The organism is Streptomyces sp. NPDC003032 (assembly GCF_053591415.1).
This window is the reverse complement of the sequence record NZ_JBSFTT010000020.1, coordinates 1-57,671: the sequence shown is the minus strand read 5'-3', so window position 1 is coordinate 57,671 and position 57,671 is coordinate 1. Positions and strand designations below refer to the sequence as shown.

Below are 57,671 nucleotides of genomic sequence, written 5' to 3'. Positions count from 1 at the left end.
CTGCCCGCGGACGGCACCACGGAGTACGAACGGCTGCTGGCCGAGATCACCCCGCTGCTCGACGGCACGGCGCTCGCCGAGCTCACCCAGAGCGGCGACCGGCAGGACCTCGGCTTCCTGGCGCGGGCCACAGGCCGCAACACGGCGCAGATCGGCTACGCGGCCACCGCCGCCCGGCACGCCGCCACCACAGGACTGCCCGCCGAGCACTTCTACGCGCTGCTCCGGTTCGGTCTGCCGTCCGCACTGACCGCACTGGCGCGCACCTCGCCGGCCGGTCTGCGCGCCGCGCTGCTCGCCGCCGCCGACGCGGGGGTGACCGGCGTGGCCGACCCGGCCGACCTCGACGCCTTCGCGCACGGGCTGCGGGACCAGGAGGTGGCCGCGGTCGCCGCGCCCGACCCCGCGCCGGCGGACCCGGTCGCCGAGCTGTTCGCACTCGCCGTTCCGGACGCGGACCGCAGAGCCGAGGTGTACCGGGCCTACCTGGACCGCCCGGACGCGGCGGATTTCTGGGCCGCGCAGCCGGCCGCCGAGGCGGACCGGCTGCGGCTCACGCTCCGCCTAGGCTCGGCGACCGGCAACAACGTGCCCCTCGTCAAGACGCTGCTGGACCGGTTCGACGCCGGTGAGCTAGGTCACCCGGGCGAGCTGGCCCGCCTCAGCGGGGCGGACTGGGCGGCGCTGGCCGCCGAGACGGGCGTGCCGCAGAGCTGTCGGAGCGCCTTCGCACTCGGCGAGGAGATCGAGGGACCGTACGGCGACCTCGTGGCCGGGCTCGTCGCCCAGGCCCACCCCACCGCCCACCTCGCGCACGGCCTCGCCGCCGAGACCGCCGACTCCCCGGCCGCGGCCTTCCTCGCCGACCACCCCGACTTCGACCTCACCACCACGCGCGTCGACGCCGCCACGGTGACCGACGGGGCCGCGCGCGAGGAACTGGCCGGCCTCCAGCGCCTCGCCGTGCTCAGCCCGCGGTACGACGTGGTGAAGGCCCTGCGCGACCACGGCTTCGACTCGGCGTACGCGGTGGCGAAGGCGGGCCGGGACGCCTTCGTGCGGCACTTCGCGGACGCCCTCGGCGAGGAGCGCGCGCGGGCCGTCCACGCCCGCGCCGCGCAGGTGCACGGGGCCGCGGCCACCCTCGTCGCCGACCTGCGCACCGCGGCCCACTTCGACCTGCCCTGGCTGTCCTCGCCGACGGCGTCCGCCACGCTCGCCGCCCAGATTCCCGACTGGGAGGAACTGTTCGGCTCCCCCGACTACTGCGCCTGCTCCGACTGCCGGTCCGTGCACGGCCAGGCCGCGTACCTCGTCGATCTGCTGCTCTCGCTGCGCGACATCGGCATCGAGGGCGACCCCGAGCCCCCCGGCGGTGAGGGCCACGTCGCCAACGCGCTGTACCGGCGTCGGCCCGACCTCTGGGACACCGAGCTGACCTGCGACAACACCAACCTTCAGCTGCCGTACGCGGACCTGGTGAGCGAGCTGCTCGAAGACGCCGTGTCGCCCACGCACATCCCCGCCCGCCGACGGCAGACCAGCGGCGACCCGGCCCAACTGCGCGCCCAGCCGCAGCACGTCAACGCCGACGCCTACGAGGTGCTGCGCACAGCCGTGTACCCGTTCGTTCTGCCCTTCGATCTGTGGGGTGAGCAGACCCGCGTCTGCCTCACCCACCTCGGTGTCCGCCGTGACGCGCTGATGGCCGCCCTGCGGCCCGCCACCGCGACCGGGACAGCCGTGGCCGTCGAACGCGTCGGCCTGCCACCGGTGGGCGGGCGGATCGTCGCGGGCGAGCCGCTCACCCCTGGGCGCACGCTCGCCGAGTTCTACGGCCTGCCCGCCGCCACCGCACCCGAGGACCTGGTCGAAAAGCTGACCGTGGTACGGCGGATGCTGGACGCGACGGGCCTGGTCTACGCCGACCTGCTCGCGATCCTCGACACCCGCTTCGTCAACCCGCGCGCCACGATCCGGATAGGAGCCAGCGACGGCGGCTCGCCCTGCGACACCAACAATCTGTATCTGAGGGGCCTGGACGCCGCGGCACTCGACCGTCTCCACCGCTTCGTCCGCCTCCAGCGGGCGCTCGACTGGCCGGTCCTCGACCTCGACCACGTCGTGATGTCCGCCAACAACCAGGGCCGTCTCGACGCCACCACCCTGCGCGGTGCCGTCGCCGTCCAGCGGCTCGCCGAGCGGCTGCGGCTGACCCGCGAACAGGCCCTGGTCTTCTACGGCCCCCTGCCCACCCATCGCTACACCACGGGCGACCGTCCCGCGCTGTACGACCGGCTGTTCCTCGACCCCTCCGTCGTCCAACTGGAACCGGGACAGACGAGCCCGTTCGCCCTGAACCCGGAGCGCGCCGAGCTCGCCGTGATCGGCGATCTGCTCGCCCCGGCCGTCACCTCCGCCCTGCTCGCCGTCCTGGAGGTCACCGACACCGAACTCGCCGAGCTGGTCACCGGCCCCCGCTCGGTGACCCCGAACCGGCTCCTGACCCTGGCGAACCTGTCCGCCCTGTACCGGACGGTGACCCTTGCCCGCGCCCTGGACCTGCCCATCGCCGAGCTGCTCCGGCTGATCGAGCTCTACGGCAGCGGCGGCCCGTTCCCCATCCCGCCGGACCAGTTCAACGGCGGCGAGCCCGACCTGCGCTCCGGCGTACCGATGCGGCACCCGGCGCACCCTCTGCTGCCGGCCCGCGCCGGCGGCGACGAACCGGAACTTCTCACCGGCGGACTCCTGACCCGGCCGGGCCACCCCGACGCTCCCGTCGCCGCGCTGCCCCCGGTCGACGCGCTGGTCTTCGCCACCGAGCGGTTCCTCGACGCGGTCGACGCGCTCCACGCGCGCGGCTTCACCGTGCCCGAGGTGGACGCGGTACTCACCGCCTCCGTACCCGCCCACGAAGGCCCGATCCCGGACGCGGACGCCCAGTCCGCCACCCTCACCGCCCTGCGCGCCGCACTCCAGACCGTCCACGAGCAGACCGCGAAGACCAGCGACGACAAGGGCGAGCTGACCAAGAAGCACCTGGCCCTGCTCGGCTGGGACACCGGGCTCGTGCAGCAGGCCGTCTCCACCCTGCTGGGAACCGTCCAGTACGCCGTGACCGTGCACGGCGTACCCGACGGGCTGTTCCAGCTCACCGGCATGCCCGTGCGGTACGACGGCGAGAGCCGGCTGCTGGTCTTCACCGGGCCGATGACCAACGCCGAGCGGGACACCCTGAACCGGCTGCCCGGCGCCACCGACACCTGGCGCGCCGCTGTGGAGACCCTCTACCAGGAGCCCCGCACCTTCACCGCGACCCGTATGAAGGCGCTGCGCCCGCCGCTGTACACCGTGCCCCTCGCCGTCGAACCGCCCGTGCTGAAGCTGCCGGCCAAGCTCGCAGGCACGGTCTTCTACGACGTGACCCGCGGGGCGCTGTGCTCACGGGCCTATCTGCCGCCCGACGAATTGGCCGCGGTCCGCGCCGCCTGGGACGACGACGCCTACCGACAGGCCGTCGACGCTCTGGGACACGTGCAGGACGAGCCTCCCGCGCCCGGCGAGGGCTTTGTCACCGCGGCCGACCGGCGGACGCTGTTCGACACACGGACCTCGCCCGCGGCCCGCTTCAAGCTGGTGCTGGAGCGACTCAACCCGTATCTGCGCCGCCGGCTCAGCGAGACCACCGTCAAGCAGCAGGTGGGCCAGGCCGCCGGACTGGACACCGCCGTCGCGGACGTCCTCCTCGGCGTCTGGCTGCGCTCGCCGTCGAAGCCGACCGCGCTGCAGGACTTCCTGGCGCCCCGCTTCGTCGGCAGCGACCCCGCGGTGGAGGTCGCCCCGCAGGGCTTCCCGGAGCAGTTCACCACCCTGACGCTGGTGCACCGCGTGGCGCTCGTACTGTCCCGGTTGTCGGTGACCGCCGAGGAGATCCCGTGGGTCTTCGGATACGCGGCGAGCGCCGGCTGGCTGGACCTCAACACACTGCCCACCACCGCCCTGCCCGGCCCGTCCACGCTGTTCGCCCGGTTCGTGCGGCTGCTGGGACTGGCGCGGCTGCGCGACCGCGTCCCCGGCCACGCCCGGACGCTCCGCGCCGTCTTCACCGCCGCCCGCGTCCCCGGAACCACGGCGGCGGACGTCACCGCCGAACTCGTCCGTCAGACGGGGTGGGACCCGGCCGATCTCGACGTGCTCACCGGTGACGGGTTGCTGGGACTGACCGCCCCCGCCGACTTCTACGGCGAGGAGGGCCTGCTGCAGCTGCTCTCGGCGATCACCCTCGTCCACCGGCTGGGGGTATCGGCGGAGCGTGCCGCCGCCTGGCTGCCCGCGGACGTCGACGCGGAAGCGGCGCAGTCGGCGTGGCAGGCGGCCAAGGCCCGGCACAGTCTGCGCGACTGGCCCGCGGTCGGCGGAGCGCTGCGGGACAGGCTGCGCGAGAAGCAGCGGGTGGCGCTCGTCGGCCAGCTGATCGCCAACCCCCGGCGCGACAGCACCGGGCAGCCGCGCTGGCACGACACCAACACCCTCTTCGACTACTTCCTGATCGACGTGGAGATGGGCCCCGCCCAGCTCACCACGCGCATCGCGCAGGCGATCTTCAGCGTGCAGCTGTACATCCAGCGCATCCAGCTCAACCTCGAAGACGTCTTCATCTACCCGAACGCCGAGTACTGGAAGCGCTGGGAGTGGATGAAGGCGTACCGGCTGTGGGAGGCGAACCAGAAGGTCTTCCTCTACCCGGAGAACTACTTCGAGCCGGAGCTGCGGATCGGCAAGTCGCCGCAGTTCGCTGAGCTGGAGAACGAGCTGATGCAGAAGGAGGTCACCGAGGCCAACGTCGAGAAGGCCTTCGTGCACTATCTGGAGAAGCTCGACGACATCGCCCACCTCAGGCCCGTCGGCTCGTACTGCCACGTCAGGCCCGACGGGGAGACCGTGTACGTCTTCGCCCGCACGGACGCCTCCCCGGGCAGTTACCACTTCCGGCGGTGGGAGAACCGCACCACGTGGTCACCGTGGGAGAAGGTCGACCTCGACTTCGACACCGACATGATCGTGCCGATCGTGTGGAACGGCCATCTGTACGTGTTCTGGGCCTCGCTGACCGAACAGCAGGTCAAGGACAAGTTCAAGATCGGGGAGGGCGCGGAGATGCCGCCCGACCCGATGACGTACTGGAAGGTCCAGCTCAACTGGGGCCGGTACGCGGACGGCGGCTGGGAGGCCAAGAAGATCGCCGACGGCGCGCTGGAGACCGACATCAAGATGGGGATCCCGGCAGCCGCCAACATCTACAAGTACGTCCTGTTGCCGGAGATCGACGGCCCGTCCGGGGACCTGCTGCTCTGGCTGGTCTACAGCGACACGGGATACAACCCGAACCCCACCCACCACATCTCGGGGAACTTCCGCTTCAGTCTGCGCCGCAACAGCGTCTACATCGACCCCATGGCGCTGCGCCCCAGGGAGACGTACACCGGACCCCCGCCGGCGATCGACACCCTCTTCGCCGATGTGCACTACAACGAGCGCGTCGAGGACGAGATCCTCCCCGGGACCGCTTGGAGCCACATGTCGGTCTTCGACCCGCTGTCGGACCCGCTCGACCCGAGGCAGATCTACCTCTTCCAGGCGACGCCCGGGCGCCATCTCTACCGGCTGTACGAGTCGTACCAGTTCCGCGACCCCGTCCAGCGCTACCTGAAGTACTTCACCGACGGGACGCGCACCTATCTGATGGAGGGGCGGGACGTGCCGGGGGACCTCGCGGCCGGGCCCGGCGAGACGGCCGACGACGGGACGCTTGGTGCGTGCGCCTTCGCCGCCGAGATGGCCACGGTGGTCAAGTTCCGGTTCCTGCCCTTCTACCACCCGCACACCAACGCGTTCCTCTACGAATACGCCCGCTCCGGCCTCGCGGGCGTCTACGAGCGGAATCTCCAGCTGCACCCGGAGCGGTGGACCGGCCCCTTCGACTTCGCCTCGCCGGACATGTACAAGCCGTATACGGAGGACAAGGACCGCATCATCCGGCCCTACCCGGGCGAGCCCGTGGAGTTCGCGCTGGGCGACGCCTACGCCGAGTACAACTGGGAACTGTTCTTCCATGTGCCTCTGCTCATCGCCGAGCGGCTCTCCGCCAACCAGCGCTTCGACGAGGCGCTGAAGTGGTTCCACCGCATCTTCGATCCCACGAACCGGGACTCCGAGGCCGAGCGGCCGCAGCGCTTCTGGATCACCAAGCCGTTCTTCGAGGCGGGCGCGGACACCTACTACCAGCAGCGCATCGAGCGGATCCTGGAGAAGACCGCGCTCGGCGACGACGAGACTCTCAAGGCGGTCAGGAACTGGCTGCGCAACCCCTTCCAGCCGGACGCCGTAGCCCGCACCCGGACCACCGCCTATCAGAAGGCCGTGGTGATGAAGTACCTGGACAACCTGATCGCGTGGGCCGACCAGCTGTTCCGCCAGAACACCCTGGAGACGATCAACCAGGCCACCCAGCTGTACGTCCTCGCCGCCGAGCTGCTCGGCCGGCGTCCGCAGGAGATCACCCGAGGTGTCCCCGCGCCGCAGAGCTACCGCGAACTCCTCAACGCCGACCGGCCGGTGCGGGACGCGGTCGTCGCCGTGGAGAACGTGCTCGTCGGCGCCGTCGGCGGCGACGCGTCCGCAAACCTGCTGCCCGGAGTGAACCTGAACTGGCTGTACTACTTCTGCCTGCCCCGCAACGACAAACTCGTCGGCTACTGGGACACCGTGGCCGACCGGCTGTTCAAGATCCGCAATTCGCTGGACATCGAGGGCGTACGCCGCGACGTGGCCCTGTTCGGTCCGCCGATCGACCCCTCGCTGCTGGTCCGGGCCACCGCCGCGGGCGTCGATCTGGGCCAGGTACTCGGCGATATCGGCGCACCCCTGCCGCACTACCGCTTCACCGGCATGGTCGCGAAGGCGAAGGAACTCGCCGGCGCGGTGGCCGGATTCGGGGCCAGAGTGCTGGACGCTCTGGAGAAGCGGGACGTCGAGGCGCTCGCCCGGCTGCGCGCCGGACACGAGGTCACCTTGCTCGACGCGGCCCGCGAAGTGCGCCGGCAGCAGGTGACAGAGGCCGCCGAGGCGTACAGCGCGGCGCAGCGCTCCAAGGCGGTCGCCGAGCACCGCGAGGAGTACTACGCGAGCCGCGAGTTCATGAACGCGTCCGAGACCTCGCACGCAGACCTGTCGGGCGAGGCCAAGACGCTCCAGTACATCGCGGCGGGCTTCCAGGGGGCGGCCGCGATCACCAGCCTCTTCCCGGAGGCCAAGGTGGGTTCCCCGTTCACCGTGGGACTCCAGTTCGGTGGCAACAACCTCACCAGTGCCCTCAACAGCCTGGCCGGCTCGCTCGGCAGCCTGATCGGTGCCCTGACGACGCAGGGCGGCGCGGCGCAGACCCTGGGCGGCTACCAGCGCCGGGCCGAGGAGTGGACCTTCCAGGCCGGGCAGGCACGCCTGGACAGCGCCCAGCTGGACAAGCAGATCGCCGCGGCCGAGATCCGGCAGGCCATCGCCGAGCGGGAGCTGGCCAACCACGACAGACAGCGGGAACAGGCCCGAGAGGTCGCGAGCTTCCTCGCGGGCAAGTTCTCCAGCACGGAGCTCTACGACTGGATGGCCGGACAACTGTCCACCGTGTACTTCCAGGCGTACCAGCTCGCCTACGACGTGGCCAAGCGCGCCGAGCGCTCTTGGCGGCACGAACTCGCCGTCGCCGACTCGGACTTCATCACCTTCGGCTACTGGGACAGCCTGCACAAGGGGCTGCTGGCCGGGGAGCGGCTGGCGGGCGACCTGAACCGCATGGACGCGGCCTACCTCGACGCGAACGCCCGGGAGTTCGAGCTGACCAAACGGGTCTCCCTCGCCCAACTCGATGCCAACGCGCTGCTGCGGCTGAAGGAGACCGGACGCTGCTACGTCTCGCTGCCCGAGGCGGTCTTCGACCTGGACGGACCGGGCCACTACCAGCGGCGGATCAAGACCGTCGCCCTGACCGTGCCGTGCGTCGCGGGACCGTACACCTCGGTCAACCTGACGGCCCGGCTGCTGCACAGCAGCGTCCGGGCCGACCCGCGGATCACCGAGGGGGAGGCGTACGGCCGGGACAAGGCGGCCGACCCGCGGTTCCGTGACTACAGCGGCCCCGTCCAGTCCATCGTGACCAGCACCGGCCACGACGACAGCGGCCTGTTCGAGACCAACCTGAACGATGAGCGGTATCTGCCCTTCGAGGGGGAGGGGGCCATCAGTGAGTGGCAGCTCGAACTGCCCACGACTTACCGGCAGTTCGATTACGCCTCCATCACCGACGTGGTGTTCCACATCCGCTACACCGCGCGCGACGGCGGGCCGACGCTCGCCGCCGCGGCCGAGAACGACCTGCGCGACGCACTGGCCCGATGGGTGCACGCGGGCGGCGGCAAGGGCCTGATCCGCGCCTTCAGCGCGCGACGGGAGTACGCGGACCGCTGGAGCAGGTTCCTCGCCCCCGCCGGGACCGAGCCCGCCGCGCTGGAGTTCGGCATCACCAAGGACCGCTTCCCCTACCTCTTCCGGGACTTCGGCATCGACGTCGGCGCCGCCCAGGTGGTGCTGGTGCTGTCGAGGGAGACCGCGCCGGACGCCGACACCCCGTATCTGCGGTCGTTCCGCGACCCGCTGCCGCTCCGGGTCACCACCTCGGCGGGCGGCCGGGCCGACGCCGCCCTCACCGCGGACCCGGCCCTCGACGGCCAGCCGCACGCCCGGCTCACCGGGGTGACGCTGCGGGCGCGCGACGACGCCACGGTGACCGTCACCGTGTCCCGCGACGCCATCCGGGCGCTGCCCGAGCAGCTGCGCACCGGAGACCGGCTCAACCCCCAGGCGGTGACCGACCTGCTCCTGGTGTGCCCCTACCGCCTCGTCGAAGCCCCGCCCACCCCCGAATGACATGAGGAGACCACGCGTGAACACCCACCGTTCCCTGGCCGCGGGGCGCGTCCCGGCCCCCGAGACGGCTGCCGATGCCGTCGTGGCCACCGGCAGCTGGACCGCGGCCGGCCCGCTGCCCGCCCCCGGCTACTGGGCCGGCACGGACGCCGGGGCCGCCACCTTGAACGACGGGACGGTCCTGATCGCCGGCGGCGACGACGTGCGCCGCAACGCACAGGACACCACCGCCCTGTTCGACCCGGCCACCAAGAAGTGGACACCCGCGGCCAAGCTCTCGGTGAGCCGCCGCCTGCACACCCTGACCAAGCTGAGCGACGGACGAGTCCTGGCCGTCGGAGGGCTGAGCGGCCCGTACGGAGGTGTGTCGCAGTCCGGAGTCACCTCCGCCGAGATCTACGACCCGGCCTCCCGCGGCTGGACCGCCACCGGCGCGCTCCACGAGGGGAGATACGCGCACTCCGCGACGCTGCTCGCCGACGGCAAGGTCCTCGTCGCGGGCGGCCTCACCCCCCGGTCGGCGTCGTCACAGATGGCTTTGGGCTCGGCGGAGATCTACGATCCGGTCGGCCAGGAGTGGACCCGGACCGCCGACCCGATGAACGACGTGCGCTGCGGCCACCCGGCGGTGCTGCTGCGCACCGGCCGCGTCCTGGTCGCCGGGGGCATGTGCCCGATCGGCCGAGGGCTGTACGCGGGGCAGTCCTTCTGCGAGCTCTTCGATCCCGTCACCGGCCGCTGGACCCCCACGGCGGACCTGGCCTCCGTGCGCAAGAGCCACCAGGCGACGCTGCTGCGCGACGGCACCGTTCTGGTCACCGGCGGCGACAGCCCAGGACTCCAGGACGACTGGACCTACAACCCGTACAGCCAGTGGACCGCCGAGCGCTACGACCCGGCCACCGGGGCCTGGACCCCCGTCGAGAGCATGTCCACGGGCCGCAGCCACCACCGGGCGGTCCTGCTGCGCTCCGGACGACTCCTGGTGATCGGCGGCACCGACGACTCGACGTTCGACGTCGGCTACCAGAACGCGGAGGTCTACGACCCGCAGGCCAAGACCTGGACGCCGACGGGCGGGATGGTCGAGGGCCGGTGGGCCTTCACGACGGCCGAACTGCTCGACGGCAGGATCCTGGTGGCGGGCGGTCTCGTGCGGTCCGGATCCGCCGTCCCGGACAGTACCGACGTGCTCACCGACACCTCAGAGCTCTTCACGGCCTGACCGGATACGGAGTCGCAGCGATGACACGACGGACATCCCTCACCGCGGGGGGCTTCGGGGCCACACCGGCCGCGGGCGCGGCCGCCCCGGCGCCGGGCGCCTGGTTCGCCGCCGGAGAACTGCCCACAGCACGCCGCTGGTTCGGCCCCGCCGACGGAGCGGTGCCGCTGGCGGACGGCACGGCTCTGATCGCGGGTGGGGCGCTTGTGGGCGGGGCGCCCACCGACGAGGCCCTTGTGTTCGACCCCGTCGCCACCGTGTGGACCGTCACCGGCCCCCTCGGCACCGCACGCCACAGCCACAGCCTGACCCCCCTGGCCGACGGCCGCGTCCTGGCCGCCGGGGGCACAGGCCCCACCGGGCCGGACGCGGTCGGGCGTCTGGACACGGCGGAACTCTACGACCCCGTCACCCGCACCTGGACCCCGACCACCGGCAAGATGACCACCGCACGGTCGTCGCACGCGGCGACCGTCCTGGCCGACGGGCGGGTCCTGGTGAGCGGCGGGGAGGGCGACCGTGTCCCGCGAGCGAGCGGGCGCGGGCTGTACTCCGCCGAGCTCTTCGACCCCACAACCGGCGAGTGGACCGCCGCCGCGGCGATGACCGACGCACGGATCGCTCACCCGGCCGTACTGCTTCAGGACGGCCGTGTCCTTGCCGTCGGCGGACTGCGCGGCACCGGTCGTACCACCGGCATCGGACAGGGGTTCTGCGAGCTGTACGACCCGGCGGACGACACCTGGACGCCGACGGGCAGCCTCTACACCCCCCGCTGCAACCACCAGGCGACGCTGCTGCACGACGGCACGGTCCTGGTCACCGGCGGCGACGGCCTCACTGTCCGCCACGAGCGCGGCTTCGTACCGTTCGGGCTGTGGCGCACCGAACGCTACGACCCGGCGACCGGCGCCTGGACCGTAGCCCAGAACATGCCGACCGGCCGCACCTGTCACCGCGCCGTCGCTCTGCCCTCCGGCAAGGTGCTCGTACTGGGCGGCACCGACAGCGCCACCCGGGACGCCGGATACGCCGCCGCGACGCTGTTCGACCCCCTCATGCGAACGTGGACCCCCACCGGCGGCATGAGCACGGGCCGCTACTTCTGCGCCGCGACACCGCTGCCGGACGGCTCGGTACTGGCCACGGGCGGCACGGTCCGCGCCGGCAGGGCGAACCCCGCATCGGGCGAGGACCTGGTCACCGCGACGACTGAGGTCTTCTGGATCTGAGTTCCCAAGGGGCGGGGCCAAGCGCGAACCGGCGCACGCCCGTCAGAAGTACGGGAATGGGATCCAGCTTCCGGTGCTCATGGAGTCAGGGACGTTTGCCGTGGACCCGGCCCCCTGGGGAGGGCCGTGGCGGATGTGGGACGAGATCGATCCGGGCGAGGCGGAGGCGCGCGGCGTCTACGCGCCGGTCCACGCCCTGTCCGACAGCACGCCCGGGGCGATTGTCATCGCGCCCGGCGATATCCGCGGAACCCGGCTGATCCCCGAGAAGCGCGGCGGTGCCTGCTGTGGTCTGGACGGGGCCGACGGACCCAACGTGGCCTGCGAGGCGTGCGACCTGCCCGTGGCAACCAGGGTCGACGACTGCTCGCTCTGGCAGGCAGCGCGGCTCAGCCCAGACGCCGTGCGCCGCGTACTCGTCGACGGTGCCCACGTTGCGTCGCTCTCCTGGGCGGAACTGGCAGAGGGAGGGGAGAGCACGCCCCCGTTCGAGCCGATCGCCACATGGGGAGGACGGTTCGGGACGAGCCACTACTGGTCGTGGAGTCCGCAGTGGGAGGCGGCAGCCGGCCAGGCGCTCGCCCACCTGCTAGTAGCCTCCGAAGGGCAGCCGGTAAAGGTCCCCAACGGTCTGACCGCGGACGTGTTCCAACGCGCGCTCGACGCCCTGCTGCCCGCAGGCCTGCCACTGCGGCGCGCCGTCCTGGCTGGACCAGGAGAACCCTCCCCCGACGCGGGCGTCGACATCCTCCTCGTACCGGTCCATCCCCAGACAGGTCGGACCTGGACCCCCGCCGGCCCAGTTGCATCGGCATACCCGGTGCCCCTGCCGCTGGGAGTGTGGCTGTGGCTGGTCTCTCCCCAGCGGTACTTGCCGGTTCCCGCTTCGGGCGGCATACCCCAAGACGTCCTCCGCGACTACCCGCTCCCGCCGCAGCCGTCCGGCGATCGAACGGCGTCAGACTCGCGAGGGCCAACAGGTCGTCCAGCAGCGCGTCGACCCCTCGGTCCCCGCATGGTAAGTCCGCTCCGGGCGCACCCCCCAGTCAGGGGGTGAACCCCCCGATAGACGGGGGAGGCGGAAGAGTTGACATGGAGCCGTTGCCGCCTCTTTGCGGTCTCTTTCTTGAGACGACGTACTGCCGCAACCAAGATCAAGTTCTGGTCCCGGCAGCCGCTTGGACCGGATCTTCGAAAAGGAGACAAGGAGACAACGTGCAGATCAAGGCGGACAGACATACCCGGATCGCCGGCGTCGGCGCGGTCACCGCTCGCGTCCTGGACGGCGCACTCACCGCGGGCCCGACACCGGACGGCTCCTTCCTGCTCCGGGCCGCGTTCCCGGCTCCGGGCCACGGGCTCATGGAGCCGGAGAGGCGGTTGACGACACCGCGGACAGCAACCGCCCCCCAACCTTGAGGAGATCACCGACTTAGGGGTCACCTAAGGTGTGCGGCATGACGCTGCAACTTGTACAGGTGAACTTCAAGGCCCGGGACGACTCGGCGCTCGGTCAGTTCTGGGCGGAGGCGCTCGGCTGGGGTGTTTCCAGCGAAGGGCCTGGCGTCACCAACCTGGAACCCGTGGGTTTCGACTGGCCGGACCCGTCCGCCGTGTGCGTCGATCTCGTCCGCGTCCCGGACCCGGAGACGGTGAAGTACCGCGTGCACCTCGAGCTCGCCACCACCTCCGACGCCCATCAGGCGGAGTTGGTCGCACGGCTGAAAGACCTCGGGGCGACGCCCGTCGGCGTAGGCCAGGGCGACGTGCCGTGGACCGTGATGGCCGACCCGGAAGGCAACGTGTTCAGCGTCCTGGAGCCCCGGGAGCTCTACCGGGACACCGGGCCGATAGCCGCCGTGGTCGTCGACTGCGCCGACCCGCGGGCCATGGTCCGGTTCTGGGGCGAGGCGATCGACTGGACCGTCCACGAGCTGACCGACGACCGCGCCCTGCTGCGCTCCGTCAAGGGCGTCGGGCCGTACCTGGAGTTCCGCCGCACGCCCGACGACGAGGTCGTATGGAACCGCGTCCATCTCGACGTGATGTCCGACCCCGTCGAGGATCAGGCGAAGGAGGTCGCCCGGCTCGAAGGCCTCGGCGCGACACGGGCCGATGTGGGACAGGGTGACGTCTCCTGGGTCGTCCTGGCCGACCCGGCGGGCAACGAGTTCTGCGTCCTCGGCCGGGGCTGACGCCAACTCCGTCCGCGCCCGCAGGTGACGCACCGGGCCCGGCTGTCAGTGGCGGCTGGCAGGCTGAACGGATGGACCGTGATGACGAGCAGCTGCTGCGCCGCCGGGTCTACGGCGCTGACCACGACCAACCGGGCCCGCGGCCGGACCGGGCCTACGCCGAACTGGTCGGCGGGCCACTGGACGGCCTGCTGCTCGACATCACCGGCTGGACAGCGGACGAGGTCCGGACCGGCGTCGCGCTGAGGACCGAGCTCGGGCAGTTCGGCCCCGGCGGCAAGGCCCTGTACGACCCGCGCCCCGGCGAGCGGAATCACTGGGACTGGTCAGGCGACACGCCCTGATCACATCGCCGGACGCGTGGCCTGGCGCAGACCCGCGTCTCCTGCCGACCTCAGACGAGGCAGCTGTGCTGGCCGCACCGCACAAGGGCCTCGCCCCACGGGGGCCGCAGAGCGTGCCGCTGGAGTGGACGCAGTGCACGCCGTCGGCCTGGGCCGCACCGACATCGCCACGGACGTGGTCCTGACGGCGGCGCTCTAACCGCCGTACCGAGCCGCTACCCCCACATGTCCGTCGCCTACGCCTCGGATGGCGCGGAGAATGTCGACGCCGTCAGTCTCAAGGCCGCGCTGCCCCTCATCCGAGGTCCGTCGATGCCCCCGGGCCCGGTGACACCCCCGGTAGCGGGGGAGAGAGCGTGCCCTCGGGTCTGCCCTGCCGTACCTCGTCCGGTTGTCCCGCCGCGCCTAGGCTCGGCGGGGAGCGACCGGAGAGACGGGGCGAGCGTGCGCGAGACACAGAGAGCCGCGGAGCGGCAGACGACGGCGACGGCCGCCGGCGGGCCCGAGGCAGCGCGCCTCACGAACCTGGCCGCGCTTCAGCAGCGCGCGGGAAACGCGGCGGTGACGCGCTGGCTGCAGCGCCAGAAGGGCGACCTGAACGGGTCTTACGCCACGAGGCCTACCGAGCATCCCGAGTGGGGACCGTACGAGGAGCTGACGAATGCCGCGGGCATCCCGCGACCCCAGGCCGACGCCGCCTGGCAACTGCTGCTCGGAGGGGTCGACTCGCAGGGCGCGCTGAACGACGAGGCCATGGCGAAGACGAACGTCCGCCAGGAGCAGCGGGACATCCGTGCGTCGAACACGTGGTACCAGGAGTTCGTCAAGCTCATGACCGAGCATCTGGAGATCAAGACGCCCACCATGGCCCTGTGGTCGGGCGGCATCAGAACCAGCGACTACGCGTACGGGAAAGGCCACACACCGCTGGAGCGGACGCGGATCGGCAGCGTGCTCAACGTCCTGGAACTGCACCCGGACTGGTCGCTGAAGACGCCGATGTGGAACGTCCTGTCCAAGGCCTTCGTGGCCCGCGCGACCGGCCCCGTGCACATCTTCATGCGGGCCTACGGTCCAGAGAGCGTCCTCATCTCGCAGGAGGTCCCCCAGCTGCGGCTGGTCCAACAGCTGAACCCGGCCGTGAAGCTTGTCTGGCACCCGGTGTACACCACTCCCGACGGGCGGATGAGGGAGATCACGAGTGACTACCAACTCGTCGACAACGCCGAGTACGACGGGCGTGACAAATGCGTGAGCGTCCTCATCCAGTACCTCAGGATGTTCCATGTCGAGAACAACGTCGAGGCCACCCGTGCGCACGAGAGCATGGAGCAGTTGATCGTCGCGAACGGTCACAAGGACGGCGTCTGAAGCGGTGGCGCGACGCCGGGGCACCGGAAGATCGCGCAGTTCCTTGAGCGGATCCTGCGGGGACCCGCTCGAACCACCGAGCACCCCGTCTACCGGTGGACATGTCTTACGGTTTCCGGAAGGCGCCCGGAGTTTCCAGGCGTACAGCTACGGAGGTGGGGACGGTGGCCGGGGAAAGCGTTCAGCGCAAGGCGGGCACACGCAGTCCGGACGGGGTGGCGAAGGTGACGATCGCCGAGATCGCGCGGGAGGCCGGGGTGTCCGTGCCGACCGTTTCGCGTGTCGTCAACGGACGTTCGGACGTCTCGCCCGCGACCCGCGCCCGCATCGAGGACCTGTTGCACCGGCACGGATACCGGCGTCGGCCGACCGCGCCGGGGGCCCGGGCGGCCCTGCTCGACCTTGTCTTCAACGACCTGGACAGTCCGTGGGCCGTCGAGATCATCCGGGGTGTGGAGGAGGTCGCGCACGAGGCGGGCGTCGGCACGGTGGTCTCCGCGATCCATGACCGGGCGGGCGCCGCGCGACAGTGGATGACCAATCTGCGGGCACGCGCATCCGACGGAGTGATCCTCGTGACATCGGTGCTCGAACCGGGGCTCCACGACGAACTGCGGCGTCTGGGCGTGCCGTTGGTAGTGATCGACCCGGCCGGAACGCCCGCCACCGAGGTGCCGACCGTCGGTGCCACGAACTGGGCGGGCGGGATGGCGGCGACCGAGCATGTGCTCCAGCTCGGGCACCGGCGCATCGGGTTCATCGAGGGCCCGCCGCGGCTGCTGTGTTCACGGGCCCGGCTCGACGGCTATCGGGCCGCGCTGGACGTGGCCGGGGTCGCCGTCGACGACGCGCTCGTGGTAGCCGGAGACTTCTACCACGAGTCCGGATTCACCGGCACGGGGCGGCTGTTGGACCTCGGTGAACCGCCGACCGCGATCTTCGCCGCGAGCGACCAGATGGCGCTCGGCGCCATCGAGGCGCTGCGCCGTCGCGGCCTGCGGGTGCCGGAGGACATGAGCGTCGTCGGCTTCGACGACCTGCCGGAGGTCCGCTGGTCCTCACCTCCCCTCACGACGGTCCGCCAACCTCTGTCCGACATGGGCAAGCTGGCAGCACGGATGCTGCTCGACCTTGCGCGGAACGTCGCTCTGGCGTCGCCACGGGTGGAACTGGCGACCGAGCTGGTGGTCCGCGCGAGCACCGCACCGCCGCGTCACTTCTAACGGAACAGCACACTTCGGAGGCGTCAACGCCCGAGTACGTCAGGGGCGTTGACGCCTCCGACGTATGCCCGTAACTTCCATGGCCAACTCGCGATAACTCTCGGAACTATTCCGGAAGGTGCGCCATGCCAGCCTTCGACCGAGCCGTCACGTCCGCGTCCGGCGCCGCGTCCTCAGCTTTCTCCCGCCGCCGGTTTCTGGGGTCCGCGTCGGCGGCGGGACTGGGTGTGGCCGGTCTCTCCGCCTGCTCGGACTCCGGGTCCACCACCGACAGCGAGGGCCGGACCGTCGTGGAATGGTGGAACATCCAGACCACGGAGCCGTCGACATCCGTCTGGCCCGAGCGGGCCAAGGCGTTCGAGGCCGAGCATCCCGATACGCGCATCGAGCTCGTCACGATGGAGAACGACGCCTACAAGTCGAAGATGACGGCGCTGACCAGTTCCGGAAAGCTGCCGGACATCTACCACACGTGGGGCGGTGGTGTGCTTCAGCAGCAGATCGACGCCGGTCTTGTCGAGGATCTGACCCCCTCGATCCAGCCCTGGGCGGACACTCTCATGTCGGCTTCGTTGAAGCCGTACCAGATCGACGGCAAGACGTACGCCGTGCCTTTCGAGATCGGGGCGGTGGGCTTCTGGTACAACAAGGCGCTGTTCGCCGGGGCCGGCGTCAAGGCGCCGCCCGCCACCTGGGCGGATTACCTCGACGCGGTCAAGAAGCTGAAGAGCGCCGGTATCACCCCGATCGCCCTGGCGGGCAAGGAGAAGTGGCCCGGCATGTACTACTGGGCCTACCTGTCCCTGCGGATCGCCGGGGTCGGCGGCATGCGGAAAGCCGCTGACGCCGATGACTTCACCGGCGACGACTTCGTCAAGGCGGGTGAGCACCTCAAGGCACTCGTCGCGCTCCAGCCGTTCCAGAAGGGCCACCTCGGTGCCGCGTACTCCACGCCCAACGGCGAGGCGGCCACCATGGGCAACGGCGAGGCGGCGATGGAACTGATGGGCCAGTGGGCGCCCGTCGCGCAGGCCGACGCGGGCAAGGGCATCGGCAAGGACCTCGGATTCTTCCCGTTCCCCGCGGTCGCCGGTGGCAAGGGCGCCGTCACCGACGTCTTCGGCGGCGGAGGTGGCTACGCGGTGCGCAAGGGTGCGGCCAAGGCGGCCGTCGACTTCCTGAAGTTCTTCATGACGGCCGAGTCCGACCGCATCCTGGTGACGAAGGCCTCGATCATGCCCGTCGTCAAGGACGCGATGAGCGCCCTGACCGACCGCAATCTCACACTCGTCTCCGAGGCCGTCGACAAGGCGACCGGCTTCCAGCTCTACCTCGACCAGGCGTACCCGCCCGCCGTCGGCCAGGAGATCAACGACTCGGTGGCCGCCCTGATCGCCGGGTCCAAGTCGCCCGAGCAGGTGACCCGTTCGGTCACCCAGGTCGCGAAGAGCCAGTGACCGACATGACCTCCACGTACGTGAAAGACCCCGCGACCGCCGCTCCACCGCGGCAGCCGGACACCAGGGCGAGCCGACCGTTGGCCCGGCGGGCCGCCGACTGGCTGACCGCCTTCTGCTTCACCCTGCCCGCCCCGCTTCTGTTCGGCGCACTCGTGCTCGCCCCGATCCTGTACGCCCTCTACGTCAGCCTCTTCAACTGGGGCGGATTCGGGGCCCCTTCGGACTACGTCGGCCTCGGCAACTACAGCCGGCTCGTCCACGACCCGGTCTTCCTCGGCGACCTGTGGCGCGGTCTGCTGCTCGTGCTGTTCTCGGTGTGCGTGCAGCTGCCGTTCGCGCTCGGCATGGCCGTGCTGCTCAACCAGAAACTGCGCGGACGGGCCCTGTACCGGATGCTGTTCTTCGCCCCCTACGTCCTGTCCGAGGTCATCACCGGCGTCCTCTTCTCCATGATCTTCGCGCCGGACGACGGGCTCGCCGACAAGGTGCTCGGCTCGGCCGGCCTCGACGGCCTCGGTGGCCTGTGGTTCGCCGACCAGGACCATGTGCTGCCGACCCTGTTCCTCGTCATGACATGGAAGTACTTCGGCTTCCACATGATGCTGTACCTGGCCGGGCTGCAAGGGATCCCCACCGAACTGCACGAGGCGGCCCGCATCGACGGCGCGAGCCCCTGGCAGCGCTTCCGTCACATCACCCTGCCGCTGCTCGGGCCGACGGTCCGCATCAGCGTCTTCCTCTCCGTGATCGGAGCCATCCAGCTCTTCGACCTGGTGTGGGTGGTCACGCAGGGCGGCCCCGACCACCACTCCGAGACCATGGCCGTGACCATGTTCCAGTTCGGCTTCAAGCGCTACGAGATCGGCTACGCCGGTGCGATCAGCATCGCCATGTTCCTCATCAGCCTCGTGTTCGCCCTCATCTACCAGCGCTCCGTGCTGCGCCGCGACACCCAAGGAGCCCTCACCGCCATGCGAGCCTCCCGATGAGCGCGGGCGCACGCGGAAACGCGGGCGCGCGCACAAAGCCGCGCTCCGTGCCGTTGTACGTGATGGTGTGGCTGGTCGGCGTCGTCATGGTCACACCACTGCTGTACGCGCTCGTGTCCGGGTTCAAGTCCACCGACCAGCTCTCCCGCGACACGTTCGGCCTGCCCTCGCCGTGGGTGGCGTCCAACTACACCGACATACTCGCCTCCGGCTCGTTCTGGCGCATGCTGGGCGCCTCCACACTGATCGCCGTCGGCACGACCGTACTGACGGTGGGCGCCGCGGCCCTCGCCGCCTTCGCACTTGCCCGTTTCGCCTTCCGGGGCCGGGAGCTGCTGTTCACTCTCTTCACCGTGGGGCTGATGTTCCCGTTCGCCGTGGCGATCCTGCCGCTGTTCATCCTGCTGCGCACCTTCGGACTGCTCGACAACCCCTGGGGCGTGATCCTGCCGCAGGCCGCGTTCGGACTGCCCATGACCATCGTCATCCTGCGCGGCTTCTTCCGGGAGATCCCCGGCGAACTGGAGGAGGCCGCCACCCTCGACGGCTGCTTGGCGTTCGGCTTCTTCTGGCGCATCCTGCTGCCCATGGCGCGGCCCGCGCTCGGCACCGTCTCCATCCTCGCCGTCGTCAGCAGCTGGAACAACTTCCTGCTCCCGCTGTTGGTGTTCAGTGAGCAGACGTGGTGGACGATCCCCATCGGCGTCCAGCAGTTCCAGGGTCAGTACGGCACCGACATCGCCCGCGTCTTCGCCTATCTCGTCCTCGCCATGGTGCCTGCCCTCGCTTTCTACGCCGTCGCCGAACGGCAGTTGATCGGCGGCATCACCATGGGCGCCACCAAGGGCTGATCCCCAAGGCGTCAACGGCCCACGTTCGCACCGCACATGAGGAGTTCCATGGTCGAGCCATGGCAGGACACCACCCTGCCCGCACACGTCCGGGCGGCGGACCTGCTTGCCCGGATGACCGCCGAGGAGAAGACCGCTCAGCTGGCCGGCGTATGGATCGGCGCCGAGCCCGCCGACAGCGGGGCCTCCGACGTCGCCCCCGGTCAGCACACGTATGCGGCCCGCAGCGCCGCTCTCGGCACCCTGCTGCCCCATGGCCTCGGCCATCTCACCCGCCCCTTCGGCACCGTGCCCGTCGAACCCGCCGAGGGCGTCGCCCGCCTCGCCGAACTGCAGCGCACCATCCGCGCCGGCAATCGTTTCGCCCTGCCCGCGATCGCCCACGAGGAGTGCTTGACCGGGTTCACCGCCTGGCAGGCCACCGTCTTTCCGACCCCGCTGGCCTGGGGTGCCACCTACGACCCGGCGCTGATCACCGAGATGGCGCAGGCCATCGGCAGGTCGATGCGCGCCGTCGGCGTCCACCAGGGGCTCGCTCCGGTCCTGGACGTCGTACGGGATCCGCGCTGGGGCCGGACCGAGGAGGCGATCGGCGAGGATCCGTACCTCGTCGGCGCCATCGGCACCGCCTACGTGCGGGGCCTGGAGTCGGCCGGGATCGTCGCCACGCTCAAGCACTTCGCCGGGTACTCGGCCTCGCGTGCCGCCCGCAACCACGCGCCCGCCTCGCTCGGCCCGAGGGAGCTCGCGGACGTGATCCTGCCGCCGTTCGAGATGGCGGTGCGCGACGGCGGTGCCCGCTCCGTGATGCCCGCCTACAACGACGTCGACGGCCTGCCCGCCCACGCCCACGCCGGATTGCTCACTCAACTCCTCCGAGTGGAATGGCAGTTCACCGGGACCGTGGTCTCGGACTACTACGGCGTCTCACTCCTTGAAGAGGCGCACCGGATCGCCGACGGGGAGGGCCGCGCCGCACAGCTCGCCCTCGCGGCCGGTGTCGACGTGGAACTGCCGGCGGCCCGCTGCTTCAACCCCGCGGACCCGCCGCCCGAGGACCTGCTCGACCGGGCCGCGTTGCGTGTCCTCACGCAGAAGTGCGAACTGGGGCTGCTCGACCCCGACTGGGAGCCCGTCGCGGGCGGAGCGCCCGTCGATCTCAACCCCCCGCACATGCGGGACTTGGCCCGGAAAGTCGCCGAGGAGTCGGTCGTCCTGCTCGCCAACGACTCCCGGGCGCTGCCCCTGAGTGACGGGCTGCGCATCGCCGTCGTCGGGCCGCTCGCCGACGAGCGGGCCGCCATGCTCGGCTGCTACACGTTCCCCCGGCACGTGGGCGTGCACCATCCCGAACTGCCCACAGGCGTCGACGTGTCGACGCTCGCCGAGGCCTTGCGCATCGAGTTCCCGGACGCCGTGTTCGTCGATGATCCGGCAGCGGCCGATGTCTGCCTGGCCGTGGTCGGGGACCGGTCGGGTCTGTTCGGGCGCGGCTCGTCGGGCGAGGGCTGTGATGCCGAGGACCTCCAACTGCCGTACGGGCAGGACGAGGTGCTCGACGAGGCGATGGCGTACGGCCCACCGGTAGTCATCGTCGTACTCAGCGGAAGGCCCTACGCGCTCGGCCGCTGGGCCGAGAAGGCCGCCGCCGTCGTCCAGGCGTTCTTCCCCGGGCAGGAAGGCGGCGGCGCTGTCGCGGGCGTCCTCTCCGGCCGTGTCGACCCCTCCGGGCGCCTGCCCATCGGGGTGCCGCGCGGCCCGGGCGGCCAGCCCGCGCCCTACCTCGCTCCTCCACTCGGCCGGCACGGCTTCCCCAGCACCGTGGACCCGACACCCCTGTACCCGTTCGGGCACGGCCTGTCGTACACCACGTTCAGCTGGGGTCAACCGCTGTGCGACGCCACGGAGTTCCCCACCGGCGGCGAGACCGCGCTCAGGCTGACCGTCCGCAACACCGGTGACCGTCCCGGAACCGAAGTCGTCCAGCTCTACCTGCATGACCCGGTCGGCACCGTCGCCCGCCCCGAGGTCCGGCTCATCGGCTATGCCCGGGTGCCGCTGGAGGCCGGGGCATCGGCCGAGGTACACGCCACGTTCCCCGCCGACCTCGCCGCGTACACCGGCGCCGACGGCCGCCGCGTCGTCGAACCCGGCGCCCTCGAACTGCGCATAGCCGCGTCCAGTGTTCATGTCCACCACACTGTGCCGCTCACCCTGACCGGACCGGTACGCGAGGTCGGGCACGAGCGCCGGATGTGGTGCGAGACGCGTGTCAAGTAGCCAGCACCACCGCACCCAACCGTACGAGGAGAACCATGAATCCACTGAAGCGGCTCGGCCAGCGCCGAGCCTCGGTGTTGTCCCTGGTGGCCGCCGTGGCCCTGGTGGTCACCGGTACCGCCGCCGCCGTGCCCGACACCACGGCTCAGGCGTCCACGCTGGGTGCCCAGGCCGCCCGGTCCGGGCGCTACTTCGGAACCGCCGTGGCCGCCGGAAAGCTGGGGGACGGCACGTACACCGGGATCCTGGGCCGTGAGTTCAACAGTGTCACGCCGGAGAACGAGCTGAAGTGGGACGCCACGGAACCGTCCCGTGGTTCGTTCAACTTCGGCCCCGCCGACCAGATCATCAACGGCGCGACGTCCCACGGTCAGCGTGTGCGCGGCCACACGCTGGTCTGGCACTCCCAACTGCCCGGGTGGGTCAGCTCCATCAGGGACGCGAACACCCTGCGCGGCGTGATGAACGACCACATCACCACCGTGATGAACCGCTACAAAGGCCGGATCCACTCCTGGGACGTGGTCAACGAGGCCTTCGCCGACGGCACCAGCGGCCAGCTCCGCAGCTCGGTCTTCCGGGACGTGCTCGGCGGCGGCTTCATCGAGCAGGCGTTCCGGACCGCCCGGTCCACCGACCCGGCGGCCAAGCTCTGCTACAACGACTACAACATCGAGAACTGGAACGACGCCAAGACCCAGGGCGTCCACCGGATGGTGCGCGACTTCAAGGCGCGGGGCGTACCCATCGACTGCGTGGGCCTCCAGGCCCACTTCGGCGCCGGCGGTCCACCCGCCAGTTTCCAGACGACGCTGTCGAACTTCGCCGCCCTCGGCGTGGACGTCCAGATCACCGAACTGGACATCGCGCAGGCGTCGCCGACCGCGTACGCGAACACGGTCAGGGCCTGCATGAACGTCACGCGCTGCACCGGCATCACCGTCTGGGGAATCCGCGACAGCGACTCCTGGCGCAGCGGGGAGAACCCGCTGCTGTTTGACCGCGACGGCAACAAAAAACCGGCGTACAACGCGGTGCTGACGACGCTGGGTGGCACACCCGCCACCACCCGCGGGGCCCCCGAACGCGTGGAGCACGGCGCGTGACTTCCCCTCGTCCGTGGGGAGCACTTCTCATGGGAGCGCTCCCCACGGGGGGTCGCACTCGAAGGCCGACCAGAACGGGGACGAGTAACAGGTGCAGTCGGGGCCGAAGTACAGGCCGCGAGCCTGCTCGTCGCGCATGAGGTGGAAGCGGAACCACGCGGTGACGGGGCCGTGCAGGCCCGGGATGCCGTAGTGGTCGGCGCCGCGTTGTTCGGCGTAGAACACCGCGGGGCCCCGCACCCGGCTACCGCTGCTGAACACGAGAGGGTAGATCGGCGCGATGGTGTCCACCCGGGGAATCGGCCCCGGCGTCGACCGCCGCTCCGCCGCGGAAGGAGTGGCCGGTGGCACCTACGTTGGCCAGGTCGACCTTGCCCTGGTAGGCGCTGCCGGCCCGGCCGGACGCGGAACTGACGGCGAACGGGCCGGGCGCGGCCCACTGGCCGTTGACCGACGGGCAGGCCGACGTGGTCGCCCCGGCCGCGGTTGTGCCCGTGACGCCGCCCGCCGCCAGCAGGGCCAGGGCTGCGAGCACGGTGCCGATGGCACGGCTCGCGCGATGACGTTTCAGGGTACGGGTAGGGAAGCCATGATTCTCCTCTGCTTGAAGAAGCTCTGCCTGTACGGGAGTTGGACGAGTCCGTGCCTGATCGGTGGGTAACCGGCCTGTCTGCTTCAGCAGGCGGCCGAAACATCGTCGAGGAGTACGGGTGCGGCCGTGCTGTTGATGATGTCTTCGACGGTGGTGTCCGGGGCGGTTTCCACCAGGGCCAGGCCGTTGGGCGTCACGTCGAGGACGCCGAGGCCGGTGATGACGCGGTGGACGCACCGCTCGCCGGTGAGGGGCAGTCCGCACGATTCGAGGATTTTCGGGCTGCCGTCCTTGGCGGTGTGGTCCATGAGGACGATGACGCGGCGGGCGCCGTGGACGAGGTCCATCGCGCCTCCCATGCCCTTGACCATTTTGCCGGGGATCATCCAGTTGGCGAGGTCACCGTGGGCGGAGACCTGCATGGCACCGAGGACCGCGGTGTCGATGTGGCCGCCGCGGATCATGCCGAAGGACAGCGCCGAGTCGAAGAAGGAGGCTCCGGGCAGGACGGTGACGGTCTCCTTGCCGGCGTTGATCAGGTCGGGGTCGACCTCGTCTTCGTACGGGTAGCGGCCGGTGCCCAGAATGCCGTTCTCGGAGTGCAGGACGACGTGCACGCCGGGTGGGAGGTGGCCGGGGATGAGGGTGGGCAGGCCGATGCCGAGGTTGACGTAGGAGCCGTCGGTGAGTTCGGCGGCGGCTCGGGCCGCCATCTGCTCGCGGGTCCAGGTCATCAGGAACGTACCGTCCTCTTCTCGATCGGCTTGTCGGCCGCCTGATCCGGGGTGAGCTGCACGACGCGTTGGACGAAGATGCCAGGTACGTGGATGTGGTCGGGGGCCAGTTCGCCGGGTTCGACCAGCTCCTCGACCTCGGCGATGGTGGTCCGGCCGGCCATGGCCGCGAGCGGGTTGAAGTTGGCGGCGGCCCGGCGGAAGACGAGGTTGCCGTGCCGGTCGCCGCGCCAGGCCCGGACGAGGGCGTAGTCGGTGGTGATGGCCTGCTCCAAGACGTACGTGCGTCCGGCGAAGACCCGGGTTTCCTTGGGCGGAGAGGCGACGGCGACCGTTCCGTCGGGCGCGTGGCGCCAGGGCAGTCCGCCGGCGGCGACCTGCGTGCCGACCCCCGCCGGGGTGTAGAAGGCGGGGACACCCGTACCGCCGGCCCGCAGCCGTTCGGCGAGCGTGCCCTGGGGCACCAGTTCCACCTCCAGTTCCCCGCTCAGGTACTGGCAGGCGAACTCCTTGTTCTCACCGACATAGGAGCCGGTGACGCGGGATATGCGGCCCGAGCCCAGGAGGATCCCCAGGCCGCGCCCGTCCACACCGCAGTTGTTGGAGACCACTTCGAGGTCATCGGCGCCCTGCTCGTGCAGCGCCCGGATGAGTGTGTCGGGGACGCCGCTGAGCCCGAACCCGCCGACGGCCAGAGTCGCTCCGGCAGGGATGTCGGCCACTGCTTGCCCGGCCGAAGGCATCGTCTTGTTCATGGAAGAGAAAAAGGCCCTTCGTGTGCCGACAGTGCCGGGCGCTGCCAAGTACGGCGCCCGGCACGGCTGGTGGACGTGCTCGTCGAACCCGTGCGAGTCAGTCGCCTTCGTGCGCGGTGATGAAGGAACGCATCTTCGCCAGCGCCGTGGTGTTGGAGATGATCGAGAGGTGGCTGGGCGCCATCGGCCCGCTCATGAGGTAGTTCTCGTCGGCGCCGGCCAGTTTCGCGGTGTCGGTCGGTGTGGCGTTGTAGTCCGCGGTCGACCTGATCGTGAGGTAGTCGACCTTGTCGTTGAAGGGCACCTCGGTGGGGCTGTTCAGTGCCTTGAGGAAGGGGGTGCTCGGGGAGGCGAACTGCTGGCAGGACACGTACCACTGACAGCCGTTGTTGGTGGTGCCGTGCTGCGGTCCGGCGAAGCCGATGTACTGGGAGACCTTGTCGGCGCCGTCGAGGTTCTTGATGTAGTACCGGGCGGCCAGGGTGGAGGCGGACCACGTGGCCAGGACGACCTTGTCGGCCCCGGTCTGGCTGCGCACCTGGTCGACCTTGGCCGAGAGCTGCTCGGCGGCCTTGGCCAGGTCCTGCGTCATCGAGCTGCTGTCGGTCCAGGTGAACAGCCGGTTCGCAGGCCAGCCGTTGGTCTGCAGGTTGGACTTCATGGTGTTCATGTTGGCCGGTGAGCCGGTCATGCCCGGAATCATGATCAGGGGGTCGTGTCCGGCAGCGGCGGGGGCGGGGGCCGACTGGGGCGCCGCGCTGGATGCCTGGGAGGCCAGGCCCAGCAGGCTCGTGGTCAGCAGGGCCGCGACCGAGGTGCTGAGCAGCCGCCGTGCACGGGCTGTCCGCCGACTGCCTGTGTGCGGCGATGCCGTCCCGCTGGGCCTCGTGGATGCAAACAGCATATGGGTGCTCCTTACCCGTCGGGTTGCCCGTCGTGTGGTCACCGAGCGCTGACGTGCGGCTCGCGCTCAGCAGGACGCCGACAGGGGTTGTGGGGTGATGTGACACAGAGCACGCTAGAACCGCCTGCCGCAGCGGTCAGATGGGCGCAGCGCACGTCTTTCGCCCCTGGCAGTGTCCACTTCAACCATTACGTCCCGGCCGCACCGGCCGGGATGCGCGCGACCGTTGACGCCCTGCCGCGTGGACCGCGTGGACCTCGTGGGTACACCGGGTAGGTACGCGGCACACATCTGACGCCGTGTGTATGTGCGCTGCTCCCCTCGTAGAGCTCTATGGAGGCGGCATACCGTCAGAGCGACTCGTGCGGGGGCTGCCATCGATGGGCGGGTTGTCCCGGGCGCCGACGCATGCACCACGTTCCGCGGCTTCAGTCTCCGCCTGCTGCGCACCTCGCTCGCCCCGCGTCTCCGGCTCTCAGGTGCCGCGAGGGCGCACGTCACCACATGCATCCGCCCAGCTCCTGGAGGACAGAACAATGACCCGGTTCGGAATCATCGGCGGCGGGCTCATGGGACACGGAATCGCTGTCGCTCTGGCTCAGGCGGGGCACCGTGCCATCGTGTACGACGCGGAACCCGCGGTGCTGGCATCGCTCGATGAGCGCATCGTGCGGGCCCTCGAACGCTGCGACATGCTGCCGGGCGACATCGGGCTGGTCACCGCACGCATCGCAACGGCGAAAACCCTGTCGGACCTGGTGCTGCGCGTGGATGCCGTGATCGAAGCCGTCCCCGAGCGCCTCGATGTCAAGCATCTGGTCCTGGAGGCGCTGGAAGCGAAGATTCCGGCCGTGATGCCGGTGTGGTCGAACACCTCGGTGCTCTCGCTCACCGAAGTGGCCAAAGGCATGCGGCATCCGCGGCGGCTGGTGGGAGTGCACTGGTGGAATCCGCCCTATGTCATTCCGTTGGTCGAGGTCGCCCCGGGCGCGGAGACGGATCACCGGTTCGTGCAGGAGGCGTGCGACTTGCTGAACGGGATGGGCAAGACGACGGTGCGTCTGCACCGTGACGTCCCGGGGTTCATCGGCAACCGGCTGCAGTTCGCGCTGGTACGGGAGGCGCTGCATCTGTTGGAGGAGGGAGTCTGTGACCCGGTGACGATCGACACGGTCATGCGGGCGAGCCTGGGCCTGCGCTGGTCGGCCGTGGGCCCCATGGAGAACGCGGATTTCGTCGGACTGGACCTGACCAGAAGCATCCTCGACAGCCTGGCGCCCCACTTGTCGGCCGAGATCACCTTTCCCGCGCTCGACAAGCTCCTCGGCGCCGGGCATCGAGGCCGCGCCTCCGGAGACGGACTGCTGACCTGGCCGGCCAGTCGGGACGAAGAAGTGGCACAACGCCTGGACAGCGGCATCCGCCGTAACCTCATCGACTTGTAAAGCGCCCACGCCTTCCATGTTCACTACGGCGCTTCAGCCGCGACGCGGCGCCATACTTGCCGGGCGCCAAGAGTCACGGCTCGACGGAGGATCGATGGCACACACGAACGGCATGTCTTTCCTGGAACTGCTGCTCAATGACGCCGACATCGACGCCTTCGACGAGGTGCTGACACAGGCCCGCGCCATGGGGGAGCCGGCCGACCGGCTCGACGCGCTGGAGGAGGAGCGAACGATCGCGCTGCGTCTGCGGGAAAGGCTGCTGCGCCACCGCCGCAACGAGGCGGAGCTCCAACTGCTCAACGACACCGCGAACGACCTGGCCTCCCTGCGGGACCTGGACCCCATCCTGCAGGCGATCGCCGACCGGGCACGGCGGCTGCTGGACTGCGACCTCGCCTACATCAGCCTCAGCGACCGCGGGCGCGGCGACAGCTACATCAAAGCGGCCGCGGGCAACATCTCCGGCCTGCTGCGCGAACTGCGGCTGCCCGTCGGGACCGGCGTAGGCGGGATCGTCGCGCGGACCGGGGAACCCTACGCCGTCGCCGCCTACCTCCCCGACACATCCTTCACCCACACCACCGAGATCGACAGAACCGTCGCCGCGGAACGGATCGAGTCCCTGCTGGGGGTACCGGTCAAACTCAACCAAGAGGTGATCGGCGTCCTGCTTGCCGCGCACCGCAGCCGGCAGGAGTTCAGCAGCCGTGACATCGGTGTGCTGATGATGCTCGGCTCGCACGCGGCCGTGGCCATCGAGAACAGCCGCCTGCTGAGCGCCGCCCAGCAGGCCATATCGGAGCTGCGGGTCGCCAACGACACGATCAGCTCCCACATGGCGGACCTGGAGCGCACCGCGGAGGTCCACGAACGCCTCACCCGCCTGGTCATCCAGGGCAACGGCGTCGACGAAGTCGTACAGGCGACCGCGACCGCGGTCGCCGGCACGGTGGTCGTCCTCGACGAGGAGGGCACCATCGTGGCCCGGTCCTGCGGTCAGGACACGGTGCCGACCGACGAACTCGGCCGGCTCAGCGCGGACGCCTGGCAGGCGGGGCACACCGTGATCCGCGCGACGAGGTGCGCCGTTCCTCTGATCACCGAGTCCGAGCCCCTGGGCACCATCGTCCTGAGCGCCACCGCGCAGGTCGACGCCACCGACCGGCGCATCCTGGAGAGGGCCGCGCTCGTGGCCTCCCTGGTGCTCGTCACCCGCAGACGCATGGCGGAGGCCGAGGCCCGCGTACGCGGAGAACTGCTGGGGGACCTGCTCGCCGCGCACAGCAAGGACTACGACCTCCTGCGGCACCGGGCCGCTCTGCTGGGCGTCGACCTCGCCGCCTGCCGCACCGTGGTGGTGGCCCGGGTCGATGACGAGCCACGCGAGCGGGTCTACGCCGCCGCCGCGGCCATCGCCCGGCGCTCCCACGGCCTTGCGACCTTCCGGCGCGACACCGTCATCCTGCTGCTGCCAGGAGACGACCCCCAGGCCCTGGCGCGCCGCGCCGTCGACGAACTCGCGCGGACCTCACGCCATCCCCTCACCGCCGGGACCGCGCAGGCCGCGGACATCACCCACATCGGCGCCGCCTTCCGCGAGGCCGACAACTGTCTGCACGCCCTGGTCGCCCTCGGCAGAACCGGCGAGATCGCCGACACCCGCGGACTCGGATTCGTCGGAGCGCTCTTCAGCGGCGAGCCGGCCACCGCCTCCTTCATCGAATCCGTCATCGGCCCGGTCATCGCATACGACCGCACCCACCACTCCGATCTGGTCCACACACTCGACACGTACTGCCGCACCGGCCAGCACGCTCGCAACACGGCGCACCTGCTGCACCTGCACGTGAACACCGTCTCCCAACGCCTGGGCCGGATGAGCCGGCTCCTCGGTGCCACCTGGCGCGACCCGGAACGGCTCCTGGAGATCCAGGTCGCCCTGCGGCTGCTGAAAGTCAGCAAGCCCTAGACGCCCACCCGGTCGACCGGCACACCTCACAGGCGGCCCATGTGTGCGTCCAGCCCATACCGCCCTCGGCGGCACGCTTCGTAATCTTTGCGTCTCGCGACACGAGGTATGAGCGACGAAGTGCTGAAGCGACGGAGCGACGGAGACGCCATGAAGAAGACCATCGCCGGAACAGGGCTCGTCTGCGCTCTGGTCAGCAGCACGCTCCTGCCCCCGGCACACGCCGCCCGGACACCGACCGACTGCGGCAGCCTGCGCGGCCTGAAGATACCCGCCTCAGTGATCGGGCTGCCCACCACGGGCGGCGAGGTGAGCGCGGCGAACGCCATCGCGCCGACCGGCAGCGGAACTTCGGCGACCGGCAGCGGAACTTCGGCGACCGGCGCGTACTGCCGTGTCGAGGCCGTCATCCACCCCGTGGACCCGCGGGCTCCCGACATCAAACTGCGCGTCGCCCTGCCCCAGCAGTGGAACGCGAAGACGATGATGTTCGGCGGCGGAGGCTACGACGGCACCATCCCCGATGTCACGGGCGACGTCCCCTTCGGCCCGGCCGACCCACCACGCCCGCTCGGCCGCGGCTACGCCACCTACGCCGGCGACTCGGGCCATCAGGCGGCCCCGGACTTCAAACCGACCACCTCCCTCGACGGCTCCTTCGGCGTCAACGACGAAGCAGTGCGCAACTTCTCCGGCGACGCACTGAAGAAGACCCACGACGCCGCCCACCACATCATCCGTACGCACTACCAGGGCGCCGCCCCCGCCCACAGCTACTTCGCCGGCGGCTCCAGCGGCGGACGCGAAGCACTCGCCGTCGCCCAGCGATGGCCCACCGACTTCGACGGCGTCATCGCCGCCTACCCCGCCTGGAACGCCGCCGCCCTCAACCTCTTCTTCGGCTACGAAGCCCAACTCCTCTCCCGCCCGGGGGCCTTCCTCGACCCGGCCGAACAGAACCTGCTGTACCGCAGCGTCATCAAGTCCTGCGACGGTGACGACGGCCTGAGCGACGGCGTGATCTCCAACGAACCAGGCTGCCGCTTCCAGCCCCGCACCCTGCGCTGCCCGGACGGTCAGGACACCGCGGACACCTGCCTGTCGGACCACCAGATCGACGCCGTGAAGGCCCTCTCCTCGCCACTGCGATGGAAGTACCGCCTCGCCGGCGGGGAAACCGGCTACCCAGGGTTCCCCTTCCTCTCCGGCGCCGACATGACCACCCCACTGCTGGGCATGGGCACCCGCGCCCCGGGCCACCCGATGCCGAAGGACAGCGGCTACGGCGTCCAGTTCTGGGACCAGTGGGTGCGGTACTTCATCACCCGCGACCCGGCACACAACTCGCTGGCCGTGGACCCCCGCCGCCCCGGCGCCTGGGAGCAGCGCATCAGCCGCCTCTCCGCCCTGCAGGACGTCAACGACCCCGACCTGCGCCGCTTCGCCGAGGCAGGCGGAAAGCTGCTCCTCCTGCACGGCACCGCCGACGAACTTGTCAGCCATCGCTCCACCATCGAGTACTTCCAGCGCGTCCAGAAACGCATGGGCCGGCACGCCACCGACGCCTTCGCCCGGCTCTACCTCATCCCCGGCGCCAACCACGTCAACATCGACGCGTCCTTCGCGGCGAGCTACGACTCACTGAGCGCCCTGGAAAGCTGGACGGAAGAAGGCAAGGCGCCCTCACGGCCGGTCGTCACCGACACCAGCCCCACAGGCAACGCCCGCACCCGGCCGCTGTGCGCCTACCCCTCCTGGCCGAAATACCGCGGCCACGGCACCCCCGCCTCCGCACACAGCTTCACCTGCCACAGCGACCGACCACGGACCTGACCCGGCAGGCGCACCCCGATACGTCTGCGGCGAGGACATCCCCGCAGGATCAGTGTCCGCCCCGCACATAACGGAGAGCGGCCGACGGTCCCACTCTGGTGCAAGACCGCACACAACTTCAGCCACCGTCCCGAAAGTGGTGCTTCGCATGCCGTCCCCACCCTCCGTACAACTCCCGGCGCCCAGCAACCTCAAGAAGATCGTGGCGGCCAGCCTCATAGGCACCACCATCGAGTGGTACGACTTCTTCCTCTACGGCGCAGCCGCCGCACTCGTATTCAACAAACTCTTCTTCCCCGACTCCGATCCCCTGGTCGGCACGCTCCTGTCGTTCGTGACCTACGCCGTCGGCTTCGCCGCCCGCCCCATCGGCGCCCTCGTCTTCGGCCACTTCGGCGACCGGCTGGGCCGCAAGAAACTCCTGGTGTACAGCCTGCTGATGATGGGTGGCGCAACCTTCCTGATCGGCCTGCTCCCCACCCACGCCACCGTCGGCTCGGCCGCCCCGGTCCTGCTCACCGTGCTGCGCCTGGTCCAGGGATTCGCCCTGGGCGGCGAATGGGGCGGCGCGGTGCTGCTGGTGGCGGAGCACGGAGACGCCGGACGGCGAGGCTTCTGGGCGTCGTGGCCGCAGACCGGAGCGCCGGCAGGGCAGTTGCTGGCCACAGGCGTCCTGGCCACGCTGACGGCAACACTGTCGGACGCGGCGTTCGACTCCTGGGGATGGCGGGTGCCGTTCCTGCTCTCCGGCGCCCTGGTAGTCGTCGGTCTGTGGATCCGGCTCTCCGTCGATGAGTCGCCCGTGTTCAAAGCCGCCCTCGCAGCAGCCGAACGCCGCAAGGCCGAACGGACCACCCGCGAGAAGCCGCCGATACTCGCCGTCCTGCGCCACCACTGGCGCGATGTCCTCATCGCCATGGGCACCCGCATGGCGGAGAACATCTCCTACTACGTCGTCACCGCGTTCATCCTCGTGTACGCGACCGAGCATGCCGACACGAGCAAACAGACCGCACTCAATGCCGTCCTGATCGCCTCCGCCGTCCACTTCGTGACCATCCCCCTGTGGGGCGCCCTCTCCGACAAGATCGGACGACGCCCCGTCTACCTCATGGGCGCCCTCGGCATGGGCATATGGATCTACCCGTTCTTCACCCTGGTCGACCGGCAGTCCTTCACGGCAATGATCACAGCCGTCACCGTGGCCCTACTCTTCCACGGAGCGATGTACGCCCCACAAGCAGCCTTCTTCTCCGAGATGTTCGCCACCCGCATGCGCTACTCCGGAGCGTCGATCGGCGCCCAGTTCTCCTCCGTGGCCGCCGGCGCCCCGGCCCCCCTCATCGCCACCGCCCTGCTCGCCGAGTACGACAGCGCCGCGCCCATCGCCCTCTACGTCATGGCCGCCGTCCTGCTCACCGTGATCGCCCTCGGCTGCGCCAACGAGACCCGTCACCGAGACCTCTCGGACCCGGAAACCTACGAAACCGAGCCGGCATCGACCAGTGACCAGCCGGTTCGTACGGCTTGAAAACCCTGCGGGCGGCTGGCCGCCGTACAGGTGGAAACCGTCGCAGGCCGTGCCCTTCAGAAGCCGCCCGCCCCAGCCGCCCCGCCCGCTCGGGTGTCCGGGGGGGGGCCAGGGTGCTCGACAGCCGGCGGGCCCAACTCAGTCGCGGCGGGGAGGGCGGCCCGGTCCCCGCAGGGCCTGTGGCCCGTCCGTGGCCCACGACTTCCGCCAGCGTTGCCCCGACCTGACACTGACCCTTGGATTCTGCGCGATCGCCGAACTCGGCTCGCCGCTGGCGAACCGCTCGGCCGCCGCCTTCCGGATGCCTTCACGGAACTTCCGCCGCTCGTCCGTCAGGCCGCCCCCTGCGCATACCTCGCCAACAGGTCGGGCTGGTGCGTGGCCTGTTGGGGGACTGGGGTAGTCCTCGGCGCCGCGCGCCGCGGCGCAGGGCGGCGGCCGTGGCGCGGCCGAGGCCCAGGTCGATGCGGCGGGGGGGCGAGGGCGTCCAGCATGTCGAACTGTTCGGCGACGACCAGTGGCGGGTGGGTTGGGCAGCATGATTCCGCCCGCGCCGAGCCTCAGTCTGTTGGTCTCCGCGGTGAGCCGGGACAGCAGGACGGGCGGGCTGGAGGTGGAGACGCCGGGCATGGCGTGGTGCTCGTTCATCCAGTAGCGGGTGAAGCCGCGTCGGCCGGCGAGCCGGGCGAGTTCGATGCCGCCGGCCGCGCCCCTGCGGCGGTCTGGCCGGTGCCGGTCATGGCGGAGTCCAGTACGGACAGGGCGGCGGGGGCCGGGCCATGGCGGCGGGTGCCGCGGATGGGGTCGGTCATGCTCGTGCGGTCCTTCGGTTTCAAGGTGTGCGGCGTGCGGGGCGGCGGGGGGCGCCGTACGCCGGCCGACAGTTGCGGCGGGCCTCTGTCGGCCGGCGTACGGCGGTGTCTGGCGTACGGCCCTGTCCGGCGCCCGGCCGTGTCCGGCGTACGGCTGTGCCCGACGCCCGGCCCTGTCCGGCGTACGGGCCCGACGTACGTGGGGTCAGCCGCGGACCCCGAAGTCGACGCGGTCGGCAAGACCGGCGGCGACAAAGGCGGCGGTGAGCTCGTCGCGGCAGGGACCTCTCTTAACGAAATGGCCGACACGCTGGGTCCCGGCCACCGCTATGTGACAGCGGACGTCACGGGCCCCGAAACCTCCCAGCGCCTCGCCACTGAGGCCCTGCGCCACTACGGACGTCTCGACGTGTGGGTCAACAACGCCGGGATTTTTCCCACGGGCCCGCTGCACCAACACCCGCGCCACCTGGTGGACCACACCATCGCCGTCTGCCACAGCAGCCAGGCAGCACTCCGTCGCCAGGCCCGCCGCCGGCGTTCCACCGACCGCTCGCTCACTCGCATCTCCTTCGCGATCGCCGCGTTCTTTCCACCCCGCGGGAACTGCTCGCCGGCCACGAACCGGATCCCTCCAGGCCACGGCCGGTTACGAGGCGCCTCGGTCGGAGGTCGGCCAGACATAGGGCAGGTCGTCGGGGACGCCCGGGAAGAGCGTGGAGTAGAACTCCGGGTCCTTGCGCGCCAGGGCCGACTGATGGCTGCGGTGGAAGGCCGGGTCGCCCAGCCAAGGCGGCAGCTCGCCATTATCGGCGAGCTGCTCCTGGGCGCGTACGGTGACGCCGGGGCGGTGTCGGGTGAAGTCGGTGACGAGCGTGGCGGCACAAGAGTCGGGGCGCCCCTGCGCCACCCACACCGCGCACACGTCGAGGCCGTAGCGGACCAAGGCCTCCTCGTAACCGGCCCACATGCGTACCGCGGGGTGGTGGCGCCAGCCGTAGCCGGGCACGGTCAGGCCGCGCAGCACCTGAAGGGCTTCGACCCGCTGCTTGCCCAGGCGGGCCCGGTCAAGGACCGCGGCGGAGCGCGTGAATTCGGGGTACGGGAGAAAGGTCTGCACGCTGCATGCCTACCGCTGCGGGGGCGTTCTCATACGGGCGATACGGGCGATACGGGCGATACGGGCGATACGGGCGATACGGAGATACAGGCGATACGGAGATACGGGCCGTCTTCAGGTTCATTCTGCGACGCCCTTCAGGGCCGTGGACTTGTGGGTCAGGTCGTGGGTCAGGTCATGCGCCGACGATGGTTGAACTCGTGGGCGATGGCGTCCAGGCCGGCCTGGCTGAACGTGCGGATGTTCGCGCCCTTGGGGAGGTACTGCCGAGGCGACCGGCTGGTGTTCTCGTTGATGCCGCGCTGCCACGGGCTGCGCGGCTTGCAGAGGCAGATCGGCATCCCGGTCCCGGCGGTGACGGCCTGGCGCTCGGCCATCTTCCCGCCTTGGTCCCAGGGGAGCGCCCGCCGCAGCTGGGGCGGGATACCGGGGAGACCGCGGGTGAGGTGCGGAGTGACCTGCTCGGCCTTGGTGCCGTCCGGCAGGCAACGATGGCTGTAGCGGGACAACCCTGACGCTGTCACCGCTCCCACCGGGTCCTGGACCAGGCGCCACCCGGACCCCATGCCGACTGCCCAACTCCCCTGGGGTACAGTAGATCTCGAAACGGCCGCCGCTTCGCACGGCAGCCGGTGACGCGTCGGTGGTCCAAGGAAAGACGCCCCGCTTCCTGCGGGGAAATGCAGGTGCAAGGCCTGCCCGGCGCTCGACCAGGGCCCGTACACGCACAACGTGTACGGGCCCTCTCGCGTTCACGGCCGCTCGCTGAAAATCTGGCTCGTCATCGCTGCCCACACTCAGCTCCGCCTCGCGCGGCCGCTGGCGGTCGACCAGCGCAAGCCGGAGAAGACCACACGCCGCCCCGGAACGGCGCTCACTCCGACCCGGGGCCGACGGGAGTTCGGGAACATGCGCCCCTGTTTGGGGAACAGGTAAAGCGACGCGTCGTCACCGATCGGAGACCCATGCCGCACACCGGAGAACACGAAGAAGAAGACAGCCCTGCCGCGCACCTGCCTCTGCTGCGCACCTGCGTCGACCGGTTGCTCTCGACGGCGGCCGCGCTGTCGGACGGGGACGTACGGGCGCCTTCCCTGTTGCCCGGCTGGACCCGCGCCCATGTCCTGACGCACCTGGCCCGCAGCGCCGACTCGCGCACCCGGCTGCTCACCTCCGCCCGCACGGGCACCGACCTGCCGCAGTACGCCGACGACGATCAGCGGGAGCGGGAGATCGAGGAGGGCGCCGGACGGTCCGCCGGCGCCCTCCTCTATGACATGGACACCGCGCTACGTCGCTTCCTCTCCGCAGCTGACGACCATCCCCAGAACGCCTGGGATGTGCCGGTGCGCTGGCTCGGGGCCGGTCTGCGGCCGGTGCGCGGGGCGGTCGGCAGCATGCTGCGCGAGGTGGAGGTGCACCACACCGACCTGGCCACCGGTCACCGTCCGGCCCACTGGCCCGCCCTCTTCGTCGCCCGTGAACTGGAGACGACCACCGCGAAGCTGCGTGCCGAGCCCAACACCCCGCCCATGGCGCTACGCGCCGACGAGGACCAGGTCCTACGGGTGATCGGCGACGGTCCGGGGCCGCGTGTGAACGGCCCGGCGGCGGAGCTGCTGGGCTGGCTCACCGGGCGGACCGACGGGCACACGCTGACCGTTGAGCCGCAAGGCCCCCTGCCGGTCCTGCCGGCTTGGCGAAGCTGACCGTAAAGGTCGTTCGACACGTCTCCGCAGGTGTGCTCCCGGCGCCGGGCCGATCTATCGGCCGTCGGCGGCACCCCGGTTACGCCCGCGCCACGCTGCTCTAAGCAATGACATGAAGTCAACTGCTGATAGCAGTGGGCTTCGCAGGGGCCGCTTAGCGCTCCGCCTTCTCCCACGGTTTGACCCCGAGCTTTCCGGTGGTTCCGAGGTCGAGGTTCGGAGTCACCGTCACCGGGTCGGCACCGGCCTTCGCCCGGACCCGCACGTAGGGCACGTTCACCGGTGTGCCGAACTCGGTGGTATTGCGCCAAACCAGGCTGGCGGTCGCCGACTCGCCGGGCCTGAGCGTGACGGGACGGGGCTCCTTGTCGGTCCCGGCGCCGGTGGTGATCTCGCGGCTGCCGTCGAGGATCTCGACGCCGTCGACGGGCTTGAGGCCGTCGTCCAGGAGCTCCAGCAGCGGGTAGCCCTCGACGGTGTAGTCGCGCGTGCCGCAGTTGTCGAGACGCAGGCCCACGACGCGCAGTCCCATGGCCGCGTCGCCCTTGTCGGCGCTGACCCGGATCCCGGGGGCGGGACACGTGCCTGGTTCGGCCGGCGCCTCGCTCGCGGGGACCTTGGCCACTTCGAGCACCTTGGCCTGCGTCACCCGCGGCGCGGCGGGCGGCAGTTCCCCGGCCTGGACCGTGCCTCGTACGGTCTTCCCGGGGCCGACGTCGCGCACGGTCGCGGTTTGGTTGGTCACGGCTCCGCCGTCACCACTCATGAAGGTGAAGATGACCGAGTAGGTCAGGGGCTGGGCGCCCTTGTTGGTGACCTCATAGGCGGCAATGACCCCCGAGTCCGTGGCGAGGCTGTCGGCGGAGACTGAGTGGCCGCGGGTGGGTGAGGGGGAAGCCGACGGGAGGGTCAGCGAGGTGATCCGTACGCCGTCCTTGCCCGGATCGTCGACCTGCGTACGGGATGGCGGTTCGGCGGCGTCGGCGTCGGCACTCCCGGCGCCGGCGCGGTCCGTCCCGCAGGCCGTGAGCAGCAGAGCGGTCGCGGCGAGAGCCAGCAGGAAGGGGGCGGTGCGGGCGAGAACCGGATGGAGGGGGGCGGGTCTGGACATCCGGTCATCTGATCAGGGGGTGAAGCCTGCGCATGTGATGGAGGCCATAGTTCCGGCCACAGGGGTGTCACAAGTTCGGCGGCGGGGTGGTTGGGAGTGTCTGGCTCCCCTGACATCGCGGACACGAGCTAAGCGGATCCTGTGAGGTCCATTGCTGATCCCGTGCCGCTCCTGCTGACCACGAAGCCGCCCGGGATGTCGGGAGAGGCACGCCGCATCGAGGTACGCCGGGACGGGCGAGGAGCGGGGCAGGGCCCGACCTGGCGTCGGCGTGTTCTTTCTCATAGGCGGGGACGACGGTGTGACGAGAGGCAGGTGGGCACCGTCTGGGAAGGCATGAACGACATGACCGATGAAGACATCGTCCGTGCGGTGCGTTGCATCGTCGCCATGGAGGCTTCCCGTGACGTGCTGGCCGCCCGGGTGACAGCGCTACGCACCGCCACGGCCGCCGAAGACCTGGCCGAGCGCGACCGCTGCGGCAACGCCATGGCCGACGCCGACACCCGGATTTTGCTGGAGTCCATCGAGGTACTCGACCGGCTCGGTATGGCGGCCGCGGCCATGGCCTGCTCCCATGTCGCCCAGGAAGAGGGCATCCTGCCGCCTGAGCCAGTCGGTGGGGCATGACAGGGTCGTGCCCCATGATTGATGACTTCGCGAAAGGTCATCTGTACAGCGATCTGAGAGTGACTCGCGCGGCGATGCGCTGGAAGATGAAGCTCGACGGGCTTGGCGAGTACGTTGTCCGTCGCCCGCTCACTGCGACGGGGAGCAACCTTCTCGGCCTGGTCAAGCACTTGTCGATCTGGGAGTCCAGGTGCTTCGGCTAGGTTTTCGGCCGACCGTTCCCGAACCTCTGCCCCGGTGGGACAACGTCGAAGAGCGCGGCGCCGACCCGTGGGAGACCGAGCACGAGACGCGCGCGGAGATCACCGACCGCTACCGTCGCGTATGGGAGCACCCCGACGCGACGGTCACCGCCCTCGCCATCGACCCCTGGACTTCGCCGGAGTCGCTCAGGCCGTCTCCGAGCAGGATGGCGCACTGCTTCATGCGGAGACGATCGTCGGAGAACCATCCTCTCCAGGGCTCATCCAGGCGATGCCAGGCAGCCGGCTGACCGCTCTCAGACTTCAGCTGCGTCCGTTGGTCGACGACTGTCAGATAGGAAATGCCTGCGGTGGCGGACCAGGTGGGGTGATACGAGCGCACTGTGGCGGCCGCCGGGGTCGCAATCAGTTCTGCCCGCACTCCGGTCTCCTCGAACAGTTCTCGGCGAGCCGCCTCGCGTGGCGTTTCGCCGGGATCGACTTTGCCACCCGGCGCCACCCATCCACGCCATCGGTGATTCACCAGCAGAACATGGGTCAAGGCGCGGTCGAAAACCCACACCTCGGCTGCGAGGGGCCCCTCGATGCTCGCTTCAGGTCGGCGCATCCACTCCAACGCTCCGTCATAGACAGCGAGGGCTTGCCGCGCATCGAGCATCGCAGCTTCAAGAGCCTGTACCTCTATTTGATGTCTTCTCACCTGCCGGAGAGTAGGACGCACCACTGACAACCAAGCGCTTCACGCCGGTCACCGTGGTTTCGCGTCCGATCAGGCGGTGAACCATGAGCGTGATCATCGTCCAGGTCGGGTGGGCCTCGCTGTGGGAGATGAGCCGCTCGTAGTCGTCCGAGGCGAGGTGGATTTCGTCGTCCGCGGCATCGGGGTCGGTGAAGGCGAGGACGAGGGCGCGGTGGGCCTGGCTGGTGGCCCGTTCACCGGCGACCCCATGCTGCTCAGCCAGGTCGCGTGCCTGGGCGTAGGCGGTGGCCGCGTGGTGCCGGTGATCGTGGCGCGCTCCACGACGACGCGGGTGTCCGCCTTCGTTCACGCCTCGCCGAGCTTCGCCAGCCGCGACTTGCGGGCGCGCGACGACCGCGGCGCGGCGTCCTCGTTCTGCTTCAGGCGGCCGGACATGCGCGTTGTGGAAGCGCCGGCACCGGAGCTGCCGCGCCCCGCGTGCGCCGGCACCGGAGCCGCCGCGTCCCGCGTGATCCTTCACCAGGGCCTGGGTGCGCCGGGAGAGGACGTCATCGGCGACGCGGGGCGGGGAAAGGCGGCGACCGTGTCGCGGTCGGCCATGCGGCGCCAGCTGTCGGCGGCGTTCGAGTGCGCGGAGGACGCGAGCGGGGAGCCGGAGGCCAGGGCCGTGGTCAGATTTGCGACGATGGCCGGTCTGTATCTCTTGGGTATCACTCTGTTTCCTCTTTTGTCGTCTGATCGCCCGACCGCGGCACGGAATCCACGCACAACTCCGTGCCATCACTGTGCCGTTCGTCCCACGCGGGGCCCGGAGGCCGCCGGACCAGGGCGCCAGGGCTCCGGCGGCCCCGCCCCACCTACCTCTAGGGTGTGCGGCAAAGCGCAGCAGAGGAGGCATACGGGGTGGGTGGGCGCAGGATGGCCGCAGGTGGGAGACCCGGGGGGCGGCGGGCGGCACCGGGGGGCCGCCGCGCGGCGACCGGTCGGCGCAGGAAGTCCGGGGAGCGGCGCAGGGCACGGTCGGACGGCGGCATACCCGGCGCCCTCGCCTGGACGCGCAGGCGACTGCGGCGGCTGCGTCCCGCGTACCCTCGGCCGGGCCGTAGCGGATGGCGGCGGTGGGCACCTTCGTGGCGCCAGTGGGTGGGCACCTTCTTGTACATGTTCATCGGCTTGACCGGCTTCGTCGCGATCGCGTACGCCGCCACGGACATACCGGACGACCTCAACTCGTTCGCCACGCAACAGGACAACGTGTACTACTGGTCCGACGGCACCGTCATGGCCCGCACCGGATGGGTCATCCGGCAGGAGATACCGCTGGAAAAGGTGCCGCAGAAAGTCCGTGGGGCCGTCCTCGCGGCCGAGAACGCGAGCTTCTACTCGGATTCCGGGGTCTCGCCGACCGGCTTCCTGCGGGCCGCGACCGCCGCGGTCACCGGAGGGGAGACCCAGGGCGGGTCGACCATCACCCAGCAGTACGTCAAGAACGTCTACCTCAGCCAGGACCGCACCCTGTCCCGGAAGTTCACCGAAGCCCTGCTCGCCGTGAAGCTGGACAACCACACGAGCAAGGACAAGATCTTCCAGGACTACCTCAACACCAGCTGGTTCGGGCGCGGCACCTACGGCATCCAGCGCGCCTCGCACGCGTACTACGGCAAAGACGTCTCACGGCTCAACGCCAGCGAAGGCGCCTTCCTGGCCTCTCTCCTCAAGGGCGCCGGACTGTACGACCCGGCCCTCGGCAAGGAGAACCGCGAGCGGGCCGTCGAACGGTGGAACTGGATCCTGGACCGCATGGTCGAGACCGGCCATCTCACGCAGGCCGAGCGCGCCACGTACAAGAAGTTCCCGGAGCCCACGAAGCCGGGGTCCGGCGGAACCATCCCCGGCGCGCAGACCGGCTATCTGGTGGAGCTGGCCAAGCGGCACGCGATCAAGGCCGGGCACATCAAAACCGCCGACTACGACCTCGGGGGCTACCAGATCCGCACGACCTTCGACCGGGACCGCACGAAGGCGCTGACCGCCGCGGTCCGGAAGGTCGACAAGGGCTTCGACGCCAAGCGGCGGCCCGACACGGACAAGTACGCCAGGATCGGCGCGGCGAGCGTCGGCCGGGACGGCCGGCTGCTCGCCGTGTACGGCGGCCACGACTTCTTGAAGCAGGGATTCAACCAGTCGAACGCGACGACCATTCCGGCCGGTTCGGCGTTCACCCCCTTCGTCTACGCCGCCGCGCTCGAGGACGGCGTGCAGCGCACCCGAGACGGGGGCCGCACACCTGTCTCGCCGGCCAGCGTCTACGACGGCGACGACCGGATCGCCGTACGGACGCCGGAGGGGCCGTACTGGGACCGCAGCGGCAAGGTGGTGAAGGGCCGCAACGAAGGCGGCCGGGACTGGGGCAAGGTGCCCCTGCGGCAGGCCGTCGCCGACTCCGTCAACACGCCCATGCTCCAACTCGGCCTCGACGTCGGCCTCGACCGGGTGGAGAGGTACGCCCTGCGGGCGGGGCTGCTCGAATCGAGCCTCGGGGAGCGGATCCCCACCTTCGCGCTCGGGGAGAACTCGACGCCCAGCGCCATCCGGATGGCCGGCGCGTACCAGACCTTCGCCGCCGACGGCATGCACACCGACCCCTACTCGGTGCGCTCGGTCACCCGGGCCGGGGACGCGGTGCCGCTCGTCAAGCCGAAGCCCGCCCGGGCGGTGTCGAAGGAGACCGCCCAGGCGGTCACGGACGCCCTGCGGGCCACCATGACCGACGGGTCGGCCGAGGCGGCGGGCGGGGCGCACGCCGGTGCTGTGGGCAAGACCGGGACGACCACCGCGAACACGGCGGCCTGGTTCGTGGGAGGCACCGAGGACGAGACCACGGCCGTGGTCGTCTACCGCATGTCGCTGAAGGACCTGGTGCCACTGCCGTTGAAGGGGCTGGGCGGCGACGCCCCCGGAACACTCGGCAGCGAGCGGGCGGTGGCCCTGTGGGCCGACTACATCAAGGCGGTGAAGTAAAGGCGGTGCGGTAGGCGCCGGGGCAGTGAAGCAGGAGGCAGTGACGCAGGAGGCAGTGACGCAGGAGGGGCCGCCGCGCGCCCGGGCAAGGCGCGGCGGCGGCCCGGCCCGCGCTACTTGACGAGCGACTTCCAGTCCGGCGCCTGCGCGGGGTCGAGCAGGCGCAGCCGGGCCAGGACCTTCGGGTCCTGGACGTCGAGCCAGTCCGCCAACTCCCGGAACGACACGCAGCGGACGCCCTTGCGCGGGCACACGTCCCGCATCACGTCCTCGACGGCGTTCATGTAGATGCCGCCGTTCCAGTCCTCGAAGTGGTTGCCGATGAACATCGGCGCCCGGCTGCCGTTGTAGACGCGGTTGAAGCCGTTCATGTACGACTTCCGGACCTGCGCCTCCCACGCCGCGAACTTCTCCGGGTCGCCCTGGGTGCTGTCCCCGGACTGGTGGTAGAGGAAGTTGAAGTCCATGGAGAGGACTTGCACCTCTTTGCCCTCCATGGGCAGGAGTTGCAGGGGAAAGTTCCATATGTCGTCGACCTTGGACGGCCATATCTGGAAGTCCCCCGAGGAACTCGCGTCGTAGCGCCAGCCGAACGGCTTGATCGCGGCCAAGAGGTTCTTCTGCCCCTCCAGGCAGGGCGCGCGGCCACCGACCACTTCCCGGTCCGGGTCGAAGGGCAGGGGCGCCTCTCGGCCGAAGCCGGTATTGGTCTTCCACTTCTTCATGAACGAATACGTCTGCTCGATCTCGCTCTTCCACTCCGCCGGGCTCCAGTCCCCGCCTCCCTTGGGGCCGCAGAAGTGCCCGTTGAAGTGCGAACCGATCTCGTTGCCGTCCTTCCAGGCGCCGCGCAGCTGCTCCAGCGTGGTCTGTATGTGCGGGACGGTGGGGTACGAGATAGCGGCCGACCCCGGGTTGTGCTGCGGCGGGCGGTAGAGCGACTTCTTGCTCTCCGGCAGGAGGTAGATGCCGGTGAGGAAGAAGGTCATGTGGGCCTTGCTCTCCCGTGCCACTTGGCGGAAGTGGGAGAAGCGGTGGTCGTCGCCCTCCAGCGCGCCGTCCCAGGAGAAGACGACGAACTGCGGCGGCTTCTCACCGGGCTTCAGCTTCTTGGGCTTGAGCTGCCCGCGCTGCGGCCCGGTGTACGAGGTGGAGCCGTCACCCAGCACCCGGACCTTGCCGTCCCACTTCTCCTCGCCCTTCTTCGCGCGCTTCGCGGAACGCGCCTTCTCCGCAGCGTTGCCCGAAAATGTGGACGTGGTGTGCCGGGCGTCGCTCCGGCTCCCGGCGGAGTCCCCGAGGGTGAGAACGCCCGTGGTGGCCACCACCCCGCCCAGGCCGAGCACAGCCGCGACTACGGCCATGCGCTTGCGCTTCCGCGCCTTCTCGCGCGTCTTGCGGGCAGCGCGGGACTCAGCCCGGGCGGGTCCGGTGCCGTCGGATTCGATCACTGCGGTCCTACCCCGTGTTCATCGCAGCAGGGCCGCGCGTGAATTGTTTGTATGAATATAGGACCGACGGGGTCGTCTTCAGTACCCCGTATCGCTCACACTGCCGCTACGGGGCCGTCCATTGCCCCGAGGGGCGCGCCTGTGGCGAAGGCGCCCACCAACAGGAGCACGCCGCTGGGCGGGCCGGCGGTGGCCCGGTCGCGGACGACATCGGCGTATGGCTGGGAGCCGAAGCCGCGGACCACCCGGACCGGGATGCCCGTGTCGGCGAGCCAGCCGGTCAGGAGCCTCCTCTCCTCCCTGTCGGCCCGGGCGACGAACGCGCCCCCGGCGGCTGCTCCTGCACCGAACGCCGTCGGCGGCCCCTCCCTGCCGGACCCGTGCCGCCGCACGTGCGACGGCAGCACCCTCACGCGACCCCGTCGGTCACCACAGCTGGTCGATGGGGCCTTTTCCGTCGAGTGGTCGGCTGAGTGACATCGTTGGATCCCTGCGCTGTGGCGGGGCCATGAGGTATTCCCAGGGCGGTGGTCTCAATCCGCTGAACGCGGCGGATCGATCTACCGGCCTCGTATTCAGGGACATCGTCGAGGTGAACATCGGGGCCTCACCTGGCGGGACTGCCGTGACCTTCTCCCACGCGGAATCAACACCCCGCTGTTCACCACCGATCCGCCTTCAGCCTTCCGATCGGCGCCTGGAGATCACCCTCAGGGCGCCAGTGGCCACTGGGCACCCATGGCCTGGCCGGCCGAGCATGGGGCTCCGCCGACCGTCAGACCGGTGTGTGCCCGTTCCGGAAGTGCGTTGACGTGCACCTGTAGGGTTCCCTATGGGGAGAACGATCACGTAGGGGAGCGATGGACACGTCGGGCGTGCAGGAACAGGTGCACGAGCAAATCCGGGTCCGGCTGGCGGCGGCAGTGGGCGCCGATGCCGCCGACCTCGGTCGCATCGCCGAGGAGGCCGCCCTCCAGTTGCACGACAGCGGACAGGAACCGGACTTCGAGGTCCGGTCTGCGGACTTCGCGACCGATCCGTACTTCGTCTGCGCCGACCGCTACTGGCGGCGGTGCTTCGCCGTCAGTCCGTCCTCGGACACCGCCCTGGCCTGCGCACGCTGGATCGCCGTACACACCACGGCCGGATGCCGCTCCGCCGTTCGCGAACAGTGGACCCTTGGCAACGGCTTCATCAACCGGTCCCACATAGAGACCCGCGAACAGCTTGACGCAGCGGCCCGAGGCATCGCCGGCGTCCCTGGGGCCGCCGATTTGGCCCTGACTCTGCTGCTCTATCACGCGGGAAAACTCCGCGCGAACCTCGCCTTCGACGACCTGAACACCGTCCTCACCACCTCTGCCCTCGCCATTACAGCCAGCCCCCATCGCGACGAGCCCGTGGTCCTGGCCCTGCGCTCATTCGCGGCGTTCGGCAGCCGCGCCCTGACCACCGAACACGCCCGCGACCTCCTCAACCGGGCATGGACGGCCCGGCACCACTCGCGGCATGTGGTGGACGTGTGCCTGAACGGTCTTGCGTTCTCCGTGCCCTTCGACGGCCAAGGCGAACTCCTGCGCCGGCTCGCACGGGAGGCCGTGGACACCCACCCCGACAACCACATGTTCCGCTTCCGCCTCGCCACCGCCCACCACCTGTGCGCCGACCACGACGAGGCCCTGTCACACGTCGACGCCGCCCTGGCCCTGCTCGCCCACCATGGGGCCTTCAGCCGCGAACTGCTTCTGGAGCAATACCTCGTCAAGCGGGACGCCATCCAGGAAGCCCGGCTACGGGCGGCACGCGACGCAGAACACGAGGCCCGTTGGCGGCGCCAGGACGCCGCCAACGCTGACCTCGAGCGCGCCATGCACCGCTCCTCCGTACGGGCCGTCGAACTCGTCGCCGTGTTCACTTCGGCGATCGCCTTCGCGGTCGGCTCCCTCCAGGTCACCCTCAGCGGCACCCTGCAGTTGCGCGAGCGGCTGTGGCTGCTGATCGCCCTGGGCACGGGCCTGACCGTCTTCGCCCTGCTCATTGTCGGTGGCACCTGGCTGATCACCCGCAGCCGCTCCCGTCGCTGACCGCCCCCCACCACACGCTTGGATCTGGCCGGGCTCGGCCGCCCCGGGCCAGGCAGTACTGCACGCAGGTCCCGCCGCTGCCCGATCTGGACCTCCTTGTCGTCCTTGAGCGAGTCACCGTCCGAATCAGGGTTCTTGGGGTCCATCGCACCCATGGGAACCCCGTTGCCCTGGACGAGGTTCCCGGCCCGCGTCTCCTCGTCGGCGTCGCTGATCCCGTCCTTGTCGGTGTCCTTCGACGTGTCCGGTTCCTGGGCCGAACCCTTGCGGGCGGTGCGGTCCCGCACTTCGCCGAATTCCCGGCCGGCCTGAAGCCCGGCCCCGCCCGCCAGCTTGGGGTCGACGTGGAAGGAGATCTCCGCTTCGTCGAAACCGCCGTCGACCGCGAACTCGTACTCGTTGCGTCACGTCGAACGTGGACTCCACGAGCGCGCCCAGCTCGACCCGGTGAAGAAGGCCACGGACCGCGACTGCCTGTCCGACGTCTTCGAACTGGCGGCCGACAGCAACCCGTTGAAGCGGGCCAGCGATGGCGACGGAGTTCGCCGGTCGAGCGGAGAAGCCAGCACCACATCATGGACATGCCGCCCAGTCGTCAGGCGGGACGCCTCATCGGGGACGGCCGGGGAAGCTTCGGACCGGCCGCCGACGGTGAACCGTTCAACCCAGCGCGGGACGCCGGCCAACGCCTGGGACCGCATAGACGCCGACGCCTACGGCGACCAGCCCCCGGAGCGCCGGTCGCCAGATCCCGATAAGGCCGCACCCTCGACGGCGGGATCAGCGGCTTCGTGATCGGGAGCTGAATCGTTCCGGAGGGGTTGTGGGACCATGAACGGCTGTGGCGGTCGCCGAGTGGGTGTCCGCCGCGGTCATCGTGGGTGGGGCCCGGTCCCTGCACGTCAGCGGCCTTGACTATCGTCGATGTCATGGCCTCAAGCGATCAGCTGCTCGACCTAATCCAGCGCACGCCGGACATCCACGGGTTGCTGCGGGCGTCCTTCGAGTTCGACGTCGAGCGGAAGGAGCGCGGGGTCGGCCTGAGGCTTGCCTCGGGCGCGCCATTGGAGCCGATCGCAGGGGATTTCACCGGCGGGGCGTACTTCCCGTGCACCGAGGAAGGCGGCCGCCGACCGGTGGTGTTCGCGACCTCCGAAGGAGAGGGCGGGCTGATCGCCGACGATCTGGCGGACGCGCTGGAGATCATCGTCGGGTTGCAGTGGCGGGACTGCCTGAGCTTCTCCGGCGGCGGCGACCTGAAGGTCATGCTGGCTTCCGCCCAGCATCTTGAGAGGTATCTGGCCAGGGACAATCCAGAGATCGCCGAAGAGCGCGCTCGGGTGGCTGCTGCCCTGTCACTGCGGGTCCTTCCTGTTCCCGACCTTGTCATCCGCCTGGAGGAGGCCACGTCAAGGACCGAACCTCACTACGTGGTGGTCACTGACGACGGGGACGTCTACGACCCGCTGTTCGGCGAGTACTTGGAACCGCGGCACGGTGGCTGGCGCTGAGTCGGACGGATTCCCGATGATGTGGCTCCTGATGGCCTGTGGGAACCCATAGCTGCGCTTCTCCCCACGCGGCCTGCCCGGCGCCATCGGCAGCCCGAGCGGCTGCCGGTATCGGACCGCGTGGCACTGGTCGGCGTCTGGCTCCGCCCGCACGGGATACTGCTCACCGAGCTGAGAGTCAACGGTGCCCCTGGACTGGATGATTGCGCGGTCGACGGCTCTCACGTCACGGCGCTGAACGAAGGATCATGTGAGCCCCCTGCATGTCGATCGCGCACGTCCAGGCTCCAACCTGATGAGGCCGGCTCGGCGCTCGTAGTGGGTGCGGAGTCGTTCGGGCCTGCTGCGAGGCCGTCCACGCAGCCCCCGGATTCGGGGTATCGCGTCCAATAGCGGGGTCAGCTGCGTGACGTCGTGCCGGTCCGCGATCACGTGGTGCTGAAGCCAGGCGAAGGTGCGCTCGACCACCCAGCGTGTCCTACCGAGCCCGGAGCCGTGCGCCGTGCCGCGACGCGCGATCTGCGGCGTGATCCCCGGTACTCCTCGCTGGGCCGATTGGTTCTGCGGCGGGCGATGAAGGCCTGGTGATGGGAGATTACGTCCTCCGGACAGATCGCTCATGGTGGAGTCGGGTATGGGAACTCTCGGAATGCCTTGCCGTCGGACGACGGGACAGCAGCCCAGAACCCGTCCGATAGTGTCGGCGTCCCGCCGCTTGCTGAACCTCCACTTCGGGGGAATGCTGGAACGCAGACGGGCGGCCACGCCGGTCGGCGATCACGGTGGACTTCGCCAGCGGGTGATGAGGATCTTGATCTTGGCGCAGGCCGGACGAGCTGTTCGGCAGCGGCCGGCTCGGGGCAGCGGGCGAGGGCGCCGGCGAACTGCTGCCGATTCTCGTTCCGAAGACGGTCGGGGTGTCGCATCGTCCAGCCGGTGACGCACCGTTCGCCGGGAGGACGGCGTCTATCAAAACACGTTCAACTCCGGTGTGTGAACCGGGATCTGTCAGCGAGAAAGTCAGAAGCCCTCCCGGCGGCGCTCCGTGCAGACCCAGGCGGCCCCGGCACTCCGGTGCTGACGCGAAAGTCGCCGAACCGGGCGCGCGGGGGGCCTGCCGCGGCTCAGGTGCCCGGTTTGCGGCCGTAGACGAAGACGTCATCGCCCTTGCGCAGCATGTTCCAGTACTTCACGGCGTCCTTCTTCGTCATGTTGACGCAGCCGTGGGAGCCCGGCGGGGCCCAGACGCTGATGCCGACCGAGTGGAAGGCCTGGCCGCCGTCGAAGAACTGGCTGTACGGCATCGGTACGTCGTACAGACTCGAGACGTGGTCGATGTCCCGCCAGTACACCTTCTTCAGGCCCGTGCGGGTCTCATGGCCGTTGCGACCGGTGCGTACCGGGACCGGACCGTACTTGAGGTTCTTGCCGTCCTGGATCCAGCTGAGCTGGAGCGTCAGGTCGACACAGGCGATGCGCCCCTTGTCGGTCGGGCACTTGCCCGCCTTGTTGGGGTCGTTGCCCACTGCCTTCTGCTTGTTCATGAGATTCATGACGCCCCAGGTGACGCTGCCCGCGTACCCGGCGTTCGGGGTGATCTTGTGCTTGGTCTGGAAGGCCTTGATGGCCTTGCAGTCGGCCGCCGACTGCTTGCCGTCCACCGGTCGGCCGAGGAACCTCTCGACCTGCTCCTGGTACGGCCCGGTCTGCGTCGAGCACGACGCGGCCTGCGCGCTGCCGGCGCCGAGCGCCACCGTGAACGGGGCCACCAGCATGGTGATCCCCAGGGCCATGGCTCCTCGTCTGCGTATGTTGTCCCCCACTGCTGCCAGCTCCTCGTTCGTCATTCGTCCGCGGGTCGGATTCCACCTGCTAGACAACGCGGACCCCGGGTTCGTTGCAGGACGAATTGACACAGACGTGTAACAGGGGGCGATTTGCCGCTGGACCGGCCGTTCGGGACGGGGCCCGACCATGCGGACGCAAGGTCTTCGAGCGCGTAGTCGCTGACCCCGGTGCCCTCGCTGAGATGCCCATCGTGCGAGCTTCAGCGGCCGACGGAATCGATCTCTCCCTGACGAGGCGTTCACTATCCGTGCCGGCCAGTGCCACACCGGCGGACACAGCGCCTGCGGCAACGGCGAGCAGGCCACCAGCCCCGCGACCGACTGCTGTTCAGGCCCGCGGATCGAGGTCAGTTCGCGTGGACCCCCCACCACTTCTGGAAGTTCATCCCGTTGCAGTCGAATGCCCGCAGTCCGTACGCGAAGCTGTCGTCCATGCAGCGGCGGGTCGCGTTGTTCTGCCCGTCGAAGTAGAAGACCTCCGCACGGGCCTGCGCGGGCGTGGCGACGGACAGCGCAGCGATTGCGGCGGTCGCGGCGACGACGGCCCATCGCCGTACAGCGGGTATCTGCATGACCCCTCCAGATGGATGAGGAAACGACGACCGAGGGATTGTCCCCGGACGACAGGCGCGTGCGGGCCGGTCTTTGGCCGGGGCCGCGTCAGTGTTCCGCACCATAGGCGCGCGGCCTCGAATCGCGGTTACCTCCCAGTGCGCAGATGCTTACCGGTCCGTGCCGCCCGCCGGTATTCACCCGGCGCCACTCCGAACATCACCCGGAACGCCCTGCTGAACCCCTGCGGATGGCCCATGCCCCAGCGCGCGCCGATCGCAGCCACCGCCAGCGCGTCCAGACGCGGGTCGGTCAGGTCCTCCCGGCAGCGCTCCAGCCGCCTGCGCCGGATCACCGCCGCCACCGTCTCTCCGTCCTGCTGCCGGAACAGCGCGTGCAAAGCGCGCAGTGACAGATGATGAAATCCCGCGACCGCGGCCGGCCCGAGCCGTGGATCGGCAAGGTTCACGTCGATGAAGCTGAGGATCCGTGCCCGCATGACGTCCTGCCGGGTCTGTGCCCTCGCCCTGACATCGTCTCCGCCGATCGGCCCCGGATGCTGACTCCGCCCGGCGTGCTCACCCTCGGCTAAGGCGTGGACCGGTCAAGCAGATTTCACTGAAGTGGCTGTTCATCGGCCTGGTCCAGCAACGCCCGTGCGACGTTGGCGTACCGGATCCGGTCTTCTCGTCCAGGCCGAAGATCTCGGCGAGGTGGAGGGCGTCAGGGCCATGGGAGAGGGCTTCTGCGAACGCCGCAGTGATGCGGCAAATGACTCGGCTCATTCGGATACACGGGATCCTGACAGAGTGACCAAGGAGACCAGGCGCACCGGACCGACCATAGCCGGGCGCGCCGCTCTGACCGCACTTGCTGCCGCTCTCATCCTCATCGCCCTCGGCCTGATCGTCACCATCGCCGGACGGCGAGCAGTCAGGGCTGACCCTGTACGGCCTTCGTCCGGCGGCTGAAGACGGCCGGCTGACCGACGCGGAAATCACTCACGCAGCCGGAGGGGAATGGATCGTAAAACGTGACGTGGACGCAGCCCGCATCGTGGTCGGCTATGAGCCGGGCCCCGCGTGCTACCGGTTTGAAGTGTCCCTGCCGCTAGGTCCGAACGCCTCTGTGAAGCGTGATCGCCTCCAGCACTGCCCTGCCTTCGCGCTCGCCGTCGAACTGGAAGAACACATGGAACGCGCTCGCTGATCGCGGGGGAGTGCCGGGCTCTCCGGTCGCGGCTCGGCCGACGGCGTCGTAGACCTGGTGACATGAGTGAGGCGAAGACGTCGTGGCACCCGGGCGAGATCGTGCCGGCCAGTGGGATCTACGAATGTGACTGCGGTGGCGAGCACCACTGGAGCACGGACGTGAAGGGACACCGCTTCCCGCCGTTGCCGTCAGGTTGCTCGGGCGAGTTCTGGACCCTGCAGAATCGGGCCCATCCCGAGGACTACACCGGGTGAGGCGAGGTAGGGGCCCCGTCCAGCCCATGCTCGCCCAGGCACCCGGAAGGAGTGCCGGGACCGGGCCCGCTGTCCGGGGTTCTGTTGCGTTACCGTCTGCGGCGCCAGAGTGAACGTGCACGATGGCCGGAACCCTGATAGGGCGCGTATCAAGTCGTGATCATGTAGTACGCGTGAGCCCTGCGATCCAGATCATCGAGGCACGGAGGTGCGGTCCGGCTTGGTAGCTTTCCGGGGACTTGCCGTATCGGGTGGCGGCGCCGACTAGGCCTCCAGTTTGTCGACCAGGGTGCTCGACGGGGCGGCGCACGAGGGATCTCGGAGATCGTGGCACCACTCGCGGACGTGATGGCCGAACTGCCGCCAACGGGCCCGGAGGAGGGGTGTGTTCGGGGAGCCGGTGGCGGTCGGGGCACAGGCGTCGGCGTTCGCGCGGCTGCTCGCGGCGACGGGGCGCAGGAGGTCCTGGACCGCGCGCTGGCCGCCATCGGCCAGAACCAAGCCGATACCACGGGCACATCAAGCCATTGACCCTGCGCTGGGTACGGTTGCCGTCGAGCGCCTGGCGCCGGCGAGGATCTCTTCGAACGCGGCGCGGCGCTCCACCCCGAGGGGACGGATGTCGCGGGCGAAGTGGGCCAGGGCCGGAAAGCGTTCGGGGTCGGCGCCCAGAACCGTCACGCGGAACAGCTCCATGCCCTGTTCGTACTCCTCGGGGGTGACGGTGCTGACCCCGGCCTCGGAGGCGATCAACGCGGCGATGAGGACCGCGATTCGGTGGTAGCGCGCCGGGATCTGCTCCGTCGGGCAACCCCGCCACGCGCAGGGCCTGCAGCACCTCTTCCATGACCAGCCGGGAACCGGTGCCGCTTGATGGGTACCGCCCCCAGACCGCGGCGAGCTGGGGCTGCCGCCCGAAGGCCTCTCTCACATGCAGAGCCAGGGACATGATGCGCTGCTTCCAGTCGTCCTCGGGGCGGTAGCCGTCCATCGCGGTCAGCAGAATCCGGTCGGCGACCGCGCGCAGCAGTTGCCGCCATGGCCCCAGAAGGTGCCCGGACGGGACCCTCCACCAAGTGCAGGCCGAGGCCGTAGTCGATCGTCTTTCTCTCTTGCGAGATGACCGGGACGGCGGGAGGCGGCCTTGGAGCCGACGATTCAGCCCTTCGCCGCGACGTCGAGTTTCGGGGCGTACGCCTGGGGGTGGATGGCGAGTTCGTGGGTGGAGTACTAGTCGAACCGTTTGATGTGCTCGGTCAGGTATGGCGAGGGGTGCCCACGGTGGACTCATCGCGTCGGTCATGTGCGCACCGCCGACCACGCCGAGCGGATCGAAGCCAACCGTTGCCGGTGAGATGTCACCCCTTGGCCACCATCAGCAGGCATCTGTCACCATGCTGCTCCACGGCGTTACCCAGCGGGGGTCGCGCCGAGCATGTACGTCGCTGGAGTACCGGATCGAACGGCAACCGTTCCGGGGCGGCGCCCCTGGAACGTAAAGCGAGGACTCCATGCCGCAACGCGCAGCGACCGTCGTCGGCGGCGGGATCGGCGGTCTGGCGACGGCCATCGCCCTGCACCGGCGGGGGTGGCACGTCGAAGTCCTGGAAAAAGCGCCGGAATTCACCGAGATCGGCGCCGGCATCTCCCTGTGGCCGAACGCGCTGCACGCACTCGAAGCACTCGGGCTGGCCGACACCGTACGGCTACTCGGTGCCGAAGAGGCCACCGGCGGCGTACGGGACCGCGAGGGCCGCTGGCTTTCCCGTACGGACAACGCGGAGCTGGCCCGACGCTTCGGCTACCCGATGGTGGTCCTGCACCGGGCGGAGCTGCTGCGGGCGCTTCGGGAGGCCCTGCCCGCCGGGAGCCTGAAGCCGGGCAGCGAGGTGTCGGCAGTGCGTGAAGAGCGCGGCCGCCCGGTCGTCGAGTATCGCGACGGCCAGTCGCGGCCGGACCTCGTGGTCGCCGCCGACGGGCTGCGCAGTACGGTCCGCCGGGCCCTGTGGCCCGCGGCCCCGGCTCCGCGTTACGCCGGTTACACCGCCTGGCGCGCGGTCACCGAGCCCCTCGCCGAGCCGCCCTCCGAGGGCGCGGTGACCTGGGGGCGCGGGGAAAGGATCGGTTTCACGGCGCTGCCGGGCGGCCGTATGTACTGCTTCGCCACCGCCACGCTGCCCGAGGCGGCGGCCTTGGACACCTCCCAGTACGCGGAACTGCTGCGCCGGTTCGGGAACTGGCCCGACCCCGTCCCCACCCTGCTGGCCGCCGTCCCCGCGGACGCGGTACTGCGACACGACCTGTACGACCTGCCACCACTGCCCACCTTCGTACGCGGCCGGGTCGCGCTCCTGGGCGACGCGGCACACGCCATGACGCCCAACCTGGGCCAGGGCGCGTGCCAGGCGCTGGAGGACGCCGTCACCCTGGCCCACTGCCTCGACGCCACCCCCGACACCGGCGCGGCACTACGCTCGTACGACCGCCTGCGCCGCCCCCGGACCCAGGCCATCACGCGCCGCTCCGCGCGTCTTGGCACGGTCGGCCAACTGTCCTGGCCGCCCGCCGCGCTGCTGCGCGACGCGGCCGCCCGGCTGGTCCCCGCGCGGGCCACACTGCGTTCCATGACGCCGGTGTTCGGCTGGAGCCCGCCCGGCGGCCACGGTCCTTCCACGGTTTCGGAGAGCCGCTGATGCCCGACTGGACTTACCAGCCGCTGCGCGGTGCCGCCGCTGCCGTACTCGGTCGGCGCCGCTCCCAGCTGACCGCACTGCGACTGCTGGCCTCCATCGGCTCCCGCCCCGGCGGCGCGCGGCTCATCGCGCGAGGCTTCGGCCACCGCCATCCTCCCGAGCAGCTCGCCGGAAAGGTCGCCGGCGCGCCCGTGGCCGTGCGCCTCGGCATATCCGTCCCGCCCTGGCTCGCCCGTGACGTGATACGCGCCATGCCTCCGCTGGGAGCCGGGTTCGTCGAGGTGGCGCCCGTGTCGGCGGCCGACGTCGAGACCGTGCGCGAGGCAGCCGCCGACCGCTCGATCCCCGTGGTGGTACGCGCCTGTGGCACGGAAGTCGAGGCCGCCCTCGGTGCCCACGTCGACGGGTTCACCGGCGACGACGACCCACAGGTCGTACGTGTCCGCGACCCGTCGATCACCGCGGCGGCGACCGTGCTGGCGGAGCCGGGCGCCGCGGTGCTCGCCCGCCCCGAGGTGCTCGTCGCGGCCGGACCGGGCTGGTTCGCACGCGTCACCGAGGCGGCTACATCCACCACGCCCGCCCCACGGTTGAGCGACGTCGGCCGTAACCCCCGGCGCTGGCCCGCTTGGTGGTGGGGGCTGCTCGTCGGACTCGGCATGACCGGCGCGGGGTTCGGCGCCGCCGTCATCACGCTCGGACCCGTGCTGCTCTGGTACGACCGTGACTACCTCGGTATGACGGTGCACGAACTGCATGCCGCCAACCACCATCTCGTGCACTTCCTCCAACACGACCGCATCACCATGGCGGGCACGATGGTGGCCATCGGCTCGCTCTACACAGGTCTCGCCCTGGGCGGGATCAGACGCGGCCGGCCCTGGGCTCGCGAGGCGTATCTGCTCTCCGGGGCGATCGGCTTCCCCACCCTGCTGTACTTTCTGGCCACCGGGTTCGTGGAACCCCTGCACGCGGCCACCGCCGTCGTGCTGTTCCCGATGTACGTGGCCGCGGTCCGCCGTGCCCCGCACACACCGAGGTGGCGTCCGGTGCCCGAGGGGCCGGAGCCGGAGCGTCGAAGGGCGCTGGTCGGGCAGCTGCTGATGATCGTCACGGGGGCGGGCCTGTTCGCCGGCGGAGCGGTGATTTCCGTGATCGGCCTGACCGGTGTCTTCGTACCGACCGACCTGACCTTCATGGGCATCGGCACCGAGTCGCTGGACGGCGTGAACCCCCGTCTCGTCCCCTTCATCGCGCACGACCGCGCCGGCTTCGGCGGTGCCCTGATGTCGGCCGCGGTGGCCATTGTGCTGCTCAGCGCGTGGGGCTGGCGGCGGGGTGAGGCCTGGGTTTTCTGGACCCTGGCCGCGGCGGCCGCCGCGGGCTTCCTGCCCGCCGTAGTGGTGCACGGCGCGATCCACTACACGGACTTCATCCACCTGGCACCGGTCTACTTCGGCATCGCCCTGACGGGAACGGCTCTCCTGCTGGCACGCCCGTATCTCTGCGCCAAGGTGCGGTGACGCCGATGCCGATGCCGATGCCGACGTTGATGCCGATGCCGACGGAGCCATGCTGAACTGTTTCGGCGAAACCATGCTGCCCCGCTCTCGGCGACCCGGCCCCGACCACGAAATTCGCCATCATCCGAGCGGCCTTCGATGCGTGGCCTGCCTGGCCTGCCTGGCCTGCCTGGCCCGCCTGGCCCGCCTGGCCCGCGTGCCCTGCGTGGCCCGCCTGGCTCAACAAGCTCTGCGACGCTGCCGACGGCACGCAGGCGCGGCGCTCCTTCAGGCAGGGCACCTTCATCCGGACGGACAGGGCACCTTCATCGTCCTCGGAGGCAGAGCCACCGAATCGACGATCAGCAACTTCCACGCCATCCGCTCCCTCCGCTCTGGCCGCCTGTGACGGACACGTACAGGCCAGTCCGCCGGGCCGGCGGCGAGACGATGCCGGCTCCTGCGGTCGTCGTGGCGGCGGGCAGCTGAACCCAGCAGTTCAGCGGGCAGCTTCCCCCGGCAGCACCCTCAGCGCGCAGCCATGCCGGACCGGTCCCCAACCGTCCCCGATTCCGGCCCGCGGCCCGCAGCCCGCGGCCACTGGCCGAGAAGGCGAGGGTACTGCCCTGCACGGCACAGTGGTTGACGATCGGCAACAGAGCCCGCAGAGCCCGCAGAGCCCGCAGAGCCCGCAGAGCCCGCAGAGAGCCCGCAGAGCATCAACGGACCCATGCCAGACGGAGGCTGGGCCGGCGTCGTGCCATCCGGGACACATGCCGCGTCCCGACGCCTGGCGCGCCCGCTTCCCTCTTCTCAGCTGCCCGTATCGTTGTCCCCCATCACCGCCGCGTCCGTCTGAAGGGATCCATCACCGTGACGACGATTCCGCCCACCGCTCCGGTCATCCTCGACCCCACCGGCGCCGACCCGCACGGCGAGCACCGGCAACTGCGTGCGCACGGACCCGCCGTCCGCGTCGACATCCTCGGCGTGAGCGCCTGGTCCGTCACCGACCCCGCCCTCCTCAAGAAGTTACTGACCAGCGCGAGTGTCTCCAAGGACGCCCGCACGCACTGGCCCGACTTCGACAAGGTCATCCAGAGCTGGCCGCTCGCCTTGTGGGTCGCGGTCGAGAACATGTTCACCGCCTACGGCGCCGATCACCGCCGTCTGCGCCGCCTGGTCGCACCCGCCTTCAGTGCACGCCGCATCGCCGCGCTGGCGCAGGTCATCGAGACGACCGTCGCCGGCATCCTCGACACCCTCGCGACTCTCCCGGCTGGGAAAGTCATCGACCTGCGCGAACACCTCGCCTACCCCTTGCCGATCTCCGTCATCAGCCACCTCATGGGCGTCCCCGCCGACCAGCGGACCGCTTTTCGTCACATGGTCGACGGCGTCTTCGACACCACGCTGACCGCCGGGCAGTCCAGTGCGAACACCGGTCGGCTGTATGAGGCACTCGACCAGCTCATCACCACCAAACGCGCGGAACCGGGCGATGACATGACGTCCCTGCTCATCACCGCGCGAGACACGGAAGGGGACGGCAGCCGCCTGTCCGCCCCCGAACTACGCGACACCCTGCTCCTCATGATCAGCGCCGGTTACGAGACGACCGTCAACGTCATCGACCAGGCCGTCACCCACTTGCTCAGCCACCCCGAACAGCTCGACCACATCCGCTCCAGCCGCGCCGACTGGAGCGACGCCGTCGAGGAAACCCTGCGCCACGAACCAGCCGTCAAGCACCTGCCCATGCGCTACGCCGTCAGCGACATCGCACTCCCCGACGGGCAGATCATCACCAAGGGCGAAGCGATCCTCGCCTCCTACGCCGCCGCCAACCGGCACCCCCACTGGCACGGAGAGACCGCGGACACCTTCGACCTCACCCGCGCGGCGAAGGACCACCTTGCCTTCGGCCACGGCATCCACTTCTGCCTCGGAGCCCCTCTGGCCCGAATCGAAGTCGCCACCGCCCTGCGCATGCTGTTCGACCGCTTCCCTGACATCGAACTCGCCGTTCCCGCCGAGGAATTGAAACCTCTCCCCTCACTGATCAGCAACGGCCACCAGACCTTGCCTGTTTGCCTGCGGCCCTCCGACGCCTAAAGGGTGCAGACAAAGCTGGTTGACAGTGGTGCGGGAGCGGGGTGGGAACGGGCCCGGTGGTGGCCGTCCCTGGTGTCTGCCGCTGGCCGAGCGGGTGCTGCTGGTGGCGGTGTACTACCG

43 protein-coding genes and 7 pseudogenes (1 of these 50 running past the window's edge) are annotated in these 57,671 nt (G+C 70.0%); 30 read left to right on the top strand and 20 right to left on the bottom strand.

Annotated elements, in window-relative coordinates:
* The 14 genes and pseudogenes from ACWDZ7_RS26270 to ACWDZ7_RS26205 all read left to right on the top strand — a co-directional run.
* On the top strand, nucleotides 1-8,982 hold the 3' portion of the coding sequence (locus ACWDZ7_RS26270) for a Tc toxin subunit A-related protein (RefSeq protein WP_451800275.1). Its footprint begins 315 nt before the window's first position; 8,982 of the gene's 9,297 nt are visible here — the last part of the coding sequence; the start codon falls outside the window, past its left edge; it ends in the stop codon at nucleotides 8,980-8,982.
* Nucleotides 8,983-8,998: 16 nt separating this feature from the next.
* Nucleotides 8,999-10,207: a Kelch repeat-containing protein gene (locus tag ACWDZ7_RS26265; RefSeq protein ID WP_451800274.1), complete on the top strand. Its 1,209-nt coding sequence runs from the start codon at nucleotides 8,999-9,001 to the stop codon at nucleotides 10,205-10,207.
* A gap of 20 nt (nucleotides 10,208-10,227) precedes the next feature.
* A complete protein-coding gene (locus ACWDZ7_RS26260) occupies nucleotides 10,228-11,439 on the top strand; it encodes a Kelch repeat-containing protein (RefSeq protein ID WP_451800272.1) in 1,212 nt (403 codons plus the stop codon).
* Nucleotides 11,420-12,496 (top strand): hypothetical protein, encoded by a 1,077-nt coding sequence (locus ACWDZ7_RS26255; RefSeq protein WP_451800375.1) that lies wholly within the window; start codon nucleotides 11,420-11,422, stop codon nucleotides 12,494-12,496. The genes ACWDZ7_RS26260 and ACWDZ7_RS26255 overlap by 20 nt, the downstream gene beginning before the upstream one ends.
* Nucleotides 12,497-12,654: 158 nt before the next feature.
* A complete protein-coding gene (locus ACWDZ7_RS26250; RefSeq protein WP_451800271.1) occupies nucleotides 12,655-12,858 on the top strand; it encodes a hypothetical protein in 204 nt (67 codons plus the stop codon).
* 38 nt (nucleotides 12,859-12,896) lie between these two features.
* A complete protein-coding gene (locus tag ACWDZ7_RS26245) occupies nucleotides 12,897-13,634 on the top strand; it encodes a VOC family protein (RefSeq protein WP_451800269.1) in 738 nt (245 codons plus the stop codon).
* Between the two features lie 71 nt (nucleotides 13,635-13,705).
* Nucleotides 13,706-13,978 carry a hypothetical protein gene (locus tag ACWDZ7_RS26240; RefSeq protein ID WP_451800267.1) on the top strand — a complete coding sequence of 91 codons (273 nt, stop codon included), beginning with the start codon at nucleotides 13,706-13,708 and terminating at the stop codon, nucleotides 13,976-13,978.
* A gap of 444 nt (nucleotides 13,979-14,422) precedes the next feature.
* Nucleotides 14,423-15,349, top strand: coding sequence for a hypothetical protein (locus ACWDZ7_RS26235; RefSeq protein ID WP_451800266.1), 927 nt, complete (start codon nucleotides 14,423-14,425; stop codon nucleotides 15,347-15,349).
* 164 nt (nucleotides 15,350-15,513) lie between these two features.
* Nucleotides 15,514-16,572, top strand: a complete 1,059-nt coding sequence (locus tag ACWDZ7_RS26230; protein WP_451800265.1) for a LacI family DNA-binding transcriptional regulator — start codon at nucleotides 15,514-15,516, stop codon at nucleotides 16,570-16,572.
* A gap of 125 nt (nucleotides 16,573-16,697) precedes the next feature.
* Entirely contained in the window at nucleotides 16,698-18,029 is a 1,332-nt protein-coding gene (locus tag ACWDZ7_RS26225) for an extracellular solute-binding protein (protein ID WP_451800263.1), read from the top strand.
* 5 nt (nucleotides 18,030-18,034) lie between these two features.
* Complete coding sequence (locus ACWDZ7_RS26220) at nucleotides 18,035-19,021, top strand: carbohydrate ABC transporter permease (RefSeq protein ID WP_451800374.1); 987 nt, start codon at nucleotides 18,035-18,037, stop codon at nucleotides 19,019-19,021.
* Nucleotides 19,022-19,083: 62 nt separating this feature from the next.
* Nucleotides 19,084-19,872, top strand: coding sequence for a carbohydrate ABC transporter permease (locus ACWDZ7_RS26215; protein WP_451800372.1), 789 nt, complete (start codon nucleotides 19,084-19,086; stop codon nucleotides 19,870-19,872).
* Nucleotides 19,873-19,920: 48 nt separating this feature from the next.
* Complete coding sequence (locus tag ACWDZ7_RS26210; RefSeq protein WP_451800262.1) at nucleotides 19,921-22,152, top strand: glycoside hydrolase family 3 N-terminal domain-containing protein; 2,232 nt, start codon at nucleotides 19,921-19,923, stop codon at nucleotides 22,150-22,152.
* 35 nt (nucleotides 22,153-22,187) lie between these two features.
* Nucleotides 22,188-23,234, top strand: a pseudogene (locus ACWDZ7_RS26205) (endo-1,4-beta-xylanase); the annotation flags it as partial.
* A 51-nt stretch (nucleotides 23,235-23,285) separates the two neighbouring features.
* On the opposite strand, the gene ACWDZ7_RS26200 reads toward ACWDZ7_RS26205, so the two are convergent.
* The 5 genes from ACWDZ7_RS26200 to ACWDZ7_RS26180 all read right to left on the bottom strand — a co-directional run bounded on the left by ACWDZ7_RS26200 (nucleotide 23,286) and on the right by ACWDZ7_RS26180 (nucleotide 26,243).
* A complete protein-coding gene (locus ACWDZ7_RS26200) occupies nucleotides 23,286-23,519 on the bottom strand; it encodes a hypothetical protein (protein WP_451800260.1) in 234 nt (77 codons plus the stop codon).
* Nucleotides 23,503-23,793 carry a hypothetical protein gene (locus ACWDZ7_RS26195; protein ID WP_451800258.1) on the bottom strand — a complete coding sequence of 97 codons (291 nt, stop codon included), beginning with the start codon at nucleotides 23,791-23,793 and terminating at the stop codon, nucleotides 23,503-23,505. Before ACWDZ7_RS26195 ends, ACWDZ7_RS26200 begins: the two co-directional genes overlap by 17 nt.
* A gap of 140 nt (nucleotides 23,794-23,933) precedes the next feature.
* On the bottom strand, nucleotides 23,934-24,584 hold the full coding sequence (locus ACWDZ7_RS26190) for a CoA transferase subunit B (protein ID WP_451800257.1): 651 nt from the start codon (nucleotides 24,582-24,584) through the stop codon (nucleotides 23,934-23,936).
* Nucleotides 24,584-25,339 carry a CoA transferase subunit A gene (locus ACWDZ7_RS26185; RefSeq protein ID WP_451800255.1) on the bottom strand — a complete coding sequence of 252 codons (756 nt, stop codon included), beginning with the start codon at nucleotides 25,337-25,339 and terminating at the stop codon, nucleotides 24,584-24,586. The genes ACWDZ7_RS26190 and ACWDZ7_RS26185 overlap by 1 nt, the downstream gene beginning before the upstream one ends.
* Nucleotides 25,340-25,436: 97 nt before the next feature.
* Nucleotides 25,437-26,243, bottom strand: coding sequence for an esterase/lipase family protein (locus ACWDZ7_RS26180; RefSeq protein ID WP_451800254.1), 807 nt, complete (start codon nucleotides 26,241-26,243; stop codon nucleotides 25,437-25,439).
* Nucleotides 26,244-26,779: 536 nt separating this feature from the next.
* Here ACWDZ7_RS26180 and ACWDZ7_RS26175 point away from each other — a divergent pair.
* The 4 genes from ACWDZ7_RS26175 to ACWDZ7_RS26160 all read left to right on the top strand — a co-directional run bounded on the left by ACWDZ7_RS26175 (nucleotide 26,780) and on the right by ACWDZ7_RS26160 (nucleotide 33,024).
* Nucleotides 26,780-27,688, top strand: a complete 909-nt coding sequence (locus ACWDZ7_RS26175; protein ID WP_451800253.1) for a 3-hydroxyacyl-CoA dehydrogenase family protein — start codon at nucleotides 26,780-26,782, stop codon at nucleotides 27,686-27,688.
* A 94-nt stretch (nucleotides 27,689-27,782) separates the two neighbouring features.
* A complete protein-coding gene (locus tag ACWDZ7_RS26170; RefSeq protein ID WP_451800251.1) occupies nucleotides 27,783-29,660 on the top strand; it encodes a helix-turn-helix domain-containing protein in 1,878 nt (625 codons plus the stop codon).
* A 150-nt stretch (nucleotides 29,661-29,810) separates the two neighbouring features.
* Nucleotides 29,811-31,493 (top strand): tannase/feruloyl esterase family alpha/beta hydrolase, encoded by a 1,683-nt coding sequence (locus ACWDZ7_RS26165; protein ID WP_451800250.1) that lies wholly within the window; start codon nucleotides 29,811-29,813, stop codon nucleotides 31,491-31,493.
* Nucleotides 31,494-31,641: 148 nt separating this feature from the next.
* Nucleotides 31,642-33,024 (top strand): MFS transporter, encoded by a 1,383-nt coding sequence (locus ACWDZ7_RS26160; RefSeq protein WP_451800249.1) that lies wholly within the window; start codon nucleotides 31,642-31,644, stop codon nucleotides 33,022-33,024.
* Nucleotides 33,025-33,436: 412 nt separating this feature from the next.
* On the opposite strand, the pseudogene ACWDZ7_RS26155 reads toward ACWDZ7_RS26160, so the two are convergent.
* Nucleotides 33,437-33,836 (bottom strand): annotated as a pseudogene (locus ACWDZ7_RS26155) (LLM class flavin-dependent oxidoreductase); the annotation flags it as partial.
* Here ACWDZ7_RS26155 and ACWDZ7_RS26150 point away from each other — a divergent pair.
* A pseudogene (locus ACWDZ7_RS26150) lies at nucleotides 33,763-34,353 on the top strand (SDR family oxidoreductase); the annotation flags it as partial. The pseudogenes ACWDZ7_RS26155 and ACWDZ7_RS26150 sit on opposite strands and share 74 nt — an antisense overlap.
* A 132-nt stretch (nucleotides 34,354-34,485) precedes the next feature.
* On the opposite strand, the gene ACWDZ7_RS26145 reads toward ACWDZ7_RS26150, so the two are convergent.
* Nucleotides 34,486-34,956, bottom strand: coding sequence for an MSMEG_6728 family protein (locus ACWDZ7_RS26145; protein WP_451800247.1), 471 nt, complete (start codon nucleotides 34,954-34,956; stop codon nucleotides 34,486-34,488).
* A 170-nt stretch (nucleotides 34,957-35,126) separates the two neighbouring features.
* Nucleotides 35,127-35,522, bottom strand: coding sequence for an IS30 family transposase (locus ACWDZ7_RS26140; RefSeq protein WP_451800245.1), 396 nt, complete (start codon nucleotides 35,520-35,522; stop codon nucleotides 35,127-35,129).
* Nucleotides 35,523-35,921: 399 nt separating this feature from the next.
* Here ACWDZ7_RS26140 and ACWDZ7_RS26135 point away from each other — a divergent pair, with 399 nt between their 5' ends.
* Nucleotides 35,922-36,665, top strand: coding sequence for a maleylpyruvate isomerase family mycothiol-dependent enzyme (locus ACWDZ7_RS26135; protein WP_451800244.1), 744 nt, complete (start codon nucleotides 35,922-35,924; stop codon nucleotides 36,663-36,665).
* Nucleotides 36,666-36,819: 154 nt separating this feature from the next.
* On the opposite strand, the gene ACWDZ7_RS26130 is transcribed toward ACWDZ7_RS26135, so the two are convergent.
* Nucleotides 36,820-37,776: a DUF4232 domain-containing protein gene (locus ACWDZ7_RS26130; protein WP_451800242.1), complete on the bottom strand. Its 957-nt coding sequence runs from the start codon at nucleotides 37,774-37,776 to the stop codon at nucleotides 36,820-36,822.
* A 336-nt stretch (nucleotides 37,777-38,112) separates the two neighbouring features.
* On the opposite strand from ACWDZ7_RS26130, the gene ACWDZ7_RS26125 reads away from it, so the two are divergent.
* The gene (locus tag ACWDZ7_RS26125; protein ID WP_451800241.1) at nucleotides 38,113-38,406 is read left to right on the top strand and encodes a hypothetical protein; all 294 of its coding nucleotides are present in this window, start codon (nucleotides 38,113-38,115) and stop codon (nucleotides 38,404-38,406) included.
* 14 nt (nucleotides 38,407-38,420) lie between these two features.
* Nucleotides 38,421-38,779 (top strand): annotated as a pseudogene (locus tag ACWDZ7_RS26120) (mycothiol transferase); the annotation flags it as partial.
* Here the strand turns inward: ACWDZ7_RS26120 and ACWDZ7_RS26115 are convergent.
* The 3 genes from ACWDZ7_RS26115 to ACWDZ7_RS26105 are packed head-to-tail and all read right to left on the bottom strand — an operon-like array spanning nucleotide 38,719 to nucleotide 40,023.
* A complete protein-coding gene (locus ACWDZ7_RS26115; protein ID WP_451800239.1) occupies nucleotides 38,719-39,267 on the bottom strand; it encodes an NUDIX domain-containing protein in 549 nt (182 codons plus the stop codon). The pseudogene ACWDZ7_RS26120 and the gene ACWDZ7_RS26115 sit on opposite strands and share 61 nt — an antisense overlap.
* 7 nt (nucleotides 39,268-39,274) lie before the next feature.
* Entirely contained in the window at nucleotides 39,275-39,829 is a 555-nt protein-coding gene (locus ACWDZ7_RS26110) for a hypothetical protein (protein ID WP_451800238.1), read from the bottom strand.
* Entirely contained in the window at nucleotides 39,826-40,023 is a 198-nt protein-coding gene (locus ACWDZ7_RS26105) for a hypothetical protein (RefSeq protein ID WP_451800236.1), read from the bottom strand. Before ACWDZ7_RS26105 ends, ACWDZ7_RS26110 begins: the two co-directional genes overlap by 4 nt.
* Before the next feature lie 447 nt (nucleotides 40,024-40,470).
* Here ACWDZ7_RS26105 and ACWDZ7_RS26100 point away from each other — a divergent pair, with 447 nt between their 5' ends.
* The gene (locus ACWDZ7_RS26100; protein ID WP_451800234.1) at nucleotides 40,471-42,330 is read left to right on the top strand and encodes a transglycosylase domain-containing protein; all 1,860 of its coding nucleotides are present in this window, start codon (nucleotides 40,471-40,473) and stop codon (nucleotides 42,328-42,330) included.
* Nucleotides 42,331-42,443: 113 nt separating this feature from the next.
* Here the strand turns inward: ACWDZ7_RS26100 and ACWDZ7_RS26095 are convergent, their stop codons facing one another.
* Together ACWDZ7_RS26095 and ACWDZ7_RS26090 are read right to left on the bottom strand one after the other, a co-directional pair.
* On the bottom strand, nucleotides 42,444-43,694 hold the full coding sequence (locus ACWDZ7_RS26095) for a hypothetical protein (protein WP_451800371.1): 1,251 nt from the start codon (nucleotides 43,692-43,694) through the stop codon (nucleotides 42,444-42,446).
* A gap of 182 nt (nucleotides 43,695-43,876) precedes the next feature.
* Nucleotides 43,877-44,188, bottom strand: a complete 312-nt coding sequence (locus ACWDZ7_RS26090) for a hypothetical protein (RefSeq protein WP_451800233.1) — start codon at nucleotides 44,186-44,188, stop codon at nucleotides 43,877-43,879.
* Between the two features lie 453 nt (nucleotides 44,189-44,641).
* On the opposite strand from ACWDZ7_RS26090, the gene ACWDZ7_RS26085 reads away from it, so the two are divergent.
* Both ACWDZ7_RS26085 and ACWDZ7_RS26080 read left to right on the top strand, forming a co-directional pair.
* Nucleotides 44,642-45,865, top strand: a complete 1,224-nt coding sequence (locus ACWDZ7_RS26085; RefSeq protein WP_451800231.1) for a hypothetical protein — start codon at nucleotides 44,642-44,644, stop codon at nucleotides 45,863-45,865.
* A gap of 929 nt (nucleotides 45,866-46,794) precedes the next feature.
* Entirely contained in the window at nucleotides 46,795-47,376 is a 582-nt protein-coding gene (locus ACWDZ7_RS26080; protein WP_451800229.1) for a hypothetical protein, read from the top strand.
* Nucleotides 47,377-47,813: 437 nt separating this feature from the next.
* Here the strand turns inward: ACWDZ7_RS26080 and ACWDZ7_RS26075 are convergent.
* The 4 genes and pseudogenes from ACWDZ7_RS26075 to ACWDZ7_RS26060 all read right to left on the bottom strand — a co-directional run.
* Nucleotides 47,814-47,910, bottom strand: a pseudogene (locus tag ACWDZ7_RS26075) (IS5/IS1182 family transposase); the annotation flags it as partial.
* 590 nt (nucleotides 47,911-48,500) lie between these two features.
* On the bottom strand, nucleotides 48,501-49,199 hold the full coding sequence (locus tag ACWDZ7_RS26070) for a L,D-transpeptidase family protein (RefSeq protein WP_451800227.1): 699 nt from the start codon (nucleotides 49,197-49,199) through the stop codon (nucleotides 48,501-48,503).
* Nucleotides 49,200-49,570: 371 nt separating this feature from the next.
* Nucleotides 49,571-49,795 carry a hypothetical protein gene (locus ACWDZ7_RS26065; RefSeq protein WP_451800226.1) on the bottom strand — a complete coding sequence of 75 codons (225 nt, stop codon included), beginning with the start codon at nucleotides 49,793-49,795 and terminating at the stop codon, nucleotides 49,571-49,573.
* A 128-nt stretch (nucleotides 49,796-49,923) separates the two neighbouring features.
* On the bottom strand, nucleotides 49,924-50,274 hold the full coding sequence (locus tag ACWDZ7_RS26060; protein ID WP_451800224.1) for a helix-turn-helix domain-containing protein: 351 nt from the start codon (nucleotides 50,272-50,274) through the stop codon (nucleotides 49,924-49,926).
* Nucleotides 50,275-51,046: 772 nt separating this feature from the next.
* On the opposite strand from ACWDZ7_RS26060, the gene ACWDZ7_RS26055 reads away from it, so the two are divergent.
* On the top strand, nucleotides 51,047-51,241 hold the full coding sequence (locus ACWDZ7_RS26055) for a hypothetical protein (protein WP_451800222.1): 195 nt from the start codon (nucleotides 51,047-51,049) through the stop codon (nucleotides 51,239-51,241).
* A gap of 264 nt (nucleotides 51,242-51,505) precedes the next feature.
* On the opposite strand, the gene ACWDZ7_RS26050 is transcribed toward ACWDZ7_RS26055, so the two are convergent.
* Both ACWDZ7_RS26050 and ACWDZ7_RS26045 read right to left on the bottom strand, forming a co-directional pair.
* On the bottom strand, nucleotides 51,506-51,742 hold the full coding sequence (locus tag ACWDZ7_RS26050; RefSeq protein WP_451800221.1) for a hypothetical protein: 237 nt from the start codon (nucleotides 51,740-51,742) through the stop codon (nucleotides 51,506-51,508).
* Nucleotides 51,743-51,760: 18 nt separating this feature from the next.
* Nucleotides 51,761-52,274 (bottom strand): annotated as a pseudogene (locus ACWDZ7_RS26045) (TetR/AcrR family transcriptional regulator C-terminal domain-containing protein); the annotation flags it as partial.
* A gap of 478 nt (nucleotides 52,275-52,752) precedes the next feature.
* Between ACWDZ7_RS26045 and ACWDZ7_RS26040 the strand changes: the two are divergent.
* The 4 genes and pseudogenes from ACWDZ7_RS26040 to ACWDZ7_RS26025 form a co-directional block, all read left to right on the top strand.
* Nucleotides 52,753-53,934, top strand: a complete 1,182-nt coding sequence (locus ACWDZ7_RS26040; protein WP_451800220.1) for an FAD-dependent monooxygenase — start codon at nucleotides 52,753-52,755, stop codon at nucleotides 53,932-53,934.
* On the top strand, nucleotides 53,934-55,457 hold the full coding sequence (locus ACWDZ7_RS26035) for a hypothetical protein (protein WP_451800218.1): 1,524 nt from the start codon (nucleotides 53,934-53,936) through the stop codon (nucleotides 55,455-55,457). The genes ACWDZ7_RS26040 and ACWDZ7_RS26035 overlap by 1 nt, the downstream gene beginning before the upstream one ends.
* An 852-nt stretch (nucleotides 55,458-56,309) precedes the next feature.
* A complete protein-coding gene (locus ACWDZ7_RS26030; protein ID WP_451800217.1) occupies nucleotides 56,310-57,551 on the top strand; it encodes a cytochrome P450 family protein in 1,242 nt (413 codons plus the stop codon).
* A 19-nt stretch (nucleotides 57,552-57,570) separates the two neighbouring features.
* Nucleotides 57,571-57,671 (top strand): annotated as a pseudogene (locus tag ACWDZ7_RS26025) (IS5/IS1182 family transposase); the annotation flags it as partial.

Bases quoted from the DNA above. Each gene is read 5' to 3' on its own strand.
- ACWDZ7_RS26260 (WP_451800272.1), top strand. From the start codon at position 10,228: ATGACACGACGGACATCCCTCACCGCGGGGGGCTTCGGGGCCACACCG.
- ACWDZ7_RS26245 (WP_451800269.1), top strand. From the start codon at position 12,897: ATGACGCTGCAACTTGTACAGGTGAACTTCAAGGCCCGGGACGACTCG.
- ACWDZ7_RS26240 (WP_451800267.1), top strand. From the start codon at position 13,706: ATGGACCGTGATGACGAGCAGCTGCTGCGCCGCCGGGTCTACGGCGCT.
- ACWDZ7_RS26225 (WP_451800263.1), top strand. From the start codon at position 16,698: ATGCCAGCCTTCGACCGAGCCGTCACGTCCGCGTCCGGCGCCGCGTCC.
- ACWDZ7_RS26220 (WP_451800374.1), top strand. From the start codon at position 18,035: ATGACCTCCACGTACGTGAAAGACCCCGCGACCGCCGCTCCACCGCGG.
- ACWDZ7_RS26215 (WP_451800372.1), top strand. From the start codon at position 19,084: ATGGTGTGGCTGGTCGGCGTCGTCATGGTCACACCACTGCTGTACGCG.
- ACWDZ7_RS26210 (WP_451800262.1), top strand. From the start codon at position 19,921: ATGGTCGAGCCATGGCAGGACACCACCCTGCCCGCACACGTCCGGGCG.
- ACWDZ7_RS26190 (WP_451800257.1), bottom strand. From the start codon at position 24,584: ATGACCTGGACCCGCGAGCAGATGGCGGCCCGAGCCGCCGCCGAACTC.
- ACWDZ7_RS26185 (WP_451800255.1), bottom strand. From the start codon at position 25,339: ATGAACAAGACGATGCCTTCGGCCGGGCAAGCAGTGGCCGACATCCCT.
- ACWDZ7_RS26180 (WP_451800254.1), bottom strand. From the start codon at position 26,243: ATGCTGTTTGCATCCACGAGGCCCAGCGGGACGGCATCGCCGCACACA.
- ACWDZ7_RS26175 (WP_451800253.1), top strand. From the start codon at position 26,780: ATGACCCGGTTCGGAATCATCGGCGGCGGGCTCATGGGACACGGAATC.
- ACWDZ7_RS26170 (WP_451800251.1), top strand. From the start codon at position 27,783: ATGGCACACACGAACGGCATGTCTTTCCTGGAACTGCTGCTCAATGAC.
- ACWDZ7_RS26165 (WP_451800250.1), top strand. From the start codon at position 29,811: ATGAAGAAGACCATCGCCGGAACAGGGCTCGTCTGCGCTCTGGTCAGC.
- ACWDZ7_RS26160 (WP_451800249.1), top strand. From the start codon at position 31,642: ATGCCGTCCCCACCCTCCGTACAACTCCCGGCGCCCAGCAACCTCAAG.
- ACWDZ7_RS26140 (WP_451800245.1), bottom strand. From the start codon at position 35,522: ATGGGGTCCGGGTGGCGCCTGGTCCAGGACCCGGTGGGAGCGGTGACA.
- ACWDZ7_RS26135 (WP_451800244.1), top strand. From the start codon at position 35,922: ATGCCGCACACCGGAGAACACGAAGAAGAAGACAGCCCTGCCGCGCAC.
- ACWDZ7_RS26130 (WP_451800242.1), bottom strand. From the start codon at position 37,776: ATGTCCAGACCCGCCCCCCTCCATCCGGTTCTCGCCCGCACCGCCCCC.
- ACWDZ7_RS26125 (WP_451800241.1), top strand. From the start codon at position 38,113: ATGAACGACATGACCGATGAAGACATCGTCCGTGCGGTGCGTTGCATC.
- ACWDZ7_RS26115 (WP_451800239.1), bottom strand. From the start codon at position 39,267: ATGCTCGATGCGCGGCAAGCCCTCGCTGTCTATGACGGAGCGTTGGAG.
- ACWDZ7_RS26100 (WP_451800234.1), top strand. From the start codon at position 40,471: ATGTTCATCGGCTTGACCGGCTTCGTCGCGATCGCGTACGCCGCCACG.
- ACWDZ7_RS26095 (WP_451800371.1), bottom strand. From the start codon at position 43,694: ATGGCCGTAGTCGCGGCTGTGCTCGGCCTGGGCGGGGTGGTGGCCACC.
- ACWDZ7_RS26085 (WP_451800231.1), top strand. From the start codon at position 44,642: ATGGACACGTCGGGCGTGCAGGAACAGGTGCACGAGCAAATCCGGGTC.
- ACWDZ7_RS26080 (WP_451800229.1), top strand. From the start codon at position 46,795: ATGGCCTCAAGCGATCAGCTGCTCGACCTAATCCAGCGCACGCCGGAC.
- ACWDZ7_RS26065 (WP_451800226.1), bottom strand. From the start codon at position 49,795: ATGCAGATACCCGCTGTACGGCGATGGGCCGTCGTCGCCGCGACCGCC.
- ACWDZ7_RS26060 (WP_451800224.1), bottom strand. From the start codon at position 50,274: ATGCGGGCACGGATCCTCAGCTTCATCGACGTGAACCTTGCCGATCCA.
- ACWDZ7_RS26055 (WP_451800222.1), top strand. From the start codon at position 51,047: ATGAGTGAGGCGAAGACGTCGTGGCACCCGGGCGAGATCGTGCCGGCC.
- ACWDZ7_RS26040 (WP_451800220.1), top strand. From the start codon at position 52,753: ATGCCGCAACGCGCAGCGACCGTCGTCGGCGGCGGGATCGGCGGTCTG.
- ACWDZ7_RS26035 (WP_451800218.1), top strand. From the start codon at position 53,934: ATGCCCGACTGGACTTACCAGCCGCTGCGCGGTGCCGCCGCTGCCGTA.